At 62.8% G+C, this 57,361-nt stretch carries 50 protein-coding genes; 26 read left to right on the top strand and 24 right to left on the bottom strand.

Annotation, left to right across the window (positions count from 1 at the left end):
- The first annotated feature begins 47 nt into the window (after positions 1–47).
- Positions 48–1,265: an aminotransferase-like domain-containing protein gene (locus P0D87_RS29940; RefSeq protein ID WP_053859649.1), complete on the top strand. Its 1,218-nt coding sequence runs from the start codon at positions 48–50 to the stop codon at positions 1,263–1,265.
- Here the strand turns inward: P0D87_RS29940 and P0D87_RS29935 are convergent.
- From P0D87_RS29935 to P0D87_RS29925, 3 genes are all read right to left on the bottom strand, one after another.
- A complete protein-coding gene (locus tag P0D87_RS29935) occupies positions 1,262–2,353 on the bottom strand; it encodes a LacI family DNA-binding transcriptional regulator (protein WP_006047695.1) in 1,092 nt (363 codons plus the stop codon). The genes P0D87_RS29940 and P0D87_RS29935 overlap by 4 nt on opposite strands.
- 107 nt (positions 2,354–2,460) lie before the next feature.
- Positions 2,461–3,411 carry a dihydrodipicolinate synthase family protein gene (locus P0D87_RS29930; RefSeq protein WP_408637103.1) on the bottom strand — a complete coding sequence of 317 codons (951 nt, stop codon included), beginning with the start codon at positions 3,409–3,411 and terminating at the stop codon, positions 2,461–2,463.
- Between the two features lie 40 nt (positions 3,412–3,451).
- Positions 3,452–4,771: an MFS transporter gene (locus P0D87_RS29925; RefSeq protein WP_053859647.1), complete on the bottom strand. Its 1,320-nt coding sequence runs from the start codon at positions 4,769–4,771 to the stop codon at positions 3,452–3,454.
- A gap of 18 nt (positions 4,772–4,789) precedes the next feature.
- Here P0D87_RS29925 and P0D87_RS29920 point away from each other — a divergent pair, with 18 nt between their 5' ends.
- The 4 genes from P0D87_RS29920 (at position 4,790) to P0D87_RS29905 (ending at position 7,648) form a co-directional block, all read left to right on the top strand.
- Positions 4,790–5,014 carry a hypothetical protein gene (locus P0D87_RS29920; RefSeq protein ID WP_408637102.1) on the top strand — a complete coding sequence of 75 codons (225 nt, stop codon included), beginning with the start codon at positions 4,790–4,792 and terminating at the stop codon, positions 5,012–5,014.
- Between the two features lie 163 nt (positions 5,015–5,177).
- On the top strand, positions 5,178–5,384 hold the full coding sequence (locus P0D87_RS29915; protein ID WP_053859645.1) for a hypothetical protein: 207 nt from the start codon (positions 5,178–5,180) through the stop codon (positions 5,382–5,384).
- A gap of 165 nt (positions 5,385–5,549) precedes the next feature.
- Positions 5,550–5,723: a hypothetical protein gene (locus P0D87_RS29910; RefSeq protein WP_006047699.1), complete on the top strand. Its 174-nt coding sequence runs from the start codon at positions 5,550–5,552 to the stop codon at positions 5,721–5,723.
- A gap of 782 nt (positions 5,724–6,505) precedes the next feature.
- Complete coding sequence (locus P0D87_RS29905) at positions 6,506–7,648, top strand: porin (protein WP_006047700.1); 1,143 nt, start codon at positions 6,506–6,508, stop codon at positions 7,646–7,648.
- 101 nt (positions 7,649–7,749) lie between these two features.
- Here the strand turns inward: P0D87_RS29905 and P0D87_RS29900 are convergent, their stop codons facing one another.
- The 4 genes from P0D87_RS29900 to P0D87_RS29885 form a co-directional block, all read right to left on the bottom strand.
- Positions 7,750–9,309, bottom strand: coding sequence for a methyl-accepting chemotaxis protein (locus P0D87_RS29900; RefSeq protein WP_053859644.1), 1,560 nt, complete (start codon positions 9,307–9,309; stop codon positions 7,750–7,752).
- Between the two features lie 201 nt (positions 9,310–9,510).
- Positions 9,511–9,735, bottom strand: a complete 225-nt coding sequence (locus P0D87_RS29895; RefSeq protein WP_029971551.1) for a hypothetical protein — start codon at positions 9,733–9,735, stop codon at positions 9,511–9,513.
- 291 nt (positions 9,736–10,026) lie between these two features.
- Complete coding sequence (locus P0D87_RS29890; protein WP_006047703.1) at positions 10,027–10,230, bottom strand: cold-shock protein; 204 nt, start codon at positions 10,228–10,230, stop codon at positions 10,027–10,029.
- 307 nt (positions 10,231–10,537) lie between these two features.
- Positions 10,538–11,173 carry a LysE family translocator gene (locus P0D87_RS29885; RefSeq protein ID WP_006047704.1) on the bottom strand — a complete coding sequence of 212 codons (636 nt, stop codon included), beginning with the start codon at positions 11,171–11,173 and terminating at the stop codon, positions 10,538–10,540.
- Positions 11,174–11,624: 451 nt separating this feature from the next.
- Between P0D87_RS29885 and P0D87_RS29880 the strand changes: the two genes are divergently transcribed.
- Together P0D87_RS29880 and P0D87_RS29875 are read left to right on the top strand one after the other, a co-directional pair.
- A complete protein-coding gene (locus P0D87_RS29880) occupies positions 11,625–11,891 on the top strand; it encodes an H-NS histone family protein (RefSeq protein ID WP_053860776.1) in 267 nt (88 codons plus the stop codon).
- A 167-nt stretch (positions 11,892–12,058) separates the two neighbouring features.
- Positions 12,059–13,291, top strand: coding sequence for a serine hydrolase (locus tag P0D87_RS29875; protein ID WP_053859643.1), 1,233 nt, complete (start codon positions 12,059–12,061; stop codon positions 13,289–13,291).
- A 153-nt stretch (positions 13,292–13,444) separates the two neighbouring features.
- On the opposite strand, the gene pcaG is transcribed toward P0D87_RS29875, so the two are convergent.
- Positions 13,445–14,032: a protocatechuate 3,4-dioxygenase subunit alpha gene (pcaG, locus tag P0D87_RS29870; RefSeq protein WP_053859642.1), complete on the bottom strand. Its 588-nt coding sequence runs from the start codon at positions 14,030–14,032 to the stop codon at positions 13,445–13,447.
- Positions 14,033–14,035: 3 nt separating this feature from the next.
- Positions 14,036–14,740 (bottom strand): protocatechuate 3,4-dioxygenase subunit beta, encoded by a 705-nt coding sequence (gene pcaH / locus P0D87_RS29865; protein ID WP_006047708.1) that lies wholly within the window; start codon positions 14,738–14,740, stop codon positions 14,036–14,038.
- A gap of 106 nt (positions 14,741–14,846) precedes the next feature.
- On the opposite strand from pcaH, the gene pcaQ reads away from it, so the two are divergent.
- Positions 14,847–15,842, top strand: a complete 996-nt coding sequence (gene pcaQ / locus P0D87_RS29860; protein WP_053859641.1) for a pca operon transcription factor PcaQ — start codon at positions 14,847–14,849, stop codon at positions 15,840–15,842.
- A gap of 247 nt (positions 15,843–16,089) precedes the next feature.
- Positions 16,090–17,223 (top strand): 4-hydroxyphenylpyruvate dioxygenase family protein, encoded by a 1,134-nt coding sequence (locus P0D87_RS29855; protein WP_053859640.1) that lies wholly within the window; start codon positions 16,090–16,092, stop codon positions 17,221–17,223.
- Positions 17,224–17,232: 9 nt separating this feature from the next.
- Here the strand turns inward: P0D87_RS29855 and P0D87_RS29850 are convergent, their stop codons facing one another.
- The 6 genes from P0D87_RS29850 to P0D87_RS29825 form a co-directional block, all read right to left on the bottom strand.
- Positions 17,233–17,865 carry a helix-turn-helix domain-containing protein gene (locus P0D87_RS29850; RefSeq protein ID WP_029971560.1) on the bottom strand — a complete coding sequence of 211 codons (633 nt, stop codon included), beginning with the start codon at positions 17,863–17,865 and terminating at the stop codon, positions 17,233–17,235.
- Positions 17,866–17,984: 119 nt separating this feature from the next.
- Complete coding sequence (locus tag P0D87_RS29845; protein ID WP_006047712.1) at positions 17,985–18,182, bottom strand: hypothetical protein; 198 nt, start codon at positions 18,180–18,182, stop codon at positions 17,985–17,987.
- Between the two features lie 23 nt (positions 18,183–18,205).
- A complete protein-coding gene (locus P0D87_RS29840) occupies positions 18,206–18,586 on the bottom strand; it encodes a hypothetical protein (RefSeq protein ID WP_006047713.1) in 381 nt (126 codons plus the stop codon).
- A gap of 71 nt (positions 18,587–18,657) precedes the next feature.
- Entirely contained in the window at positions 18,658–18,951 is a 294-nt protein-coding gene (locus tag P0D87_RS29835; protein ID WP_053859639.1) for a DUF4148 domain-containing protein, read from the bottom strand.
- Between the two features lie 173 nt (positions 18,952–19,124).
- A complete protein-coding gene (locus tag P0D87_RS29830) occupies positions 19,125–20,198 on the bottom strand; it encodes an aldose epimerase family protein (RefSeq protein WP_053859638.1) in 1,074 nt (357 codons plus the stop codon).
- Between the two features lie 34 nt (positions 20,199–20,232).
- Positions 20,233–21,456, bottom strand: a complete 1,224-nt coding sequence (locus tag P0D87_RS29825) for a XylR family transcriptional regulator (protein WP_006047716.1) — start codon at positions 21,454–21,456, stop codon at positions 20,233–20,235.
- Positions 21,457–21,724: 268 nt separating this feature from the next.
- On the opposite strand from P0D87_RS29825, the gene xylA reads away from it, so the two are divergent.
- From xylA to P0D87_RS29795, 6 genes are all read left to right on the top strand, one after another.
- On the top strand, positions 21,725–23,047 hold the full coding sequence (xylA, locus tag P0D87_RS29820; RefSeq protein ID WP_006047717.1) for a xylose isomerase: 1,323 nt from the start codon (positions 21,725–21,727) through the stop codon (positions 23,045–23,047).
- A 146-nt stretch (positions 23,048–23,193) separates the two neighbouring features.
- Positions 23,194–24,222: a D-xylose ABC transporter substrate-binding protein gene (gene xylF / locus P0D87_RS29815; protein WP_029971564.1), complete on the top strand. Its 1,029-nt coding sequence runs from the start codon at positions 23,194–23,196 to the stop codon at positions 24,220–24,222.
- 79 nt (positions 24,223–24,301) lie between these two features.
- On the top strand, positions 24,302–25,861 hold the full coding sequence (gene xylG, locus P0D87_RS29810; protein ID WP_006047719.1) for a D-xylose ABC transporter ATP-binding protein: 1,560 nt from the start codon (positions 24,302–24,304) through the stop codon (positions 25,859–25,861).
- A complete protein-coding gene (locus P0D87_RS29805; RefSeq protein ID WP_053859637.1) occupies positions 25,858–27,057 on the top strand; it encodes a sugar ABC transporter permease in 1,200 nt (399 codons plus the stop codon). The genes xylG and P0D87_RS29805 overlap by 4 nt, the downstream gene beginning before the upstream one ends.
- 251 nt (positions 27,058–27,308) lie before the next feature.
- On the top strand, positions 27,309–29,576 hold the full coding sequence (locus P0D87_RS29800; protein ID WP_171800795.1) for a xanthine dehydrogenase family protein molybdopterin-binding subunit: 2,268 nt from the start codon (positions 27,309–27,311) through the stop codon (positions 29,574–29,576).
- A gap of 14 nt (positions 29,577–29,590) precedes the next feature.
- Complete coding sequence (locus P0D87_RS29795) at positions 29,591–30,049, top strand: (2Fe-2S)-binding protein (RefSeq protein WP_006047722.1); 459 nt, start codon at positions 29,591–29,593, stop codon at positions 30,047–30,049.
- Between the two features lie 226 nt (positions 30,050–30,275).
- On the opposite strand, the gene P0D87_RS29790 is transcribed toward P0D87_RS29795, so the two are convergent.
- From P0D87_RS29790 to P0D87_RS29765, 6 genes are all read right to left on the bottom strand, one after another.
- A complete protein-coding gene (locus P0D87_RS29790; protein WP_053859636.1) occupies positions 30,276–31,817 on the bottom strand; it encodes an efflux transporter outer membrane subunit in 1,542 nt (513 codons plus the stop codon).
- Entirely contained in the window at positions 31,814–32,779 is a 966-nt protein-coding gene (locus tag P0D87_RS29785; RefSeq protein WP_053859635.1) for an efflux RND transporter periplasmic adaptor subunit, read from the bottom strand. The genes P0D87_RS29790 and P0D87_RS29785 overlap by 4 nt, the downstream gene beginning before the upstream one ends.
- Before the next feature lie 7 nt (positions 32,780–32,786).
- On the bottom strand, positions 32,787–32,996 hold the full coding sequence (locus P0D87_RS29780; RefSeq protein ID WP_006047726.1) for a DUF1656 domain-containing protein: 210 nt from the start codon (positions 32,994–32,996) through the stop codon (positions 32,787–32,789).
- A 33-nt stretch (positions 32,997–33,029) separates the two neighbouring features.
- Entirely contained in the window at positions 33,030–35,132 is a 2,103-nt protein-coding gene (locus tag P0D87_RS29775; RefSeq protein ID WP_053859634.1) for an FUSC family protein, read from the bottom strand.
- A gap of 89 nt (positions 35,133–35,221) precedes the next feature.
- Entirely contained in the window at positions 35,222–36,880 is a 1,659-nt protein-coding gene (locus P0D87_RS29770) for an ATP-binding protein (RefSeq protein ID WP_053859633.1), read from the bottom strand.
- 4 nt (positions 36,881–36,884) lie between these two features.
- The gene (locus tag P0D87_RS29765; protein ID WP_006047729.1) at positions 36,885–38,402 is read right to left on the bottom strand and encodes an ATPase domain-containing protein; all 1,518 of its coding nucleotides are present in this window, start codon (positions 38,400–38,402) and stop codon (positions 36,885–36,887) included.
- A 166-nt stretch (positions 38,403–38,568) separates the two neighbouring features.
- Between P0D87_RS29765 and P0D87_RS29760 the strand changes: the two genes are divergently transcribed.
- Positions 38,569–39,009 carry a hypothetical protein gene (locus P0D87_RS29760; RefSeq protein WP_053859632.1) on the top strand — a complete coding sequence of 147 codons (441 nt, stop codon included), beginning with the start codon at positions 38,569–38,571 and terminating at the stop codon, positions 39,007–39,009.
- Positions 39,010–39,029: 20 nt separating this feature from the next.
- Here P0D87_RS29760 and P0D87_RS29755 read toward each other — a convergent pair whose 3' ends face one another.
- The gene (locus P0D87_RS29755) at positions 39,030–39,650 is read right to left on the bottom strand and encodes a histidine phosphatase family protein (protein WP_053859631.1); all 621 of its coding nucleotides are present in this window, start codon (positions 39,648–39,650) and stop codon (positions 39,030–39,032) included.
- 217 nt (positions 39,651–39,867) lie between these two features.
- On the opposite strand from P0D87_RS29755, the gene P0D87_RS29750 reads away from it, so the two are divergent.
- A complete protein-coding gene (locus P0D87_RS29750) occupies positions 39,868–40,089 on the top strand; it encodes a CbtB domain-containing protein (protein WP_006047732.1) in 222 nt (73 codons plus the stop codon).
- Between the two features lie 11 nt (positions 40,090–40,100).
- Positions 40,101–40,913, top strand: coding sequence for a CbtA family protein (locus P0D87_RS29745; protein WP_053859630.1), 813 nt, complete (start codon positions 40,101–40,103; stop codon positions 40,911–40,913).
- Positions 40,914–40,930: 17 nt separating this feature from the next.
- Here the strand turns inward: P0D87_RS29745 and P0D87_RS29740 are convergent, their stop codons facing one another.
- Positions 40,931–41,683, bottom strand: coding sequence for a 2OG-Fe(II) oxygenase (locus P0D87_RS29740; protein ID WP_053859629.1), 753 nt, complete (start codon positions 41,681–41,683; stop codon positions 40,931–40,933).
- Between the two features lie 177 nt (positions 41,684–41,860).
- On the opposite strand from P0D87_RS29740, the gene P0D87_RS29735 reads away from it, so the two are divergent.
- The 8 genes from P0D87_RS29735 (at position 41,861) to P0D87_RS29700 (ending at position 54,622) form a co-directional block, all read left to right on the top strand.
- Positions 41,861–42,703 (top strand): HTD2 family dehydratase, encoded by an 843-nt coding sequence (locus P0D87_RS29735; protein ID WP_053859628.1) that lies wholly within the window; start codon positions 41,861–41,863, stop codon positions 42,701–42,703.
- Positions 42,704–43,042: 339 nt separating this feature from the next.
- A complete protein-coding gene (locus tag P0D87_RS29730; protein WP_053859627.1) occupies positions 43,043–44,848 on the top strand; it encodes a DUF2138 domain-containing protein in 1,806 nt (601 codons plus the stop codon).
- Between the two features lie 27 nt (positions 44,849–44,875).
- Positions 44,876–45,640 (top strand): DUF1175 domain-containing protein, encoded by a 765-nt coding sequence (locus P0D87_RS29725; protein ID WP_082367124.1) that lies wholly within the window; start codon positions 44,876–44,878, stop codon positions 45,638–45,640.
- The gene (locus P0D87_RS29720) at positions 45,637–50,454 is read left to right on the top strand and encodes an alpha-2-macroglobulin family protein (RefSeq protein WP_082367122.1); all 4,818 of its coding nucleotides are present in this window, start codon (positions 45,637–45,639) and stop codon (positions 50,452–50,454) included. The genes P0D87_RS29725 and P0D87_RS29720 overlap by 4 nt, the downstream gene beginning before the upstream one ends.
- 13 nt (positions 50,455–50,467) lie before the next feature.
- Positions 50,468–52,285, top strand: a complete 1,818-nt coding sequence (locus tag P0D87_RS29715; RefSeq protein ID WP_053859625.1) for a DUF2300 domain-containing protein — start codon at positions 50,468–50,470, stop codon at positions 52,283–52,285.
- Positions 52,282–53,175, top strand: coding sequence for a YfaP family protein (locus P0D87_RS29710; RefSeq protein WP_082367121.1), 894 nt, complete (start codon positions 52,282–52,284; stop codon positions 53,173–53,175). Before P0D87_RS29715 ends, P0D87_RS29710 begins: the two co-directional genes overlap by 4 nt.
- A gap of 22 nt (positions 53,176–53,197) precedes the next feature.
- Complete coding sequence (locus P0D87_RS29705) at positions 53,198–53,995, top strand: YfaP family protein (protein WP_171800796.1); 798 nt, start codon at positions 53,198–53,200, stop codon at positions 53,993–53,995.
- A 261-nt stretch (positions 53,996–54,256) separates the two neighbouring features.
- On the top strand, positions 54,257–54,622 hold the full coding sequence (locus P0D87_RS29700; RefSeq protein ID WP_053859623.1) for a hypothetical protein: 366 nt from the start codon (positions 54,257–54,259) through the stop codon (positions 54,620–54,622).
- 120 nt (positions 54,623–54,742) lie between these two features.
- Here the strand turns inward: P0D87_RS29700 and rpoD are convergent, their stop codons facing one another.
- Positions 54,743–56,737, bottom strand: a complete 1,995-nt coding sequence (rpoD, locus tag P0D87_RS29695; RefSeq protein WP_053859622.1) for an RNA polymerase sigma factor RpoD — start codon at positions 56,735–56,737, stop codon at positions 54,743–54,745.
- Positions 56,738–57,361 lie beyond the last annotated feature (624 nt).

The raw sequence follows: 57,361 nt of genomic DNA, 5'->3' as shown, positions 1-57,361 counted from the left end.
GCGTTTTATCCACGTAGTCTGATCGCCCGCTTCGAGCCCATCACAACATGTACGAATTCACCGCGCCTTTCCAGAATCCCTCGGGCTCTCCGATTCGCGAACTGTTCAAGTATCTCGGCGAGCCCGGCATGATTTCGTTTGCCGGCGGCTATCCCGCAAGCGATCTGTTCGATGTAGACGGTCTAAAGCAAGCAGCGGCCCGCGCGTATCACGACCCGAACCTGTGTCTTCAATACGGACCCACCGACGGGCTACCCTTACTCAAGCACCAACTCATCCAGTTGATGGCGCGCCGCAATGTATCGTGCGAGCCGAACGAGATGCTGGTCACAACCGGATCGCAACAAGGACTCGACCTGTTGCTTCGCGTGCTGGTGAGTCCTGGCGATGTCGTGTTGACCGAGCAGCCTGCATATCCGGCGACGCTTCAGGCACTTCGGCTTCAGCAGGCAAAAATCGTTACGGTTCCCGTCGATGCGCACGGCCTCGACGTCGCCCGTCTCGCCACGCTTCTTGCGTCCGGTACGTTCGCGCGACCGAAGCTGCTCTACACAGTGCCCACGTTTGCGAACCCCACAGGCGCAACGATTACGCGCGAGCGCCGCATCGCATTGCTGAAGCTGGCGGTGCAGTACCGGTTCCTTATCGTCGAAGACGATCCATACGGCGACCTGCGTTTTTCCGGCGAAGCCGTGCCCTCAATCCTTTCTCTTGCGTCCGAAGTCGACGGCGCGCGTGACTGGGTCGTTCATTTCGCGAGCCTCTCGAAGATCGTTGCGCCCGGCCTGCGTGTAGGCTGGACGATTGCACCCGCGGAAATCACGCGCCGTTGCGTGATCGCCAAGCAGACAGTCGACCTTTGCAGCGCGCCGTGGACGCAAGCCATCGCCGCCGAATACCTCGCCGACGGCGCGCTCGAACGGCATCTGCCGCGCATTACCGCAATGTACGGACGCAAATGCGAGGCGCTATGCAACGCACTGCACGCACAACTCGGCGATGCGCTCGAGTTTCATCGGCCCGAAGGCGGCATGTTTGTGTGGGCGCGTTTGAGTGAGAGCGGCAACGGCATCGACGCGTCCGCGCTTCTTCAACGTGCGATCGGCAACAAGGTGATGTTCGTGCCAGGCAAGGCGTTTTTCGCGGACAACGTCGACGCTGCGTCGCTGCGCCTGTCGTTTGCAGCGCCGGGTATTGCCGACATCGAAGAAGGCGTAGCGCGGCTCAAGCGCGCATATGGCGAGGTAGTGGCGGGCGGTGCTTAGCCGGCCGCGCGCGTAGCCGCCGGCCCCGACGACTCTCTCACATGCAGCAGCGCGCGCACTTCATGGCTGCGTTGCGGCCGCTTGCCGTCGAGCGCGTCGAGCAGATGTTGCGCGGTGAGCTGTCCGATTTCATAGGTGTCCACACGCATTGTCGTGAGCGTCGGCCGAATCGCTTTGGATATTTCGAGGTCGTCGAAGCCCGTCACCGAGAGTTCATCGGGAATCGCAATGCCAAGTTCTTGCGCTTCACGCAGCACGCCGAGCGCGATGTGATCGTTGCCGCAGATGATCGCAGTCGGACGTTCGCATGGCGCTTCCCAGATGGCGCGCAGACTGCGGCGCCCGAATGCAATGGTGGATTCGCCTTCGCACATGTGTTCCGGCCGCACCGCGAGGCCGTGGCGTTCGAGCGTCGCGCGAATGCCGGCGACGCGCGCCTGCACGCGGTCGTTGTCGCGCGTCGGTTGGATGCACACAGCGAACGAGCGATGACCGAGGCCAATCAGATGCTCGGTCATCTGCACATAGGCGGCGAAATTATCGAAACCGATGCAAACGTGCGGGCTTTCCTTGCGATACGCGTACGTCACCGCATACGGCACGCGGTAGAGCCGCAACGCGTCGAAGAGTTCGGGTGGATGCGCTTCGCCGACCACGGCCATCGCCTCGGCGCCGCGCGCGAGCATCGCCCGCACCTGCACGAGCGCCTGCGCGGGATCGTAGTTCGAGCAGCCGAGCACGAGCGTAATGCCGCGCGCCGCGAACGCGGCCTGCATGCCGCTCACCTGCGACGCGAACACCTGATCGTCGAGCGTGGGAATGATGATGCCGGCAATGTGGCTGCGCGTTGACGCGAGCGCGCGGCCGGCGGCGTTGGGAAACCAGTTGAGCGTGACGGCGGCCTGCTCGACGCGCTCGCGCACGGCGGCGGATACTTTCTCGGGCTCGTTATAGACACGCGATACGGTCGCCGTCGAAACGCCCGCGAGCTTCGCGACGTCCGACAGCACCGTGCGGCCCGTGCCGCGGCGCACGCGGTTCGTCTGGGTTCGGGCAGTGGAAGCAGGTGACTCGGGCGTGTCGGACATGAGTTCGAAAAGCAAACGCGAAGCGGGAAGCCTGCCATCTTACCGCCGCGCTTCGCACAGCGTAATCGCGGCGATGGAACGCATGGCGCGGCATAGCGCGCGCAGTACTAGCGGAGCGCCGCGATGCGCGCGCGAAAATGCTCGGTGCCGGCGACGATCTTGTCGAGGATCGCATCCAGCGCCCAGAACCGTTCGCGCACGTCGTAGTCGATCACGCGGCAGCGGATCGAGCCGAACGTGCCGATGCGCTGGTGGTACATCTTCGCAAGCGCGGGATAACCGAGCGATTCGCTGACGGCAGCCAGCACGAGGAACGTCGCGAGTTCTTCGGCGAGTGCGGGATCTTGCGCCGCGTCGTTGCGCAGCCATTTGTACAGGTCGGGATGGAAGTTCGTGAACACGCCGTTAAAGCCCGCCGAGCCGGCTTTCATCGCGTCCCACGCAATGGCCGCGTTGGCGTTGAGGATCTTCAGCGACGAGCCCTCTGCAAGTGCGACGCGGCGCTTGACCGTCGGCAGATCGCAGCTTACGTCTTTCAGCATGATGAAGCGACCGGTGTCGATGCAGAGCTTTAGTTCGTCATCCGAAAGAAGCCGTCGGTAGGGTGCGGGACATTCATAGAGACCGAGCGGCACGTCCGACGGAAGGCGCGCGAGCAGCCGCTCGAGATTCGCGGCGAATGCCTGCGTTCCTTCGCGAGCGGGGTCGAGTCTGTTGGTCACGAGCACGACGCCTTGCGCGCCCGTGGCCGCGGCTACGTAGAGTTCCTCGGCTTGCGCGTCGGGATCGTCGCTGATGTGGCCGGAAACCACGACAGGAATTCTGCCCGCGACTTTCTCGACGACGAAGCGCCCCAGCGCGCCGCGCTCGGCGAGCGTGAGGAACTGCATTTCGCTCGACTGCGCGACTGCAAAGAGCGCATCCGATCCGTTCGCGATGTACCACTCGATCAGACGTTCGAGGCCGGGGTAGTCGATTGCGCCGGAGTCGTCGAAGGGAGTCAGCATCACCGGGACGATGCCTTCAATTGACGAGGTAGTTTGCTGCGCGTTTGTCATGGTGTGATGCTCCTGAAGTGGGTTCGTGAGTCCGGCGCGCTCATGCCGGCGCCTGCATCGGTTCGTTGGCGGCGGGTTCGTCGGCGATGGGTTTGCGCACCAGCAGCAGGTAACTCATTGCGCCGATGAACGCGATGCCCGCGGCCGTCAATAGCGCGGGCACGAACGACCAGGTCTGCGCGATGTAGCCGGTGAAGATGGGCGCGAGTGCACCGCCGAGAAAGCCGCCGAAGTTCTGGATCGCGCCGAGCGAGCCGACGCGGTTCGGCGGCGCGGCCGCTGTCGCGAGCGCCCACGAACTGGCGGACGCCGCGTTGGCCAGAAAGATCACCACGGAGATGCACACAATCGCGAGCGTATTGCTCTGCACGAGCGCGGCCGGAATCGTGAACGCGACCATGCCGAGCATCGCGATGACCACGGAATTACGGCGGCTCGCGACCGGGCTCGCGCTGCGGCTCGTGATGAGATCGGAGAACCAGCCGGCCGTGAGCGAACCGAGAAAGCCGCAGAAAAACGGCACCGACGCGGCCACGCCGGTGTGCATCAGGCTCATGTGACGCGCCATCGTCAGATAGCCGGGCAGCCATGTCAGGTAGACCCAGTTCAGATAGACGGAGCCGAAGAAGCCGATCAGCATGCCCCACGTCGTGCCGTGCGAAAAGAGCGACCGCCATTCCGCGAACGTGACGGTCGGCTGCGACTTGCGGTCCGCTTCGTCGCCTTCCAGATAGAGGCGCTCGGCTTCGCTCATCGTCGCTTTCGCCGGGTCGCGATAGAGCGCGAACCAGACGGCCGCGACGATCAGCCCCACGACGCCGGTCACGATGAACGCCCAGCGCCAGTGAAAATTCACGACCAGCACCGAGAGGCAAAGCGGCGCGAGTGCGGTGCCGAGCGGCGACGCAGAATTGAAGATGCCGGTCGGCTTGCCGCGTGCGCGCAGCGGAAACCAGTTGCTGACCACGCGAGCCGCCGACGGAAACTGCGGCGCTTCGCCGATGCCGAGCACGATCCGCGCAAGCACGAACCAGCCGAAGGTGGACACGAAGCCGCCGGCCACCTGCGCGAGCGACCAGACGATCAGGCCGATGCCGAGCAGCTTGCGCGGTCCGATCCGGTCGACGAGTCCGCCGACTGGCAACTGAAACAGCGCATAACTCCACGAGAACGCCGAAAGCAGCAGGCCCATTTGCCCGAGCGTCAGGCCCATGTCGTGACGGATCAACGGATTGGCGACGGCGAGCGTCCCGCGGTCCAGATAGTTGACGATGCCGCTCACCATCAGCAGCGTGAGCGCCACGACCTGCGCGCGGCGGATGGTGGGCGGGGCCTGCTCGTGGCTCGGGGTTGCGCTCATGATCGTCGTCTCCGTTTCATGTTTGCGGTTTTGCTGGGCGACCGCGCCGATGCGATGCCGGGCGGGCGGATGTTGCGCGTCGTGGCGGGCGGCGCGCAGTGGTTCGGGGCCTTGGCGGCTTGTCTTGCTTTGCTGCTGCCGCAGTCGTTGCTGCGTTCGGGTGTTGTGTTAGCGCTTACATTGCGAGTCGTCGCGCGGCGTTTAAACGCGGTGGCGCCCGCATCTAAGGTGGATTCGTCGTGATGATAGCGCTTACATTTTGTGTCGCACTGGGCGTGTGTGCAAGTTGAAAAACGCGGTTGACGGGTAAACACCGACCTCGAGCGCTAATAGCAACAGTGGCAAGCGCGGCACGCACCTTGCTAAAGCTCGGCTCACAGATAGAAGTCAAATAACGAGAACCGCCATGCCACAAGACCACACCGCTACAGAGTTTTCACAGTCCCAGCCCGTGCTCGTCACGCCGTTGCACGGCGTCGTCGACGGTGCGCCGTCGCGTCAACTCAGCCTGCTGGCGTGCATCACGTTCTGCTTTGCGTGGCTGTTTGGGCTGGAGCCTTTTCTGACAGGCGCCGCCGATAATCCGACGACGTCCGGCGCGGATCGCCCTTAAAGGAATGTCGTCGCAGCAACGACGCGGGAAATTTCCGCTACGCGCAAGCGCAGTTTCTACATCGACGATCAAGGGCTTCGGCCCAAGCCGCTGAAGCGGCACACCGCGGGAATAGCCGTTGCGCGGCTCACGGTGGGAGATGTTCCCATCCGCAGGAGGCTGACCATGCAAACCGATCCCACCATCGACCCCATTGCCGACCCGTCGAACCAGCCGCTCGATGCGCCGGAAGAGCAGCCGCGTCCGTTGCCGGACACGCCGCCCGACACCGATCCGCTGGCGCCCGGCAGTTCCCCGGAGGACGAGGACGCGCTCGGGCTGCCCGAAGACGACTCCTAGATCACGGAGTCCAGCCGACGGAATTGGGGAAACTACTCGTGAAAAGGCGAACGGCCGTGCCGTTAATGTAGATGGAAGGCTGTTCGATGCATTGCCGTCCGCTTTCAGCACCGGGTTTGTCACGCGGCGGTCGGCGCCGCAGTTCACCTCCGGGCAACGCCCGTGCTGAAGGCTTCACTTATCATTCACTTATCAGCATCGAATAATGTGAGTGCGGCGTCATTCCGCAACCGCAATAAGCCGCCTAATGGGCGGCTCTTCATTTTCTGCGCGAGAACGGGATACGGTTTTAATAGGCAATCCACGCGAGAAGACAGTATTAATTCGATTTAGTTCCCCGAATTCGTAAATAAACCTAACCGCGCATTGCCCGCTGGCAATGCTGCTTAATTAATAAGCAAACTCCGCGAGCGGTTAATTGCCCGCCTGCTCCCCGTATTGCTTCGCGCGTATTACAACCTGTTGCATTTGCGCAACTTGAGTTATTGAAAAGTTGCAAATATTTTATGGCGAAGGCAGTCGGCCCGCCTGTCCCTTATTCCGGTTAATTCTCCAAAAACAATAACTTAGCGGAAACGGCCGTCCGATTATTGCGGATCGGGCAAGACCGTGTTGCGTGAATTGCGCGCGCCGCTATTAGGGTGACCCCCTACACTCACGCTTCGTTTCAAGGGTGCCCGGCCGTCCCAGAACGGGGCGGCGTCAAGGGCGGCGGCGCCTCCGTGCACCGCCGAGGCTGGTCCCGCTCCCCAACGAAAATTTATCGAACAGGAGTCCCACGCATGAAAAAGAGTCTCATCGTCGTTGCGGTTGCCGCATCGTTCGCATCCGTTGCTCACGCACAAAGCAGCGTTACCCTGTACGGCCTGCTGGACGCTGGCGTGACCTACACGAGCAACGTTGCTCACAACTCGAAGTGGGCAGCCGGCAGCGGCGGCATCGATCAGAGCCGTTTCGGTCTGCGCGGTTCGGAAGACCTGGGTGGCGGCCTGAAGGCAATCTTCACGTTGGAAAGCGGCTTTAACATCAACAACGGCCGTTTCGCTAACAACAACGGCATGTTCAACCGTCAGGCATTCGTCGGTCTGTCGAGCGCGCAATTCGGTTCGGTCACGCTGGGCCGTCAATACGACGCAGCGCAAGACTACCTGGCACCGCTGACCGCAACGGGCAGCTGGGGCGGCACGTACTTCGCGCACCCGTTCAACAACGACAACCTGAACACGAACGGCGGCTTTGCAGTCAACAACTCGGTCAAGTACTCGAGCGCTAACTACGCTGGCTTCACGTTCGGCGGCACGTACGGCTTCTCGAACCAGGCTGGCGCATTCGCAAACAACCGCGAATACAGCTTGGGCGCTGCTTACCAGTGGCAAGGTCTGCGTTTGGGCGCTGCTTACGCACAGCAGAACAACCCGGGCGCAACGAACGCAGCAGGCACGGCTAGCAACGGCGGCGCTTCGGACGGCGCGTTCGCAGGCTTGACGGGCAACTTCCGTCAGCGCGAATTCGGCGCGGCAGGTTCGTACTCGTTCGGCCCGGCAACTGTCGGTCTGGCATGGACGCAATCGCGTATCGACAACGTTGCAGGTGTTCAGCAATCGCTGCGCGCTAACAACTACGAAGTCAACGGCAAGTACAACCTGACCCCGGCTCTCGGCCTGGGCGTGGCGTACACGTTCACCGACGGCAAGGGCTATGGCGTTGCCGCAAACGGTGGCTCGACCTCGGTTCGTTACCACCAGATCGGCCTGCAGGCTGACTACTCGCTGTCGCGTCGTACGGACGTCTACGCTCAAGCCGTGTACCAGCACGCAATGGGCGACGGCGGTGTCGCTTCGATCTACAGCGGCGATATCACGCAAGCTCCGTCGTCGTCGAAGAACCAGACGGCTGCTACGGTCGGTCTGCGTCACCGCTTCTAAGCTTCACCAGAAGCTGCTTGTTGTACAAAAAGGTGCCGTTCGCGGCACCTTTTTTTATGCGTGCGAGAAACGTGTGGGCGTGCGTGTGTCGTCGGCAAAGATCAGCCGGCTTGCCCGACCCTGAACACTGCGACGGCCTCGCGCAGCCGCTCGGTCTGCTCGTCCAGCGAGCCTGCGGCGGCCGCGGCCTGCTCGACAAGCGCGGCGTTGCGCTGCGTGACGTCGTCCATCTGGCGAATCGCGAGGTTCACTTCGCCGATGCCGGAGCTTTGCTCCTTCGACGCCGCCGAAATTTCGTTCATGATCGCCGTGACGCGGCGCACCGCCTCGACGACCTCGCCGATCGTGCTGCCGGCCTTGCCGGCCAGCGTCGAACCTTCGCCGACCTGCTCGACGGACTGGTCGATCAACACCTTGATTTCCTTGGCCGCCGTCGCGCTGCGCTGCGCGAGATTGCGCACTTCGCCCGCGACTACCGCGAAACCGCGGCCTTCTTCGCCGGCGCGCGCGGCTTCGACCGCGGCGTTGAGCGCGAGGATGTTCGTCTGAAACGCAATGCCCTCGATCACGCTGATGATCTCGCCGATCTTGCGTGAACTATCGGTAATGCCGGCCATTTTCTCGACAACGTCGTTGACGACCTCGCCGCCGCGCGCGGCGATGCTCGACGCGTCCCTCGCGAGTTCGGACGCGGTCGCCGCGTTGTCCGCGTTCTGCGTGACGGTTTTGGTGAGTTCATCCATGCTGGCGGCGGTTTGCTGCAACGACGCCGCCTGTTCTTCGGTGCGGCTCGACAAATCCAGATTGCCCGCGGCGATTTCCTTCGAAGCAACCGTGATTGTCTCGGCCGAATTCTTGATGCGCGCGACGGTGGCCGCGAGCTGATCGCGCATTTCGCGCAGTGAGAAGAGGAGGCTGGAGGTATCGTCGCGACGCAAGTCGATAGGCGTCGCGAGGTCGCCGCGAGCGATGCGCATGGCGATCTCCGCCGCCGCGGACGGCTCGCCGCCGATCGAACGCGAGACATTGCGCACCACGCGCGACGCGACGAACGACACGAGCACGCCGAGTACGAGCAGCATGCCGCCCGAGCGCAGCAGCGTCTCGTAGAACTGCGCCTGAATGTCGTCCATATAGGCGCCGGCGATGAAGTCCCAGTTCCACGGCGCAAAGCGCTTCACGTAGCCGATCTTTTCGCTGGGTTTGGTCTCGCCGGGTTTCGGCCACCAGTAACGCAGGTAGCCCGAGCCGGCCGACGAGCCGCCCGCCGCGGCGATGTCGTGATAGAGCGCGGAGCCCTTTGCGTCGCGAAAGCCGCTCATGTCCTTGCCGTTGAGCTGCGGGCTCATCGGATGAGCGACCATTACGGAGTCGCTGCGTACGATCGTCACGTAGCCCGATTTGCCATAACGCTGTGCCGTCACGCGGGCAATGGCCTGCTGCTTCGCGTCGTCGACGGAAAGCTTGCCGGCGTCCGCCTGCTTCGCGTAGTCCGCGACGATCGACGCCGCCATGTCCGTGACGTCGGCAAGCGCCGAGCGACGCGCGTCCATTTGTGCGCTACGCGCTTCGAGCGCGTTGACGACGGTCACGATCAGCAGCGCTACCCAGCAAAGCAGCAGGGGCACCCACAACTTCTGTTTTAGTGTCAGACGGTTCATTTATCGGATTCGACAGTGCGTTGAGCGCGAAATAGGGAGCGCGGGCGAGGCCGCGCCATAGTTCGCATAACGGCTGTCGAAGCGGATTCTTTATCCGCGTGCCGATAAATTGGGCAGGAAAAGCGTGGCCGTTCTGGCCTGTGCTTTTGACGATAAGCGGCAATAGATCAGAGCTTCTGACTTCGCGCGCTTATCGTGGCGTCAACCGCGCGTATCGACCCACTCGCGTGCCCAACGTGCAGAATGCTCCAATGCCTGTTCTTCGTCGGCGAAGTAGTCGAGCGAATAGAACTGGTAGAGGCCATCCGCGCGCGCGCTGTCGGCGCGTTCGAGCAGCAGGTTGGACGAGAAGGTGCCATCGGGCAAACGATGCGCCGAAGGTTGGACGGCATAGCCGTTGTAATGATGAATATGTTTGTTTTGCATTTGTATTTTAATAATGTACGGGTGCGCGGCCGCCATGCGAACTGTCATTGAGTCGCGCGGACGAGCCGATTCAAAGCCATTGCGAGCCGAATCAGTACGCAGCCGGAAAGCTAAAAGGGCGTTGAAGCCGAAAGGGGAATGAGGTGCAACGAGGCGTTTGGCGCTCGGGCGAGTTGCCGACATAGCTGCAACTCTGAAGCGATCGCGCGCCAACTGTGGGAGACGAAGCTCCGCGAGGATGTCGCTGCAGCCCGATGTCCGTTGCCGGACACCGAGCCCTTCAAACTTTGCTTAGAGCGGCGTGATGTTGGCCGCTTGCAGACCCTTCGGGCCTTGCTTGGTTTCGAAGCTCACCTTCTGGTTTTCAGCGAGCGTCTTGAAGCCGTTGCCGCTGATTTCGGAGAAGTGCGCGAACAGGTCGTCGCCGCCCTTGTCCGGGGTGATGAAGCCAAAGCCTTTGCTGTCGTTGAACCACTTAACGGTACCGGTATCCATGAAGAATCCTTGAGGAAAGAAATAGAAAATATGCTCTTGCGAAAGAGCGGCTGAAGCGTCAAGGAGGGAGAGGACAACGAATACCGCTGAGGGAGCGAGACATTGATGAACAGCAATCGAACTTCTTGAACTTCGGATGCAACAGTAACCGCTGGGGCATACCGGCGTCAACACTTATCTTGTAACTATCGTTGGAGAGTTGTTCGCTCGCAGCCCGCCGCGGCCTGGCAATGCCGCCCTGATAGCCGTCCTGTTCCCGGCCAACGGCTTTTCGTCGATGCAAGCAAAGCCGTTGGTCCGCACAATGTCAGATGCCGACCTTGTGCGCGGTCACGATCAAACGTAAGCCGAGTGCTGCAACGGCGCTCGCGGCGATGCGATCGATCCACGCTTTCCACTGCAGATAGATTTCGCGCGGGCGCTTGCTCGAAAAGCACAAGGCGACGATCGTGTACCAGCCCGCTTCGATGGCGAAGATGGCGGGCGGCAACGCGAAATAACACCAGAGCGGCGGATGCTGCGGCAAAAGCGCCGCGAAAATACTGCCGTAATAAACCGCTGTCTTGGGATTGCTGAGTTGCGTGCTGAGACCGATCCAGAAAGATCGACGTGGATTGGTCGGCACGCTTTGCGTCGCGTCGAACGCAAGCGGTTTGGCCGCGCCGCGCCAGATCTTCGAGGCCAGATAAATGAGGTAAAGCCCGCCGGCCACTTTCAGGCCGATATAAAGCCATTCGACGGTCGCCAGCAACGTGTATAAGCCGAGCAGTGCAATGCCGCTAAAAAACACGCCGCCGATGCCCATGCCGAGCGCCGTTGCCAGACCGTCGCCGCGCGACAGACCAATCGCATTGCGCGCGACGATGACGAAACTCGGTCCCGGACTCATCGCGCCTAACAGCAGCGCGGCAAGAATAGTGAGGATGGCGGTTGAGGCAGGCATGGCGTGTCTCCTTTGCGTTTCCACTGAGTATGAACAGAGGATGTGCCGAAACATAGCACGGGCGTGAGCGTGCCGCTTCTGCTTTATTGAATCGGTTTCACATCGGCGATATTCACAATGCAATAAACAATAAGCGCCGCGCAATGCAAAGAAGTACACGCTGGCTGCAAGCAGAATTGTTTGAATGCTAGAATTGGTTTCATACGCTGAAGATGCTTCGGGACTCCGGGCAAGCGCGGTGCGATTCAAGCAGTAGCGGCGAATTCCCCTTAAATCCGAGACTTGCTGGGCATGATTTCCAGATGCGTTTCTTTGCGCATCGGGAGAGGCATTGCAAGCTCAATTGCACGCGGCTCATCTCAATCATGCGTGAATAGCGCATAGGCTTCGCGTTCTTTTAGCCAAGCCATTTTATTTCCATCACAAACATTATTAGCTGCAACCGGTCATGATGAAAGAGCGAGAAGAACAACAAAGGCTGTTCGACCTCGACGGGAATGCGCGTGAGCGCCTGATCGCGTGGATACGCCGGCGCATGGACGAATACGGCGTCACGATCGAAGCGCTCGGCGAGTCGATAGCCGCAGACGTCGCCGCGACGCGCGCGGTCATGTATCGCGACGCGTTCGGCAATACGTGGGACGGCCACGGCGACAAGCCCGACTGGCTCGCGCGCGCCATTTACGCCGGACAGAACATCGACCACTTTCGCTGCTAAGCGTTCGCGGTGCTGTCGCGGCATCCACGCCGCTTACGACGAACCGGCGTGCATATTTGCCGTTGATCGTGTGCGCGATCTCCCTTAACATCCCCGGGTCGTTGCCGGCCACGCGCTCCGCTGCAGTTCTTCATCACGGGCGCGCGCGGCACAGAACTGGAAGCTGCATGCCGTACCGTCGACCCACTCCTTCATCGTCATTCCCTGAATTCCGTTTTGCTGCGTGGCTCCGTTATGTCGCCGTGCTCGGCCTGTTGTGCCTGAACGTCGGCTGGACCTTCGGCGCGACTCACGAGCCTGTTCGGCATGCGTCGGTTCGCGTGAGCCGTCATATCTCGCCGCCCGCGCGGCATACGTCGAAGGCCAAAGCGCGAAGCGCCGGCAAAGCGAACAAGGTTGCCACGCGCAAGGCGCACAGGCGCAAGCATGTCACCGACGACGAGCGTTCCATGCACGCAAGCAAGCTCGCGCCGAAATCGCGCCGCCACGCCGCACGCATTGCGCGCGAGCCGCGCAATGGACGGCGTACTGCCGGAGTGACCGCGCATCGCAACCGGCAGCCTCGAGAACCCGCATCGCGCACATCGATGAATACCGCACATGGGGCCCATGCGGGGCTCCGCCTGTTGCCCCGCTGCGGATATACGCCAAAGTCCCGCGCATTGCTGCGCGCGCGTTCAGTCTTCGTGGTCGACGAACGAACGCAAACCGTGCTCACCGAAAAGCAGGCCGATCGCGTGATGCCGATCGCTTCGGTATCCAAACTAATGACGGCGGTCGTCGCGCTCGACACACGGCACGCACTCGATGCACCGCTGAACGTCACCGTCCAAGATCAGGATTTCGACAAGTTCACAGGTTCGCGTCTGAGCGTCGGCTCGGTTTTGTCGCGCCACGACATGCTGCACATTGCGCTGATGTCGTCGGAAAATCGCGCGGCTGCCGCGTTGAGCCGCGATTACGCCGGCGGCAGACCGGGCTTCGTGGCCGCGATGAACGCCAAGGCGCGCGCGCTCGGCATGCGTCATACGTCGTTTGTAAACGGCACGGGCTTGTCGCCGCATAACGTGTCGACGGCGCGCGACCTGGCTCGGCTCGTGGCGGCCGCCAGCCGCTATCCGCTGATTCGCGCGTATTCGACCGACCGCGACCAGTGGGTATTTCCTGGCGGTCCGCGCGCGCGTTTGAGTTATCACAACTCGAATGCGCTGGTGAGAAGCGGCGACCGGTCGATCGTATTGCAGAAAACCGGCTTCATTAACGAGGCGGGACACTGCGTTGTCGTGCGAATGATCGTGCACGGCAGGCCGATCGACATTGTCGTGCTCGGCGCGCCAGGTCCGCACGATCATATTGCGGACGTGATCAGAATCCGCCGCTGGCTGCGTTGCTCGTTGTGATGATCAAGCCTGCAGATCGAGCCTGCATTTTCAGCGGACGCAAAAAAAGCCCGCACTAAGGCGGGCTCAACTACTCGGAGTTTCGCGATCCAGTCGCTTGACGGATCGCTTTCAGTGTAGGCGAAAGCTATATGAAAGTGTAGGGATTCCGCGTCACAGGTCGAAAAAAACCGTTTCCTTGTCGCCCTGCATGTGGATGTCGAAGCGATACACGTTCGCCGTATTCGCGTCGCGCCGCGCGATCAGCGTATCGCGGCGATCGGCCGGAACCGCTGCCAGTACCGGATCGCGTTCATTGGCATTCGCTTCGTCCTCGAAATAAATGCGTGTGAACGTGTGCAGCAGCATGCCTCGCATCGTGACGATCACGTTCAGATGCGGAGCTTCGTCCGCACTCACGCGGCCGGGCTTGATCGTCTCCACGACAAAGCGCTTGTGCGGGTCCGTGCCCGTGCCGACGCGGGCAAAGCCGCGAAAACCCGTCTTCAGGATGTCCTCGCGCGATTCCGGATAGCGGCCGTCCGCGTCGACTTGCGACACTTCGAGCATCGCATCGCCGATCACGTTGCCGTCGCCGTCGAACACCTGGCCCACGATCGTGATGTGCTCGCCGGCCGCCTCGCGGTCCGCGAGAACGGGCGTGAACAGGCTCTTGAAGTCGAAATCGTATTGCTGCGGGCACAGGCCGTACGCGAAGTACGGTCCGACCGTCTGCGAGGGCGTTTGCTTGAGAGTGGTCATGGCTTAGCGCTCCATCGGAGTTTCGTTGCGGCCGCGCAGCACGATGTCGAAGTCGTAGCCGAGCGCGTACGACTCTTGCGTCGTGTCGAGCGAGAAGTTGGCTATCAGCCGGTCACGCGCATGCTCCGGCGTGCCCTGGAAGATCGGATCGAACGCCAGCAGCGGGTCGCCCGGAAAATACATTTGCGTGACGAGGCGCGAACCGAAATGCTCGCCGAACAGCGAGAAGTGGATGTGATTCGGGCGCCATGCATTCGGATGATTGCCCCACGGATACGCGCCGGGTTTGATCGTCAGAAAGCGATAACGGCCTTCGTTATCGGTGATGCAGCGGCCCGCGCCGAGAAAATTCGGATCGAGCGGCGCGTCGTGCTGATCGACCTTGTGCACGTAACGGCCCGCCGCGTTCGCCTGCCAGATTTCGACGAGCGTGTTGCGCACCGGCCGGCCGCCCTCGTCGAGCACACGGCCCGTCACGATGATACGTTCGCCAAGCGGCTCGCCATTACGCACGGCGTTGCGGGTCAGATCGTTGTCGAGCGCGCCGAGGTCTTCGGTGCCGTAGACGGGCACGCGCTGATCGCGCAGCTTTTCCTTCAACGGAATCAGCGGACGCGTGGGACCGCGTTTAACCGACGAACCGTAGCCGGGATAAATGTACTCGGGATGCGACGCGAAATCGCGCGCGCTGAGAAAGGAATCGTCCATCGATGTCTCCTTCGGCAATTGTGGGATAGAGCTTATAAGGCCACTTTATCCAAACTGTCCGGTTATGAAAAATGACGTTTTGGCGTTTTTCGTATAACCTGCCGCTATGCAACGCAGCCTCGCGGACAGTCGCGTCAAATTCCGTCATCTTCAATGCTTTCTGGCCGTGGCCCAGTTCGGCAGCGTCCAGCGGGCGGCTGACAGCCTGTCGATCACCCAGCCCGCCGTCTCCAAGACGGTCGCGGAACTCGAAGCCATTCTCGGCGTGAAACTGTTCGAACGCGGCCGTCACGGCGCCGTGCCGACGCGCGAAGGGCAACTCTTCATGCCGCACGCGAGCGCCTGCGTCAGCGCATTGCGGCAAGGCGTCGATCTGCTTTCGCGCGCCGAAGGCGCCGCCGCGGCCACGCTCGAAGTGGGAATTCTGCCGACCGTCGCCGCCGCGCTGATGCCGCCTGTCCTTAAGCGGTTTGCGTCGCTCTGGCCGCGCGTGATCGTGCGTCTGGCAACCGGCGCGAACCCGGAATTGCTCGAGCGTCTGAAAGCGGGCACGATTGAATTCGCAGTCGGCCGGCTCGCCGATCCCGAGCGCATGGTCGGCCTCAGCTTCGAGCAGTTGTTCAGCGAACCGCTGATCGCCGTCGTGCGGGCGGGGCATCCGCTCGGCGACACGCCGGGGTTGCCGTCCGCCGCATTGCAGGATTTCCCGGTGGTGTTGCCGCCGTTCGGCACGCTGATCCGGCAGTCGGCGGACAGTCTGCTGAGCGCATGGGGCGTGCTGCCGTTGTCAGCGTTTGTCGAAGTGTTGTCGGTGTCGACGGGGCGTGCATTGACGCTCGAGAACGACGCCGTCTGGTTCGTGCCGCTGAGTGCAGTGGAGTACGAGTTGGCGCACGGCATGTTCGTGCGTTTGCCGTTGCCGTTTGCGGGCACCGACGAGCCTGTCGGTCTGATCCGGCGCTCGGACACGCAGCCTTCGCCGGTGGGGCGTGCGTTTATCGACGCGGTGCGAGAGGTCGCGCAATCGAGGATGGCTGCGAGCGGTGGCAAACCGGCGAGCAAGCCTGTGCGCAAGCGGATGCGCCGCACGGCGGCGAAGTAACAGAGTTGGCGTTTCAGGCTCATTGCGCTCACCGGAGCACCGGATATTCGAGCGCCCGACTCACGGTGTTTGTGAACCATCCAGTACAAATTCAAGTTGCGAACCAGGCGCGAGCCGGTGTAAAAACACGGTGCGAAAGCCGTCGACAACCGCGCGCGGTTGCGTCACGCGCAGGCAGTGTCACACTGCGAGTTCAGCAAAAGCTTGCACAGAAAACAGCGTCGAAACACAGTACAAGGAGATTGCCATGCCCAGCGACTTGCCCACTCCAGAGGCCGCGCTTCGCGCTGTGTCGGCGCCTGAGCACAATCCGCTCGGCACGGCCGGGATCGAATTCGTGGAGTTCGCCTCGCGCGATCCGCAGGCGCTCGGCGACACGTTCGTCAGACTCGGCTTCAAGGCGATTGCGCGCCACATCAGCAAGGACGTCACGCTATACCGGCAGGGCGAAATGAATTTCCTGATCAACGCGGAGCCGGATTCGTTCGCCGCGCGCTACGCCGAAGAGTACGGCGCCGGCATTTGCGCAATCGGCATTCGCGTGGCCGATGCGCAGCGCGCTTTCGACCGCGCAATCGAACTCGGCGCGTGGGCGTTCGAAGGCGAGCGAATCGGCGCAGGCGAGTTGCTGATTCCGGCCATTCAGGGCATTGGCGATTCACACATTTACTTTGTCGACCGTTGGCGCGGACGCGGCGGCCAGCGCGGCGGGCTTGGCGATATTTCGATCTTCGACATCGACTTCCGTCCGATCCAGATCGACACCGCGCAGGCGGATCTGAGCCATGCGGGCACCGGCCTCGTCGCAGTGGATCACTTGACGCAAACGGTCGGCGAAGGCCGCATGCAGGAGTGGCTCGACTTCTATCGCGATCTGCTCAATTTCCGCGAGATTCACGAGCTGCATGCGAACTGGCATGTGTCGGCGGAATCGCGTGTGATGGTGTCGCCGTGCGGCGCGATCCGCATTCCGCTTTACGAGGAAGGCACGCGCCGTACGAACCTGATGCACGAATACTTGCCGGATCATCCGGGCGAGGGCGTGCAGCACATTGCACTTGCAACCGACGACATCTTCGCTTGCGTCGAGCAGTTGCTTGCCAACGGTGTGCAATTTGTCGAGCCGCCGCCGCGCTATTACGAGCAACTGGACGCGCGTTTGCCGGGACATGGACTCGACGTCGAGCGCCTGAAGCGCACGCATGTTCTCGTGGATGGAGAGATTGGCGCGGACGGTATACCGCTACTGTTTTTCCAGACTTTCGTGCGCCGCGGACCCGGCGAGATTTTCTTCGAGATCGTTCAGCGCAAGGGACATCATGGTTTCGGCGAAGGCAATCTCAGTGCGCTCGCACAGGCGCGAGGACAAGCGAACGCTTGAGACGTCGCGCTATTTCCGGGGCGATTCGTCTATTGCGGGTGCTTGCGGAATGTCGGCGCTTGTCGCCATCCATAATACTTCGGCATCCTCTTCACTCGTCGACACTGCGGCGTGGCCGGTGCGGCTGTCGAAGTAGAGACTGTCGCCGGCGTTCAGATGCGTCGGCGCATACAACTCGGAATAGAGGCACACGCTGCCGCTAATCACGTAGAGAAACTCTTCGCCTTCGTGGCGGCCCCAGTCGTCGAACGCATCGAGCGTGTGCGCCGAAATGCGGATGCGAAACGGCAGCATGGCTTTGTGCGCGAGATCGGTCGCGAGCAATTCCATTTGATAGCCGCGATATGCGTGGCGCTGTCCTTCGCCTTTGCGCGTGAGTGCGCGACGCCCATTTGCGCTGATCTTCGGCGCAGAGCCAAACAATTCGCCGATTTCGATCTTCAGTCCAAGGACGATTTTTTGCAGCACGTCGAAAGTCGGGGACATGAGGCCGTTTTCGACTTTCGAGAGCGTCGAGCGTGAGACGCCGCACAGGCGGCTCGCGGTTTCGAGCGTCAGGTCTTGCGACTGACGGGCGGCGCGTACGCGACGGCCCAGATCGGTCGTCAAGGGTTCGGCGGGCTTCGTGATGTGCGTGTCCATGAGTTGCTGCTTTGTTTGCGACTGAAGGGCGATTGTATTGCGTGTTTCCGATCATAACATTCGCCGTGGCTGAGCATGCCGACGCGGCGCTCGTCGCAAACCGGCGACGGCGCTGGTGCTTACTCGTTGCCTTTCTGATTGGAAACGCGCAGGCGAAAGATTGAGTCGCCGCGCGCGAATGAGTTGTCGCGACGAGCGTGCGCGCCCGCGTCTGATTGGATCAAAAAGCAACCGTCGCGGTTGCCATAAAACTCGCCGTACTGCGCAAGCGGGTGCTTTCCGTTTATCTTCGTGTCGTAGGTGACGATGGGACCCATCGCGAGATGTCGATCGCGTGCCGTCAGACGAAGCGATTCTTTTTCGCGCTCTTCTTTCTTGCCGCGGGCTCGACGCCGACACGCGAGTCGCGCCTTCCGACTACTTCAACCACCGCGCCCGCTAGCGCTTCGAACTCTTCATGCGTCTGCGACAAATAAAGCCACTTGCCGAGTACAGGATGCGGCGCCAACTCAGGGAACTCGCGAATAAGATCTGCGTGTCGATCGCGCGATGTACATACCAGCAACCCATTCCACGGCTCTTCGCCATTGCCGACCGAGAGACAAAGCAAGCCATCGACATAAGCTGCTTCAAAGCCGAATAAGCGCTTCCTCATGAAACCGGGATCGTCCTCGATAGGCTCGAACACCCACAGCAATGAATTCTTGACGGTTGATCCCATGACCGCTCCTCCTTTCGAGCGGTCATCTTAAAGCGAATCTGTGCGATGTCGTATCTACGGAAAAGCGGTTGTCACTGAGCCGGCGCGGCCGCTCCTGTTTGCGACGATCCTGTTGCCGTCGATCCGTAACCCGTCGTGTCGCTCTGAGCCATTGCATTCTGTGCGGCAACGCGAGCCTCGGCCGCTTGGATATCGGCGGGATAATTGGCATCCACTGCAGCCGCCGGGTTATAACCGGCCTGTTCGATCTGCTTTAACTGAGCCTTCACTTCCGCGCGCGTGAGCGGCTGTTCCGATTGTGCAAACGATGCGACTGGCGCGGCCAGCGCAACAGCAAGAGTCACTGCCTTGATCAGCGTGTTCATGATGCTTCCCTCCGGGAATGGTGTCGTCCGATGCCGCTGTGGATCGTCGGCACCATGCGCGGATTGTAGGAAGCGGTTATTCGAGGGCAAACCCCCAATGCAGTAATTCACTCTTGCAGCAATTGATAAGTCGGCGTGCTGTAATCCCAGCGACTGCAAATGAAGGCGTTTTGTCACACGCCTTCGCGCACACCCACGCGATACGCAGTCACTTGCCGGTACGTGTCGCCGGGTCGCAGGATCACGTCATTCTGTTCCTCCGGCATGTTGACCTGGTTCGGAAAGCCGCCCGCTTCCAGACACAGTCCCGCATGTGTCTGATAGCGAGCTCCGCCGCGTCCTGCATCGCCTTTTAGAAAGTTGCCGCTATAAAACTGCAAGCCGCGCTGATCCGTCGACACGGTCAGTTCGCGGCCGCTGCCGGGGTCGTAAAGACACGCGACTTCTCGCACCTTGCCTGCGCCGCCTGGTGCATCGCGCAACACGTAGCAATGATCGAATCCGCCCGCTTGCACGAGTTGCGCGTGCGGCCATTCGAGGCGTGCGCCGATCGGCGCGCTTTGCCGGAAGTCGAATGCGTTGCCCGCTACGTCGGCGAGCTTCGAAGGAATCATCGCTGCGTCGACTTCGAAGAACCGGTCCGCGTCGATTGACAGCATGTGTCCGCGAATATCGGCGCCCGCGCGGCCCGTCAGGTTGAAGTACCCATGACTCGTGAGATTGAGCGGCGTCGCGGCGTCGGCAATGGCCTCGTATTCGATGGTCAAGGTGCCGTCGTCGTCGAGCGTGTAGCGCACTTGCGCGGTCACATTGCCTGGAAAACCGGCATCGCCTTCCGGCGACTCGAGCCGCATCAACAGCGAGCCATTGTCTTCGCTCACGTCCCATATCGCGCGATGAAAACCGACGCTTCCACCATGCAGCAGCTTCGCGCCTTCATTGCGGTCGAGTGTGTACTCGATGCCGTCGAGCGTAAAACGCGCGTCGGCAATGCGGTTCGCCCAGCGGCCGATCAGACCGCCCATAAAAGTCGTGGCCGCGAAGTACTGGGCCGGTGTGTCGTGGCCGAGAAGAATATCGCCGAGACGTCCCGCGCGATCCGGCGCATGCCACGAAACCAGCGTCGCGCCGAGATCGCTAATCGCGACCTTCATGCCGTGCGCGTTACGCAATGTAAAGAGCCGTACCGGATCGCCGCCATTGAGCGTGCCCCACGGCTCGGAAGAAAGTTGTGCGATGCTGATCATGTCGTCGATAGAAAATAAAAAAGTAAAGGCATGCTCAGCCTGGCGTCGAAGCCTGAGTCAAACTCGCGCGCTCCTGGTACTCGCGCGGCGTGCACCCAAGCTCCCGACGAAATACGGCGTACATGTATTGCAGCGACGTAAAGCCGCAACGTATTGCCACTTCCGCGCTCGACGCATCGCGTTTTGCAAGCAGCGCTTTCGCGACATCGAGCTTATGGCGCAAGATCTCCTGATGCACCGTGCACTTGCGCTCGCGTCGAAAGTACTCTTCGAGCGACGAACGCGACACGCCGACATAGTCGGCCACCTGTTCAGTGCGAATACCCTGGCAAGCATACTGGCGAATAAAATGCCGCGCGCGCATTACATAGGGACTCGCGAGCGGCTGATGCCTGGTCGATTCGAGTACGTTGATGCCGACAGGCGGCACGAGAATGCGCCGCCCAGGAAAGCGCGCGCCATGCAGCATCTGATGCAACAGGTGAGCCGCAGTGCGGCCCATTTCCTCAGTACCCTGAATCACGGAAGAAAGTGGAATACGAGTGAGCGTGCGCGTGAGCGGATCATTGTCGATACCGATAATCGCGACTTCTTCCGGCACCGGAATGCCCGCAATCAGACACGCTTGCAGCAAATGCCGCGCACGCGCGTCGGTCACGGCAATAATGCCGACCGGCTTCGGCAATTCGCGCAGCCACGCGGTGAGTTGTTCGGTCGCCTGGTTCCATGAAGGCGCGCTCGTGGAAAGACCGCGATAGATCTCGCTTTGAATCTGCTCGGCACTGTGACCGTCCGCATTGCGCAAATGTGCGAATGCAAGTTCGCGCTGCTGCGCCCAGCGGTTTTCTTGCGCTTGCGGCAGGCTGTATAGCGCAAAGTGTTCGAGGCCCGCGCCAATCAGATGCGTGTACGCGAGCGAGACGAGCTTGCTGTTGTCCGTTGCGATATAGGGTAAATCCGGGGGATATTGCGCCGGGTCCTCGAATGACGATCCCACAGCGACCACCGGCAATGGACAGTCGCGCAGTGCTTCGCTTACGGCAGGATCGTCGAAATCCGCGATGATGCCGTCGCCGTCGAAGCGCTCGATGCCCGTCAACCGGCAGCGAAAGTCGTCTTCCAGAAAGAGGTCCCACGCCACGCGCGTGGATAGCAAGTAGTTGCCGATGCCGGTAATGATCTCGCGGTCGTAGACCTTGTTCGCGTTGAAGAGCAGCGCGATTCGATGCGTCGTCTGTGGTGTTTGCGGACGGGTCATGGCGGTGAGCGGCAGGCGGACGTTGAAACCCGCACAACCTTTGTCTCCTTTGAATCCGTATTTTTAAGCGTCCGGTTATTCTAGGCCGCCAATAGCGCGCGGGGGCAAACAAAATGGCGGGCGGTAAGAAACATCAAGCACACTGCGCAATTTCGCAATTGCCGATGCCTCCGGCAAGCGGCAGCATGGCGTCACCTTATCGACCGCCCCGGCCACGTCGCACGGGTTGCGGTGCAACATAATCCCTTTAGATGGGAAGGAGACGCTGATGTCCTACTTCGAACATATTCCCGAGATCCGTTATGAAGGCCCGCAATCGGACAATCCGCTTGCGTACCGCCACTACGATAAAAGCAAAAAGGTGCTCGGCAAAACGCTCGAAGAACATCTGCGGATAGCGGTGTGTTACTGGCATACGTTTGTGTGGCCGGGCGTCGATATTTTCGGGCAGGGCACCTTCAAGCGCCCCTGGCAGCAACCGGGCGACGCGATGGAAATGGCGCATCTGAAAGCAGACGCCGCCTTTGAATTCTTCTCGAAGCTCGGCACGCCGTATTACACTTTTCATGACACCGACGTTGCACCCGAAGGTGCGAACCTGAAGGAATACAGCGAGAACTTTTCCCGCATAGTGGACTACCTCGCGCGCAAGCAGCAGGACACGGGTATCAAACTGCTATGGGGCACGGCGAATCTGTTTTCGCATCCGCGTTATGCGGCCGGCGCCGCGACGAGTCCCAACCCGGACATCTTCGCGTTTGCCGCGACCCAGGTGCGCCATGCGCTCGACGCGACGCAGCGGCTCGGCGGCGATAACTATGTACTGTGGGGCGGGCGCGAAGGCTACGACACGCTGCTTAACACGGACCTCGTGCGCGAACGCGATCAACTCGCGCGCTTCCTGCATATGGTCGTGGACCACGCACACAAGATCGGCTTCAAAGGTTCTCTATTGATCGAGCCTAAGCCGCAAGAGCCGACCAAGCATCAATACGATTACGATGTCGCAACCGTCCACGGCTTCTTGCTGCAATACGGTCTCGAGAAAGAAATCCGCGTGAATATCGAGGCGAATCATGCGACGCTTGCGGGCCACTCGTTTCATCACGAGATCGCGACGGCCTATGCGCTCGGTATTTTCGGCAGCGTCGACGCCAATCGCGGCGACCCGCAAAACGGCTGGGACACGGATCAATTCCCCAATAGCGTGGAAGAACTGACGCTCGCCTTCTACGAAATCCTGGGCCACGGCGGCTTCACGACAGGCGGCATGAACTTCGACTCGAAAGTGCGGCGGCAAAGCGTCGATCCGGAAGATCTCTTTTACGGCCACGTTGGCGCAATCGATAACCTCGCGCTCGCCGTCGAACGCGCGGCCGTATTGATCGAAAACGACCGTCTCGGTCAATTCAAGCGTGAGCGTTATGCCGGTTGGGACGCCGATTTTGGCCGCAAGATTCTTTCCGGCGACTACTCGCTGTCGACACTCGCCGCAGACGCACTGTCGCGCGACCTCAATCCGCAGCATGCAAGCGGCCACCAGGAGCGCATGGAAAACATCGTGAATCAGGCTATTTATAGCGGACGCTAAAGGGCATCATCGTTGCAAATGAGAAAGCGCGCGCGTGCAACTCGCGCGCATAAAAAGAAGCTTTGGGTTGTCGCTTGTCCGGACCTGCGGCTCGCAGCGCAGGCCGTCCAATCCGGAATTCCGGCTATCAGAAGAAGGAGACAGAGATGAAATTCGCAACGCGTCGTACTGTATTGAGTTCGCTCGTATGTGGAGCGGTGTTGGCGAGCCTTTCGCTTATCGCGCCGCTTGCGCACGCAAGCAAGGATCACCCTGAAATCGGCTTCTGTATCGACGACCTGCGCGTCGAGCGCTGGTCGCGCGATCGCGACTATTTCGTCGCCGCTGCGGAAAAACTCGGTGCGAAAGTATCCGTGCAATCCGCCGACGCCAGCGAGGCGCGGCAAATCTCGCAGATCGAGAACCTCATCTCGCGCGGCGTGGATGTGATCGTGATCGTGCCGTTCAATTCCAAAACGCTTGGCAACGTCGTGGCCGAAGCGAAAAAAGCGGGGATCAAGGTCGTGTCGTATGACCGCCTGATTCTGGACGCCGACGTGGACGGCTATATCTCGTTCGATAACGAAAAGGTCGGCGAATTGCAGGCACAAGGCGTGTTTAACGCGCAACCGAAGGGCAACTACTTTCTGCTCGGCGGCGCACCGACCGACAACAACGCCAAGATGCTGCGCGAAGGACAGTTGAAGGTACTCAAGCCCGCCATCGACAAGGGCGACATCAAAGTGGTGGGCCAGCAGTGGGTGCCGGAGTGGAGCGCATCCACGGCGCTGCGCATCGTCGAAGACGCGCTGACCGCGAACAACAACAAGATCGACGCTATCGTCGCGTCGAACGACGGCACCGCAGGCGGCGCGATCCAGGCGCTCGCCGCGCAGCACATGGCGGGCAAGGTGCCGGTGTCGGGTCAGGACGCGGACCTGGCCGCGGTCAAGCGCGTAATTGCGGGCACGCAGACCATGACGGTCTACAAGCCGTTGAAGCTGATTGCCGGCGAAGCCGCCAAGCTCTCGGTGGCATTGGCGAAGGGCGAGAAGCCCGCGTTTAACGCGCAGTACGACAACGGCAAGAAGAAAGTCGACACGGTGCTGCTGCAGCCTACGTTGCTCACCAAGAGCAACGTCGATGTAGTCGTCAAGGACGGCTTCTATACCCAGGCCCAGCTCGCGAGCCAATGAGCGTAACGCGCGCGCGGTTTGCGCCGATACGGCTGTCGCGTATCGGCGCGATCGCGCGCCTTGCAGCGAGGCATAGCGAATGACGCAACCGTTACTGACGATGCGCGGCATCGTCAAGGCATTTTCAGGCGTGAAAGCACTCGACGGAATCGACCTGACGGTCGCGCCGGGCGAGTGCGTCGGCTTGTGCGGCGAAAACGGCGCAGGCAAATCGACGCTGATGAAAGTACTGTCCGGCGTATATCCGCACGGTACCTGGGATGGCGAAATAACGTGGGAAGGCACGCCGCTGAAAGCAGCGGGCATACGCGACACCGAGCGCGCCGGCATCATCATCATTCACCAGGAGTTGATGCTGGTGCCCGAATTGTCGGTGGCCGAGAACATTTTTCTCGGCAATGAAATCACGCTGCCGGGCGGCCGCATGAATTACGCCGCGATGTATCAACGCGCGGACGAATTGCTGCGCGAGCTCGGCATTCAGGGCATCAATGCGGCGCAACCGGTGATGAACTACGGCGGCGGCCATCAGCAACTGATCGAGATTGCGAAGGCGCTCAATAAGCGCGCGAAGCTGCTGATTCTGGATGAACCGTCTTCGTCGCTCACTTCGTCGGAGATCGCCATTCTGCTGGACATCGTGCGCGATCTGAAGCGGCGCGGCGTGGCCTGTGTCTACATCTCGCACAAGCTCGACGAAGTCGCCGCCGTTTGCGACACGATCAGCGTGATTCGCGACGGACGCCATGTCGCCACCGAGCCCATGCACGCGTTGACGACAGACCGCATCATTTCGCTGATGGTCGGACGCGAGATCAAGAACCTGTTCCCGCGCGAGCCGCATCCGATTGGCGACGTCGTTTTCGAGGCGCGCAACGTCACCTGTTTCGACGTGACGAATCCGCGCCGCAAGCGCGTGAACGATGTGTCGTTTGCGTTGCGGCGCGGCGAAATTCTCGGTGTGGCCGGGCTCGTCGGCGCGGGGCGCACGGAATTGATGCAGGCGATTTTCGGCGCCTATCCCGGCACGAGCGAAGCGACGGTCGTCATGGAAGGCAAGGCCGTGAAAATTCGCGCGCCTATCGATGCGATTCGCGCGGGCATCGGCATGGTGCCGGAAGATCGCAAGCGCCACGGCATCGTGCCGGGCCTGAGTGTCGGCCACAACATCACGCTCGCGGTGCTGCAGCGCTTTGCATCGGGCGGACGCATCGATTCGGCGGCCGAGCTAGACACGATTCATACGGAAATGAAGCGGCTTTCCGTGCGCGCCGCTCATCCGATGTTGTCGATAGCGAGCCTTTCCGGCGGCAATCAGCAGAAAGCCGTGCTCACGCGCATGTTGCTGACCGATCCCAAAGTGCTGATTCTCGACGAACCCACACGAGGCGTCGACGTCGGCGCGAAATTCGAAATCTACAAACTCATTTTTCAACTGGCGCAGCGCGGCATGTCGATCGTGATGGTGTCGTCCGAATTGCCGGAAGTACTCGGCATTAGCGATCGCGTGCTCGTGATCGGCGAAGGCGAATTGCGCGGCGATTTCGTCAACGACGGCCTCACGCAGGAAGACATTCTCAGCGCCGCGATCCGTCCCGTGCAGCGAGTCCCGAACCCAACCGCAGCGAGTGCAGCATGACGCCCGACGTTACTTCCCAACGCGCCGACAATACTGCGCCGCGAGGCGCATTCGGCGGTCCGCAACGCGTTCAGCAACTGTTCGCGCGCTACAAGATTCTCGCGCTGCTGATTGCCGTGGCCGCGATCTGGATTTTCTTTTCGGTGCTCACGCACGGCGCCTTCGTGACGCCGCGCAATCTGTCGAACCTGCTGCGGCAGATGTCGATCACCGGCATGCTCGCGTGCGGCATGGTGTTCGTGATCATCGCGGGCGAGATCGATCTGTCGGTCGGATCGCTGCTCGGTTTGCTCGGCGGCGTGGCCGCGATACTCGACGTCAACCGTCACTGGCCGATAGGCGTCACGTTGCCCGCCGTGATGCTGCTCGGCGTGCTCGTCGGCCTCTTCAACGGATGGTGGTCGACATACCGGCGCGTGCCTTCGTTCATTGTCGGTCTCGGCGGCATGCTCGCGTATCGCGGGATTCTGCTCGGCGTGACAGGCGGTTCGACCATCGCGCCGGTCTCCGACAGTTTCGTGTTCGTCGGCCAGGGCTATCTGCCGAAACTGGCCGGCGATACGCTTGCCGTCGTGCTGTTTCTATTGCTCGCGTTTCTGACGATACGTCAGCGCCGCAATCGCGAGCGCTATCAGTTAAGCGTGGTGCCGGTCTGGCAGGACGTTGCAAAAGTGGTCGGCGCGGGCGCGATTCTCGCGGGCTTCGTGGCGACGCTCGATCGTTACGGCGGCATTCCGGTGCCCGTTCTTCTGCTGCTCGCGTTGCTCGGCATCTTTACCTGGGTCGCCACCCAGACCGTCTTTGGCCGACGCATTTACGCAGTCGGATCGAATCTCGAAGCGACGCGCCTGTCCGGTGTCAACACGAATCGCGTGAAGCTCGCCATTTTCGCGCTGATGGGATTGATGTGCGCGTTCGCCGGCATCGTGAACACGGCGCGCCTGGCCGCGGGTTCGCCGTCGGCGGGCTCGATGGGCGAACTGGACGCGATTGCCGCGTGCTTTATCGGCGGAACGTCGATGCGCGGCGGCTCGGGCACGGTCTACGGCGCATTGATCGGCGCGCTCGTGATGGCGAGTCTCGACAACGGCATGTCGATGCTCGACGTCGATGCCTACTGGCAGATGATCGTGAAGGGCGGCATTCTGGTGCTCGCCGTATGGATCGATGTCGTGTCGGGCTCGAACCGGCGCTGAGCCTGTTGACCAAAGCAAGGCAGAGCAAAGCCGCACGCTCTGCACATTTAATGAAACGCCCCACGGCACGCTAGCCAGGCGGTCCGCCTCGCTAGCGTGCCCCTCGCGCCCGCCCCGCGCGCGCACGGCTTCATCCGACGAATTTAAGTCCGCGGCCGTTCCTCCGTCTTACTAATATTGCGTGGGGACGCAGGGCGCGCATCGCGCCCTTGCAGCTTGTTACCGGCGGGCAAGCCGATGGGCCATTCATCATGAAGCGCAGAACCTTCGTCATCGGCGGCGCCGGCGCGGTGGGTGCGTTGCTGGTCGGCTGGTCCGTGCTGCCGGCGCGGCAGCGTCTCACGACCGACGCGCCGTTACCCGTCGAAGGCACGCAAACGGCGCTCAACGGCTGGGTCAAGATCGCCGCCGACAACAGCGTGACGATCATGATGAGCAAGGCGGAAATGGGCCAGGGCGTTCACACCGGTCTCGCGATGCTGCTTGCCGAAGAACTCGACGCCGACTGGTCGCGCGTGCGTGTCGAGGACGCGCCGATCGACAACATCTACAACAGCGTGCAGAACGTCATCGACGATCTGCCGTTTCGTCCCGATCACGACAGCATCACGAAGCGCGCGGTCGTCTGGTACACGCGCAAGCTCACGCGCGAAGCCGGCACGATGATGACCGGCGGCTCGTCGAGCATCAACGACCTGTGGACGCCCATGCGCGAAGCGGGCGCCTCGGCGCGTGCGATGCTGATTGGCGCGGCCGCCGCGCAATGGCACGTCGCGCCCGGCGAGTGCGTGACGCAAGGCGGGTATGTCACGCATCCGTCGGGACATAAGGCGAGCTTCGGCGAGTTGTCGTCGATGGCGGCGCAACAACCGCTGCCTCGCAAAGTCGCGTTGAAAGACCCCGCGAATTTCACGCTGATCGGCAAACCGCTGCGCCGCATCGAGGCCGCGTCGAAGATCAACGGCAGCGCGCGATTCGGCATCGACGTGTTGCCCGACGGCCTGCTCTACGCGAGTGTCGTGATGTGCCCGACGCTCGGCGGCACAGTCGCGAGCTTTGATGCGAGCGCGGCGCAGCGAATGCGCGGCTTCGTGAAGGCGCTCGCTTTCGCGCCGTATGCGGGCGGCACGGGCGGCGTCGCCGTGATCGCGGACAATCCATTTCGCGCGACCAACGCCGTCGACGCGATCAAAGTGACATGGCAGCATGGCGCCGCGGCCACGCTTTCGAGCGCGGAAGTGGAGCGCCGCCTCGCGCTCGCCCTCGACGACGGCGACGGCCACGCGTACTACCGCCGCGGCGACATCAACGATGCGCTAAGCGGCGCGGCGCGCACCATCACGGCTGAATATCACGCGCCGTATCTCGCGCACGGCGCGGTCGAGCCGCTCAACTGCACCGTGCAGGTCGCGGACGGCGCGGCGACCGTCTGGGTATCGACGCAAACGCCCGCGCTCGCGCGGCGGCACGTCGCCAAAGTGCTGCATATCGACGACGACAAGGTTCATGTGCATGCGCAGTTGCTCGGCGGCGCATTCGGGCGGCGCCTCGAAACCGATTACATCGCACAGGCCGCCGCGATCGCGCGCGAGGCCGGCGGACGTCCGGTGCAAACGCTATGGTCGCGCGCGCAGGACTTTACGCACGACTTCTATCGCCCCGCATGCGTATCGCGCCTGAAGGCGGGCTTCGACGATAACGGCAAGCTCGTCGCGTGGCACAGCGCGTCCGCGAGTCAGGCCATCGTGCCCGAAGCGCTCGCGCGTTATTACGGCGCGCCGCGCATTCCGCTCGACAAGACGACAGCCGAAGGCGCGTTCGATCAGCCCTACGAGTGGCCCACGGCGCGCGTCGCGCACAAGATCGTGGACTTGCCCGTGCCGGTGGGCTTCTGGCGTTCGGTCGGCCACTCGCATCAGGCCTTCTTCACCGAGAGCTTTACCGATGAGATCGCCGCCGCCACCAGCCAGGACCCGATTGCGTTTCGCAGCGCACTGCTTGCGCAGCATCCGCGGCACCTGGCGGTGTTGCAGCGAGTGGCCGCATTGTCCGACTGGACGCATCCGTTGACGCCTGCCGCCGATGGCGCTCCGCGCGCGCGTGGCGTCGCGCTTCACGAGGCATTCGGCAGCGTCGTCGCGCAGGTCGCGGAAGTATCGATTGGACCGCACAGGATGATTCGCGTGCACCGCGTGGTTTGCGTGATCGATTGCGGTTTGCCGGTGAATCCGAACCTGATTCGTCAGCAGATGGAGAGCGGAATCGTATTCGGCCTCTCGGCCGCGTTGCAGGACGAGATCACGATCGTCAACGGCCAGGTCGAGCAGAAGAACTTCGTCGACTTTCCGGTTGTGCGAATCAACGATTGCCCGATCATCGAAGTCGACATCATGCCGAGCCAGTTGCATCCGCAAGGCGTCGGCGAACCGGGCGTGCCGCCGATTGCGCCGGCTGTTGCCAATGCAGTGTTTGCACTGACCGGCAAGCGACTGCGTACGTTGCCTTTGAAGTTCACCTGAAGCCGGAGACCGATATGGCAGCGCTCAACATCAACGGACGCGCGGTGGCCGTGCAAGTCGAGCCGGACATGCCGCTATTGTGGGTGCTGCGTTGCGAGCTCGGCATGACGGGCACGAAGTTCGGCTGCGGCGTCGGCATTTGCGGCGCCTGCACGGTGCATCTGAACGACAAGGCGTGCCTGTCGTGTCAGACGCCCATGTCCGATTTGACGACGCAGAAGATCACGACCATCGAAGGGTTGCAAGGCGGCGAAGCGCAGGCACTGAAGGCCGCGTGGATCGATCTCGATGTCGTGCAGTGCGGCTATTGTCAAAGCGCGCAACTGATGGCCGCTTGCGCGCTGCTCAAACAGAAGCCGCATCCGAGCGACGCCGACATCGACGCGGCCATGAGCAATATCGTCTGCCGTTGCGGCACGTATCCGCGGGTGCGCGCCGCGATTCATCAAGCGGCGAAGCGCCGGCCTGCGTAGCGCAAGCCGGCGCTTCGCGAGCGAGCAACGGGCTTAGCCTGCCAGAATTTCGACGATGGCCACGACCGCCGTGAAGATGCCGATGCATCCGCCCAATGCTGCTGCGCTTTTCATGAATGACGACATACCTTGGCCTCGTAACGTGTGGTGAGTGCCAGGTATTTAACCGTAAATGAAAGGCAAAAGAAAGTTATTCAAAAATAAAACGTAAGATCGGGTGATGCGGCTACGGGGCTTGGGTTTTTGCTGCCGATGTCCGTGCCGAAGCCGAAGCCGGTGTCGAAGCGGAAGCCCCCGCCATCCCCGGCGCAGCGTGTCCGTCCCGCTCCCACCCGCCGCCGAGTGCCAGAAACAGATTCACCTGGTCGATCGCCACCTGACCTTCAGCCGCTGCGACTTGCGCTTTCGTCGACGTCAGCGTGCGCGTCGCGTCCAGATCGGAGATGAAGGACTCGCGGCCCGCGCGATACAGCCGGTGCGTTTCGTCCGCGGATTGCGCCGCGGATTTCAGCGCGGCCTGTAGCGCTTCCGTGCGAGCGTAGTCCGATGCATAGGTGGCAAGGCTGGTCTCCGTTTCGCGCAACGCGGTCAGCACGACGCCGTCGAAGCGGGCAAGCGCGACCTGGCTCGACGCCTGCGCTTCGCGCACGCGGCCGCGCGCGCCGTTGGCGGGGAACGTCCAGCTGATCAGCGGACCGAAGCCCCAACGCGCTGTCGGTGACGTGCCGAGATCTTCGAGAACGCCCGTCAAACCCGCCGATGCGCCGATGCTCACGGTCGGATACAGCGCGCCGGTCGCAACGCCGATACGCGCCGTCGATGCCGCCAGTTGACGCTCGGCTTCGCGCACGTCGGGCCGGCGCCTCAGCAGCGCGGCGCCGTCGCCGACGGGAATCGGTTGACGGATTTGCGGCAGCTTCTCGCAGGCGAGAACCGCGGGCGGCAAGTCGGACGGTGCGCGCGCGAGCAGTGCCGCCAGCCGGTATTGCGCGATCTTGCGACGCGCGGTGTAGCGCGGAATATCGGCGGACAACGTATCGACCTGGGTTTGCCCGCGCGTGACTTCCGTCTGATTGCCGCGGCCCACGTCACGCAAACGTCGCGAGACATCCACGCGCTGTCTTTGCAACGCGAGCGACTGCTGCGCGATCTTCAGTTCCTCGGCGGCCGAGCATTGCTCGACGTAGGCGCGCACCACGTCGGCGACCACTGAGATGCGCGCGAGATCGCCCGCGGCCTGCACGGCGTCGGCGTCGGCCTGCGCCGCTTCCACGCCGCGCCGCAGCTTGCCGAACAGATCGATTTCATACGCGACGCTGATGCCGACGTCGCCTTCGTTCACGACCGGCAATTTCTCGGTCAGCAGGTATTGTTCGGCCGATTCCTGCGCGCGCTCAAACACCGCCGACGTCTTGCCGGAAAAGCCGCCTTGCGCCTGCGCGACGCCGAGCGCCTCGCGCGAGCGCGCGAGATTCGCGGCGGCGACGCGCAAGTCGGTATTGGATTGCAGCGCTTCGTCGACGAGACCGTTGAGCACCGGATCGTCGTACAGCTTCCACCACACCGCGGGCACGTCGGCGTGTGACGTGAGCGCGGAGTCCGCGCCTTCGATCGGCGCATTCGCAAGCGGCGCGTTCACGAGTGCGTCTTTCGGCAGCGAGTAGTTCGGGCCGACATTCATGCAGCCGTTGAGCAACGCGGCCAGCGGAACCAGCGCGAACGCGCGCAAAGGCAGGAGCAAAAACGCCACGAAGCGAGACGCTTTCATTGCGAGGCGCCCGAAGTCGCCGCGGCAGTCGCGGGCGGTGTTGCGGAGACACTCGACGCCTCCGAAGCCTGCGCGGGACGCGCGGCGCGCGCCTCCGCCAGCTCGCGCACCGATACGGTAGCGGTGCGCCCGGCGATCATGCGGAAATCGGGCGGAACTTCATCGAGCGCGACGCGTACTGGAATGCGCTGCGCGAGCCGCACCCAACTAAACGCAGGATTCACATTGGGCAGCAGATTCGTGCCCTGCGTGCGGTCGCGGTCCTCGATGCCCGCGACGATGCTTTGCACATGCCCGCGCAGCACCTGCGGCTCGCCCATTACGCTGATGTCGACCGGCTGTCCGATGTGGATGCCGCCGAGCTTCGTCTCCTCGAAATAGCCGTCGACGCGAAACGAGTGCATGTCCACCACCGACAGCACCGCGCGTCCCGCCGCGACGAATTCGCCGGCACGCGGCGCGCGATCGTTCAGATAACCGTCGACGGGGCTCACGATCGTCGCGCGTTGCAGATTCAGCTTCGCCGTGTCGATCGCGACGTTCGCATCCGCGAGCGCCGCTTCCGCCTGGTCGACGCGCGAGCGGCTCTCTTCCGCGACTTCGGCGGCGACGAGTTTGCCGAGCTTGCGATTGCGCACGTCTTCGCGGCGCGCCTGGTCGAGCGTCGCGCGCCGTTGCTGCGCGGTGGCCTGCGCCTGACGCAGCGCGAGCGCGTAGCGGGCGTGATCGATCACGAACAGCACCTGGCCTTGCCTGACCTGCTGGTTGTCCACTACATCTACGGATGAAATCAGCCCCGACACGTCCGGTGCCACCTGGATCACGTCGGCGCGCACGTGTCCGTCGCGAGTCCACGGTGCGAACATGTAGTAGCCGATCAGCTTCCACAGCACGAGCGCCGCGGCCACGACGACGATCAGGGTCAGCACGATCTGACCGACGGAGAACCAGGTTTTTTTCACGTTGATTTCACGAAACGAGTCTGTGCGAAACGACGACGACAAGGCCCAGCACCAGCACATAGATGCCGAGATCGAAGATCGAGCGATGCCACACGAAGCGGTAAAAGCCGACACGCGCGAGCACCGCGCGAATCGCGAGGTTGATCAGATAGGCGACCAGCATCAGCACGAGCACGGCCGGCACAAATACGCCGAAGATGTCTATTTCACCGATCATCGTGGGAATGGGGCCAAGGGGTTGAACGGCGCATCAGGCGCTTGCCTCCTGCGCGGGTGGCGTTGCGGCTTGCAGCGTGGCCGGAAAGAGCGAGAGACGCAAGCCGATCAGCGCGTGCAGCGCGTCGCGCAAGTGACGTGCCGAGGTTTGCGCGGTCGCGTCGGGCGTGCCGGCATCCGCGAGTCCTTGCGCGGTGACGCGCGCGACGGCCGAATCGATCGACGACATCAGGCTCGCGGGCACGGGCTCGCGCGCGTGGCGGTTCGCGCAGCTTTCGTAATAGCCGCGCACGCCGTCGAGCACCTGCTCGATTGCGGCCGGCGCCTCGCCGCCGAGCTTGCGCGTGAGACGGCGCAGATCGAGGGAATTGAACGCGATGCGCAGATCGCGAAAACTTTCGATGGAAGGATGACGATGGTCGTCGGTTGCGGCGAGCCGTGGGATCAGTTGCATCAGACGATCCAGCATACGCGCGGCGTGATTGCGCGGGTCTTCGATGGGCCGCGTCGACGCCGTCAACGCGACATCGCTCCAGCTCGAGCGCAGCAGGCGAGCCGCCGCGAGTTCGGCGCCGAACGGCCGCGTCACGCGAGTCCACAGATAAGCGTAAAGAAGTCCCGCGAGGCCCGCGAGGTTGCTGTTGAGGAAGGTCAGAAAGTTGGCGTCGTACGCGTCCTGAATGCTGATGAACGTGGCCGTGTTCACGGCGACGAGCACTGTGACCATATTGAACTGCGGGCGCGGAATCAGCGTGCCGACCAGAATGAACGGCGCGGCGAACAGGATCACGAGCATGGGAAAGTCGTGTACGTGCGGCAACACGGCGAACAGATAGACGCCCGCGGCCAATACGCTGATCGCGGTCGCGACGAAGAAGCGGAACACCATCGGCGCGGGTTCGTCGAGTGCGGCGAAGAAGCAGCAGGCGACCGCCGCGAGCGTCACGGCGCTTGCGCCGTCCGCCCAACCGGAGGCGATCCACAGACTGCACGCGAGTATCACCGCAGCCGCGGTCGAGCCGGTCGAGAACAGCATCATGCCGCGGTCGAAAAAGCGCTCGGTGCCGCCGAGCCGCCAATGGCGAAAACGCGGCCGCCACAAGCCTTCTTCACGCGTGATGATGATGCGCAGCGAGCGGCAGTCCTCCCAGACGTCGATCACCTGCTTCATGCGCCACAACGCGCTCGACAGCAATGCGCCGTCCCAGGTGGTGAGTGCCTCGGGCGGCGGCTGCATCGCGGCAATGCGTTCGCGCAGCGCATTCGCGGCCGGGTCCGCGTGATGGCCCGCGCTCGCGGCCGGCAGCGGCGCATTGAACCATTTGACGATGTCGGCAAGCAGCGCCTCGAGCCCTTCCGGCCACTTGTGGCTGCCTGCGTTGTAGAGCGCGATCAGCGGATCGGCGAGCGCCGACATGAGCGGCAGCAGCAACTGCATGCGTCCGCGAAGTTCATGCGCGCGCGTGAGAAGGTCGGGGCGCGTGTGATCGTAGGCGAGCTGGCTGAGCAGCAATTCCAGACCGTTGATGGTCGCCGCGAGCCGCTGCCGCGCGCCGGAAATCGCCGCGCCTGCAATGCGGCCCGACAGCGTTTCCGTCGAGTAGAAAGCGGCGTCGCGAAACCATGCATCCGTCCGCTCGATGATGGTCGGCGCGAGCCGGCTCGGAAACACCACGCTGCCCACGATGCTCGCGCAGACGATGCCGAGCGTGATCTCTTCGGTGCGGCTCACCGCAAGATCGAACACGCCTGCCGGATTCGTGACCGCAGGCAGCGCGATGATCGGCAGCGTATAGCTCGCGAGCAGAAACACGTAGCTGCGCGCCGTGCGATCCGAGATCGCGAGAAAGAGCAGGGTGCCGACCCACAGCGCGAGGACCACGCTGAACAGATACGGCGATTCGACGAAGGGCGGCACGAGGAGCACGGCCGCCGACGCGCCGAGCGCGGTGCCGAGCGCGCGATAAATTGCCTTCGAGCGCGTTGCGCCGACGAACGGATTCGACACGATGTAGACCGTCGCCATCGCCCAGTAAGGCCGCGGCAATTGCAGTGCGAGGCCGATGTACAGCGCGATCATCGCGGCGGCAAACGTCTTGACCGAGAAGAGCCAGTCGCGAAGGGAGGGGTAGATCATGGCGCGTTACGCTGCACTGTCAGACAATCGTTAGCCAAGCAATGTAGTTGGAAAATTTTCTGCGCGCCGGCTGAAGCAGGCGTTTTTTTTCAGCCAATCAATCCGAGCCGGACGGTCCGCGCGAGATCGTCGAGCTGGAAAGGTTTGCGCAATACCGTGCAGCGCTCGACCGAAAGACCGGATATATCGACGTCGGCGTAACCGGTTGCGAGAATCACCGGCAGATCGCTGCGCATCTTACGCGCTTCCGCGATTACGTCGATGCCATTCATGCCAGGCATCGCGAAGTCGACCATCAGCAGGTCCGGGTTGTCGTCCGCCAGACGGGCGAGTCCGGCGCGGCCGTCGGGGGCTTCCGTCACGTTGTAGCCGAGCATTTTGAGCGACTCGACGAGCATGGCCCGCACCTCGCTATCGTCTTCGATCACGAGCACGCGCTTTTCGCCGACGGCGTTCGCTTCGGTATCGGAAGCCTTGGCGTTCTGCGGCGCGACGCGCTCGCGCAGCGGCAACCACAGTTCGACCGTGGTGCCGACGCCTTCCTGGCTGAAGAGCCGCGCGGTGCCGCCGGCCTGGCGCGCGATGCCGTAGACCTGGCTCAAGCCGAGGCCGGTTCCCTTGCCGATCGGCTTGGTCGTGAAGAACGGATCGAACACGCGCGTGACGAGGTCGGGCGGCACGCCTGCGCCCGTGTCGGCGACTTCGATCACGACATAGCGGCCCTCGGCGAGTGTCTGGTCGGGCGCAGTGCGCTCCTTCACGCGCACGCTGAGCTCGCCGCCGCCCGGCATCGCATCGCGCGCGTTGATCGCGAGATTCAGCACCGCAAGCTCGAGCTGGTTCGCGTCGGCGTGCGTCCACATCTCCTTGCGTTCGAAGTCGTTGCTGTAGCTGATACCCGATCCCAGCGACACGGTAATGATGTCGCGCATGCCTTGCAGCAGCGTGACCACGTCGACGGCCTTCAGGTCGAGGTTGCTGTTGCGCGAGAACGTGAGCAACTGGCCCGTGAGTTTGGCGCCGCGCTCGGTCGCGCGCTTGACGGTCGCGGCCATGCCGCGAATGCGCTCGTCGCCGCTCACGCGCGCGATCAACTCGGAGTTGACCATGATGACGTTCAGCAGATTGTTGAAGTCGTGCGCGATCCCGCCCGTGAGTTGGCCAAGCGCTTCCATCTTCTGCGATTGCACGAGCACGGCCTGCACCTTCGCGCGCTCGTGGATTTCCATCATCAGCCGGTTGTTGGCCGAAGCGAGTTCATGCGTACGTTCGGCAATCCGGCTTTCGAGAGAATCGTTTAGCTGGACTAATGCTTCTTGTGCTTCGATCCGTTCGGCGAGATGGCGGCGCGATTCGTATTGCCGTGCGCGCGCCCGCAGCGCCGACGCCACGGCTCGCCGCAGCGTCTCCGAGTTCAGCGGACGTTCAAGCACGACGACATTGCCCAGCCGCTCGAGCACTTCCAGTCCGCGCGCCGAGCGATGACCGACGCGCGTCGCCGCGAGCAGGATAAACGGCAAGTCAGACCATGCGGGCTGATGTTCGAGCCATTCGAAGAGGCGCGTTGCACGGCTGTCGGCGAGCGCTTCTTCGGCAATCAGCGCGGTGCCGACGCCGGCGTCGAGCGCTTCGGTCAGCGCGTCCGCATCGCTAAAGGCGACGCACGTCCGCTTGTCCTTGCTCAGGACTTCGGCAATGACATCGGCGTCGCGGCCAAACGGCGCGAGAATCAGGACGCGTTGCTCCATGAGCTTACTGCCGCGACGTATCGATGAGGTGATCGGTCGCACCGAGCAGCGCGGTGCTGCCGCTATAAGACGGCAACCCGGAGAGCACGCCTTCGAAGTCGCGCAGCGCTTCGCCCACCTCCACGCCGTTGTTCGACAGCCTGAACTGACGGATCGAGCGTTCGTGCGCGTTCGCGCGGCTCTTCACGGCGGTCACGGCGGTCAGGACTTCGCCGTGGTGCTCGAAGTAACGGAACAGAACGACCACGTCGCTCAGATAGCTGATGTCGATGTCGGTCTGAATTTCGCCGATGATGCCGTGCTGCCCCAGCACAAGCATCGTGATAACGCCTTGCTGGTTGAGATAACCGAGCAGTTCGTGCATTTGCAGCAGCAGGTAGCGTTCGCCCGGCATCGCTTGCAAGTACGCATTCAGGCTGTCGATCGCTACGTATTTCACGCCTTTTTTCTCGACGGACATGCGAACGTCGCTCGCGAATTCTCCGGGAGAGATTTCGGCGGGATCGATCTGACGCAATGTGAGCAGCCCGCTTTCGACATAGGGCTGCAGGTTCAGGCCGACCGTCGTGCAGCGCGCGATCAGCGTCACCAGCGTTTCGTCGAACACGTAGTAGACGCAGCGCTCGCCTCGCTCGAGAGCCGCGATGAGGCACGAGACCACGGTCGTGGTTTTGCCCACGCCCGAGGGGCCGACGATCAGCGCGTTGGTGCCGGGTATCAGGCCGCCGCCGAGCAGCACGTCGAGACCGGTCGTGCCGGTGCTCACCGTCTGCGTGTCGAAGTCCGCGTGATGTTCGGCCGCGACGAGCCGCGGATAGACCTTGATGCCGCCGGTGTCCAGCGAGAAGTCGTGGTAGCCCTCGCGGAACTTGATGCCGCGCATCTTCGCGATGCGCATGCGCCGCCGGTTGCCGCCGTAGTCGTGCACGACGTTGTCGAGCGAGATCACGCCGTGCGCGATGCTATGCAATTGAACGTCGGACGGATCGGATGTGTTGTCGTCGAGCAGCAGCACCGTGCATGCGCGCGTGGCGAAATAGCGCTTTAACGCAAGGATCTGCCGACGATAGCGCAGCGTGTTCTGCGACAGCAGCCGCAACTCCGAGAGACTGTCGAGCACGATGCGCGCGGGCTTGAGTTCTTCGACTTGCTTGATTACGTTGCGCACGGTCTCGCCGAGTTCCACTTCAGCCGGATGCAGCACGGTCTGCTCGAATTGCGGGTCGAGGCCTTCGTCGGAAAGCAGTTCGAGAATGTGGAAGCGGCCGAGATCCCAGCCGTGACTGTCCGCGACCGAGATCAACTCGGAACGCGTTTCCGAGAGCGTAATGTACAGACCTGCCTCGCCTTGCTCAACGCCTTTGAGTAAGAATTGCAATGCCAGGGTAGTTTTACCCGTACCCGGCGCGCCTTCGACGAGGTACATGCGGTGCGGCGTGAGGCCGCCTCCCAGCACGTCGTCGATCCCGTCGATTCCCGAGCAAAGGCGTTTAGGCGTGTGATTGTTCGCGTCGTTTGACATGGCGTAGTCGTGGCGTCAATGAATAAACCGGGCTCGGTCAGCCGGTATCGCCAGGATGCAAGTTGCATGCCTATTTGCAGGGTACATTCGCTTTGCTTCGCCGCGAGGGCACGAAGCCTGCTGCTTTGGCGCAATCCATCAGCCACTTTCAAGGACGCGCGCCGCTATGAAAATCAGCACGCTGTTCACCAGCACGCTCGCTGTCGCGTTACTCGCAAGCCTCACGCCGTATCGCGCGAATGCCGATGATTCGCCGAGCCCGTGTTCGTCGTTGAAGCGGATCGTGGCCGCGGCGCCGGACGGATTCACTGCGCTTTCGCCGGACGACGGCAAGGGCGTCGCGCAACCGTATGGCGACGACGCGCAATGCTCGGCGGCGCGGGGAAGCTATCAGTGCATGTGGACGCCGCATCGCGATGCGGGGTCGAGCGCGGACGCATTGCAAGCGGTCGCCGCCGACATTGCTTCCTGTCTGCCGGACGCGACGCACGATCAGAATTCGCCGGGACGTCAGCATTTTTATCTTGGTGCGCCGGCGAGGCGCACGCAGATCACGTTGACGTCTGCGGGATCGGGAAAGCTGCGTTTATCGGTATCGGGCAAATGACGATGTGTGCTCTGCGAGATTCACGACGATGCGGGCCACCATGTCCAGCCGCGTTGTTCCGAGCGATGCAATTCGACCACTGTTAGCGGTGCGATTTCGATGCGAGGGAAGATGGCCGACGAGGCGCTCAACGCATGTATGACAGCGGCGCGGATGATCGCTGCGTGCGTGACGGCGATGACGTCGCGCGCGTTGCCTGACGCTTTGCCTTGTGCATCGTGGAGCGCAACGTCGAGCGTGTCGAGCCATTCGCCGATGCGCTTCACTGCCTGACTGAATGACTCGCCGCCGTGCGGGGCGGCGTCGGGATCGCGCATCCATGCGGTTAGGTCGATTGGCGTTTGCGCCGCGAGGTCGGCAAGGCGCCGGCCTGTCCAGTTGCCATAGTCGATGTCGGCGAGCGCTGCGTCCACCTTCGCGTTGAGGCCCAGGGCCGAGGCCGTATCGCGGGCGCAAGCGGCCGGGCTGACAAAAGCGGGCGCTTCGTTGAACGCGGCCAGATGCGATAGATGCGACAAGCGCGCTTGCGCGGCTTGCGCGTCAGCGAGGCCGCGAGCGTCGAGTGGATCGTCGGCGGGAAAGCGGCCCGCGCGCATGGCCGCGGTTGGCGCATGGCTGATCAGCAGCAGCCGAAGGTTCATTTTTCGCGTTCCATTCAATATGCGCGCGCGTCAGTCCGCGCTAGCTGGCGCCGAAGTTTACCGCGTAGAATAGCCGGACTGCGAAGCGCGGAAGCCGGTGAGAGCCCGGCGCGGTCGCGCCACTGTAATCGGCATCGCAAGCCGAAAGCCAGACCTGAGCTTCGCACCATTCCTCTGCAATCGACTACGGGGCGCGTTACCCCAGGAGATGTCCTTCATGACTGAAGCTGTTTTCGATCCCGCTCGCGAGCCCGCCGTTCAGCCCACGCCGATTCCGCTGCGCGAATTGTTGCCCTGGGCCGTGTTCGGCGGATTGCTGTTGCTGCTCGCGCTGTACTTCGTCGGCGCGGAACAGGGCGCCACGTCTCTCGTGCCTGGCATGTACGTGCATGAGTTCGTGCACGACGGCCGCCATCTGCTCGGCTTTCCCTGCCACTAACGGAGCAGAACATGGTCGGTAAGTTGTTGTTGCGCGGCATGCTTGCAGGCATCGCCGCAGGACTCGTCACGTTCGCGTTCGCCCGAGTGGTGGGCGAGCCGCAGGTCAATCAGGCGATTGCGTTCGAAGAGAAAGCCGGCGAGGCGGGTGGTGCAGCGCATGGGCATGAGCATGGACATGCGGGTGCGGCTACTGCTGCTGCCGATGCCGATGAGCACCAGCATGCACATGAGGAGGAACTCGTCAGTCGCGAGACGCAAGCCGGTTTGGGATTGCTGACCGGCGTGGTCGTGTACGGCGCGGCGTTCGGCGGATTGTTCTCGCTCGTGTTTGCCTACGCTTACGGGCGAGTCGGCCCGATGAGTGCGCGCGCGTTGTCGGCGTGGCTCGCGCTGGGCGCATTCGTCGCGCTGGTGATCGTTCCGAACATCAAGTATCCGGCGAATCCGCCCGCGGTCGGCGACCCCGCGACGATCGGACCGCGCACGGGACTGTTCTTTCTGATGATCGCGATTTCGCTGACCGCGCTGGTCTTTTCGCTGAAGGTCCGACGCCGCGCGGCCATCAAGCTCGGTGCATGGAACGGCTCGATCGTGGCTGGGCTCGTGTTCGTCGCGATCATTGCCGTTGTGCAGATGTCGATGCCGGTTATCGATGAAGTCCCGGCCGGTTTTCCTGCCGCGTTGCTGTGGAAATTCCGCGTCGCTGCGCTTGGGATGCAGGCGATTATGTGGGCGACGATTGGGTTGTTGTTTGGGGCGGTTGTTGAGCACAGTTCGTTCATGCGTGCAGATGATCGGCGGGTGGGGGCGAGGGTGGTTTGAGGTTGTTGGGCGCCGCCTCAACTCGCATCATGAAAAATAACCCCCACCGTACACCTCCGCCCCGACCGTAACCGACTCACCCCATGCCGCAGATTCACCCGATACGCCCCGCGCGTGCCCTGCACAGGCCGATGATGAACCGCGAACACCACGGCGTCTCCCTTGCGCAGCGGCACGACTTCCGTCCGCGATTGCATCCGCGGACGCTGCTCGGTCATGACGAATTCGCCGCCGGTAAAGTCGTCGCCGGGTTCTGACAGCAGAATCGCAACCTGCAGCGGGAAAACGTGCTCGCCGTAAAGGTCCTGATGCAGGCAGTTGTAGTCGTCGGTGGCGTATTGGAGGATCAGCGGTGTAGGGCGCGTCTGACCCGCGGCATGACAGCGCTCGATAAACTCCGCGTGCGCCGCCGGATAGCGCACATCGATTCGCATCACTTCATTCCAGCGATTCGCCACCGGCACGAGATGCGGATAAAGCCTGTGGCGCAATTCCGCGATCAACGGCGGCAACGGATACGCAAAGTACTTGTATTCGCCCCGCCCGAAACCGTGCCGCGCCATCACAACGCGGCTGCGATACAACTCCTCGTGCGGATATAACGCGGTGAGCGCGTCGCATTCGTCGCCGGTCAGCAGCTTGGGCAACATCGCGCATCCATAGCCGTTCAGTTCTTCTTCGACGTTGAACCAGTCGATCGCCTCGATGCGCGGTGCAAGCGAACTTGCGTGAGCCGGGTTATGGCGCGACGGCTTCGCCACCGTATTCATGACTGTCTCCCTCTGCGATATACGAACGATGATTCAGTGTAAGCGCGTGTCCGCCCCGCGCACTCCGACTCTTGCTCTGCAATTCTCATCGATGCGATAGAACGTTGAGCTTTGCGGAACCGTATCGCGTCGTCCATAGTAGGTGCTGTGAATCTGAATGCTCACCGGAGGCATGCCATGTCCGATGTAATAGAAAAACTCGACGATTGGCTCGGCGCAGAGCAAGTCGCCAAAGACCACATCACCGCGTTTCCGCTGGCGGCCCTGGCCGCGACGCTGAATCGCGAGGAAACCGGCGATACCATTCCGCCGCTTTGGCATTGGCTTTATTTTTTGCCGATCTCGCCGCTCTCCGAAGCCGGCCCCGACGGCCATGCGAGGCGCGGCGACTTCCTGCCGCCGGTGCCGCTGCCGCGTCGCATGTGGGCGGGCGGCCGCTTGACCTTCCATGCGCCGCTGAAAGTAGGCGAGCACGCCACGCGTACGTCGACGATTGCGAACATCGAAGAAAAGACGGGTCGCTCGGGCCGCCTCGTTTTCGTGACCGTGCAGAACACGATCGAGGTCGACGGTCAATTGAAGCTCGAAGAAGAGCACGACGTTGTCTACCGCGATGCGCCGCCGGCCGACGCGCGGCCGCAGCGGCCTCAACTCGCGCCGGAAGGCGAAACGTGGAGCCGCACCATCGACGCCGACGCCGTCATGTTGTTCCGCTATTCGGCGTTGACCTTCAACAGCCATCGCATTCACTACGACCAGCCTTATGCGACGCAGGTGGAGGGCTATCCTGGGCTGGTTGTGCACGGTCCGTTGATTGCGACGCTGCTCGCCGACCTCGTGCGCCGCGAACAACCGGAAGCCACGCTGCAGAGTTTTGCCTACAAGGCGCTTCGCCCGACTTTTGCCGGTCAGCCTTTCAAGGTGTGCGGCGCGCCGTCGACGGATGGTAAAACCGTCGAATTATGGGCAAAAGATCATGAAGGATTTTTGACGATGCGGGCGACGGCGGCAATTGGCTAACTTCAGAACGGAAGTGATTCCGTTCTGCATACGCTGCGCGACGTTTAAAATTGCGCGTAATCAAAAGACTCGGCTCGTGTAGGTTTTTTGCCTCTAATGAAAACGATATTGCTGCACAAGTTGTGGGGCGACTACCGCATTAGCCGACTGGCACGGCGACGCACGGTTTTATAATCTCCTGCTGCATTAATCGAGGTCAGCTCGATTTTGTTAAATGCAGTTTCGGCTGTTGTGCGGTTAAAAATATCGGTTATCATCGCTGCCTTCAGCGATCGGTTACGGCGGCTTAATGCGACCGGCATCGACGTTAATATCGTCGCATCGAACAGAAAAAATCAGATGAAGATGTCGCGTAAAAAGTTTGCAATCCTCGTGGCCGTGCTTCTGATCGTGGCTGCCGTCGTCATTCAGGCGGTGTGGCGTCCATTCGCACATCGCAAGGCGGCCAATACGGGGGAAGTCGTTCTCGATATTCACCATCCCGACGCGGTGATCGACAGCGAAGCACTCTCGCGTTTGCCGCGCGATATGTTGCGTGTGCCATTACTTCACGACGTGCTCACGCAAGACTTCGTCGACTATTACGAATCGGCCAATACGCGCCTTTCCGCCGAAGGTGCTTTGCGGCGCCTTGCATTCGAACATCAACTGGACTGGCGCGACGAACTGATTCGCCGCGTTTTCGATGAACCCGCGCATGTGCTGCTGTGGCGCTCGCCGGACGGCCGGCTCGGCTACTGGATCATGTCCATCCGCCGGAACGGTCTTGCGAAATTGCTGCAAGGCGTGGGCAACGTCGCTGCAAGCGACTCGCAACTGAGCCAGGTCGCGAAGCTCTCGGGCGACGTGCCGGTCTATGCATTGAAACTTGCAGTCGGCCGCACGCTTTTGTTCGCGACGAAAGACGACCGTCTGGTCGTGCTGTCCGCGCCGGGCGTGCTGCTCGACGAAAAGGGCAATGTGCTGAGCGAACGCGCCGATGCTGTGTCCGACATGCTCTCGTCCGGTCGCGACGATGCGGCGCGCGCCTATCGGCTGGATGCGGCCGGCGATGCGCCGAAGGGTCATCGTCTGATCGTGTCGGCGAATTATCTGTCGTTCGGCTATCAGGCGTTCTTTTCCGGCATCGACGCATTGCGCTTCGATTTTTCGCCGAACGGCAACGCCGCGGCGAGCTGGCGGACTTCAGCCCTGATCGATCCTGGCAAGCTGCCGCAGCAGTGGAACAGCGCTGACTTGTGGCGTGCGTTGCCGGCCAACGCCGCGGCGTGCACGAGCTTGCCGGCGGACTGGAAAGAGGCATCGGCGCTATTGGGCAAGGTCGCCGATGGCGGCGATGCGGCTGCGGCAATCGGTGATCGTCTGACAGGACCGGCGGCTGTCTGCTGGTACGCGAAGTCGGCGCTGGTCGCGCCGGTGTTCATCGCGCGCGTGAAGGCGCAGGATGCCGCGTCGATCGCGGCGCTCAAAAGCGCGCTCGGCAAGACGTTCGGCGACGTGATCGGCGCCTATGAAGCGAAGGCGGCGAAGGCGGACGGCAACGACGCGGGCTATCGTCGCTTGCCTGTCAGCACGCGCGAGCAGGGCGCGGATGTCACCGTGTGGCAGCGGCCGGTCAGCGCTCGCTCGGGCACGGCGTTGAGCAGCAAGGCGTCGTTCGCCTCGCAGTTATCGGCGGAACGCTATTTCCCGGTGACGCTCGCGCTCGCGCACGGCTATGTGATTTTCTCGCCCGATGCCCGTCTCGTCGACGACACGCTCGCAGTGCTCGACAAGCGTTACCCCGCGCTCGCCGATACGCTCGCGCCGGAGCGTTTGCCGCGCACTATCCTCACGCTGACGCCTGCATCGGCGGCCGCGCTGATCGAACGCGAAGCAGGCGCCGCGCTGCCGGCCGATCAGGAGGCCGTATTCCGCAACGCGTCGCGCACGCATCTGACGCCGAAGCTGCGCGCGCTCGCGCACTATCCGGCGCTGTCGTTGTCGCTGCCGCAGAGCTTGCCTGGCTCGACGGGCTGGGTGCCGGTCGAGTGGTGGTTCGATCGTGCGAAGAGCGATGCAAACAGCGATGCCAGCGGCGACACCGTGTCGAACAACGCCGCGACTCAGGCGCCCGCGGAGCAGCCCGGCACCGAGGGCGATTAAGTGCGCCGCCTTCGTGTAGCAGGCGGTATGCGTGCGCCTCGCGAGTCGCACGCGGCGCGAGGAGTCGCGCTCGCGGCCCGGGATGCGAACACCGCAAGCGTCACCACGGCTTCTCGCCGCGCATGCCTCTCGCGCATCGCCACGTTTTTCGCGCTAACCGCCGCCGCGCCCTACGCACACGCGCTCGGCATCACCACGACAGCGCCCGATCCCGACGCACTCACCACTCAACAATCCGCTGCGTTTCGCGCGTGGTTCACGCGCATCGTCGATCAGCAAATGCGCCGCGGCCCGACGCCGCGCTGGACGCAACGCGACTGCGCGGGCCTCGTGCGCTTTGCCGTCGGCGAAACGCTGCGCATGCACGACAGCAAATGGCTGCGCGCGAACGGCATGACAGGTCTTGCGGACACAAGCAGTCTGCCGCCCGAACTGCAACTGTCCGCGTCGCAACGCACGATCGCGAATCGCTGGACGCAGATCGACGGATCGACGGGCGCATACGCATCGGCCATCGCGCTGATTCAACGCAATAGCCGTTTCGTTTCGAAGGACGTCAACCAGGCGCTGCCGGGCGACCTGCTGTTCTTCGACCAGGGCGACGACCAGCATCTGATGATCTGGCTCGAGCGCTACATCGCTTATCACACAGGCACCGTCACGCCGACCGATACCGGTCTGCGCGCGGTCGCCGTTTCCGACCTGATGCAATGGAAAGATTCCCGCTGGCAGCCGCTCGACGGCAATCCGAACTTCGTCGGCGTGTTTCGTTTGGACTTTTTGACACCATGACCCGAATGAATTCCGTTGTCGCGATGAGCCACTGGTTGCGCAGCACGCGCCGTCGCTCGGCACTTATCCTGGCGACGCTGCTTGCGGCCATCGCGCTCGCGGCGACAAGCAGCGTCGCGTTCGCCGGCGACGACGCATCGTCGAGCGCGGCCGCGGCCGAGTCCAGCATCGCCGCGAATCCCACCTTGAACGCCGCGCCGACGAGCAACTACAGCTCGCAGAAGGTGGACGGTCAACCGTTCTTCCTGCTTTCGGATGCGAGCTTCGGCAGCAATCAGACCGCGCAGGTTCGGCTCGAAGCGCCCGGCCGCGATTTCAAGGACGCATTGCAGCCCTACGGCGGCGCGGACATCGTCGTGTATCGCGTGGGCAAACCGCTCGACTTTCTGAAGGCGCAGAAGAACCTGCATCGGCTGAATGTCGCGCCGAATTATCAGGGCGAAGGGCTCGCGAACACGCTCGCTTATTTGTGGGACCGTTGGTTCACCGAGGCGCGCCGCGCATGGCAGCGTGTGCTTTCGTTCGCGACTCGCAGCAAGGCAACCGAAGCCGCGCCGCAATTCAAGCTCGGCGAGCAAACCGGCAAGCAGACGCAATTTGAACAGAACTCGCAATTCGCGCCGCTGAAGGGCTATGACATGGTCGCGCGCTTTCGCTATCCGATCTGGGACGCGAAACTGATCGAGCCGCCCAAAGGCGTGAACCTCGCGGGCAGCAGCAGTAACTTTATCGAGGCAAGCGCGGGCAACGTGATGATTCCGGTCGGCAAGCTGCCGCCGGGGCTTTATATCGTCGAAGCCGTGATCGGCAACTATCGCGCGCATACGCTGCTGTTCGTGTCGGATACAGTCGCGGTCGTGAAGGCGGCATCGAGCGGAATGCTCGTGTGGACCACGCGGCGCGACAACGGCAAGCCGGTCGCGAATACGGACGTGAACTGGACCGACGGCGTGGGCGTTTTGCAAAGCGGCACGACGGGCGGCGACGGTGCACTTCTGCTGCAACACGTCAGCCCCGAGCGCAGCTATGTGCTCGGCGTCGATCCGCAGGGCGGCGTGTTCGTGTCCGAGAACTTCTATTACGACAGCGAGATCTACAACACGAAGATCTACGCAGTCACGGACCGGCCGATGTATCGTCCGGGCGACCCCGTGCATGTGAAATTCATCGGGCGCACGTTCCAGAACGCGACGCAATCGTCGGCGCCCGCGGAAGCCGACATCAAGCTCGACGTGCTCGATCCGAACGGCTCGCCGGTCGCGACCACGAAGGCGCATTTCGCTTCCGATACAGGCGCGGACACGTCGTTCACTCTGCCCGCCGACGCGACCGCCGGCGGCTACACGCTGCGCTTCGACTACAACGGCGACGTGTATGGCAGCGCGTTTCGCGTCGCCGAATACGTGAAGCCGCATTTCGACGTCAACCTGTCGATGGATAAAGCCGACTACGCAACCGGCGAGCCGCTGAAGGGCAAGATCCAGTTGCGCTATCCCGACGGCAAGCCAGTGCGCGACAGCAAGATTTCGGTCACGCTGCGCGCGCAGAAAGTGACGATCGTCGACGGCGAATTGCGTTATGCGGGGCTCTTTCCCGTCAAGCTCGAGCAGCAGGAACTGACGACCGACAGCGACGGCAACGCGAGCCTCACGCTACCGGCCGCGACCGAACCGAGCCGTTACGCGCTGACGCTCTTCGCGCAGGACGGCGCCGCGTACAAGGTGCGCGTGACGCGCGAAGTGCTGATTGCGCGTGGCGCGACGCCGTATCGCCTGACGACCGCGAAGTCGTTCTCGCAGCCGAAGGAAGCGGTGAGCTTCGATCTGCAAGCGCTGGCCGCGCTCGACCCCGCCGCGCATGCGCCGGCAAAATGGGAATGGACGCGCCTCGAATCGCAAACGCATGCCGAAGGCACGTTGAAGAGCGAAGCGAAGAGTGAGTCCAAGAGCGCAGGCGGCAAGCTGTCGTTCACGGTCCAATTCGATCAGCCCGGTTCGTACATGCTGTCGGTGAAGGACGATAGCGGCAATCTGCTCGCCGCCGTCAGCCATTGGGTCGCGGGCGACGGGCTCAAGGCGATTCCGGGCAGCGTCGAGATCGTGTTCGATCGCGACAAGTACAAGATCGGCGATACGGCCGAGGCGCTGATCACTTTCCCGTTACCCGTCGACGATGCGTTGCTGACGCTCGAACGCGATAACGTCGAGCGGCGCGCGCTGCTGAGCGCAGGCGGCGACTGGCTGCAACTGCAACGCGTGACGCCGGTGCAATGGAAAGCGCGCATCAAGGTCGGCGAGGACTTCGCGCCCAACATGACGTTCTCGGTGCTGTACGTGCATGCCGGCGAATACGCGTTTCAGAACGCGGGCATCGTGGTCGCGCAGCCGCAGATCGAACTGAGTGTGAAAAGCGACAAGCCGGTGTACGGTCCCGGCGACACGGTCACGCTCAACTTCGACAGCACGTTGAACGGTAAAGCGGAAGCGGCGAATCTGACGGTGAGCGTGGTCGATGAAATGGTCTACGTGCTGCAGCCGGAGATCGCGCCGAACATCGTCGACTTTTTCTATCATCCGCGACGCAACAACGTGCGGACCTCGTCGAGTCTGTCGTTCATTACCTACGACCTCGCGCGTTCGCCGCTCAAGGGCGCGCCCGGCGGGCCGCAACGCGCGAATTACAACGAGCGCGGCGTGAAGGTGCTGGAGCGGCCGCGTCGCGACGATCAGGACACGGCCGCGTGGGAAGGCAATCTGAAAACCGACGCGAGCGGTCACGCGACGATGACCTTCAAGATGCCGGACTCGCTCGCGCGCTGGCGCATCACCGTGCGCGCGGCCGCGCCCGACGGCATGGTCGGTCAGCGTACCGCCTATGTGCGGTCGGACAAGGCGCTGTATCTGAAGTGGAGCGGGCCGTCGCGTTTCCGCGTCAACGATCAGCCGGCCATCGACATGATCGCCTTCAATCAGACCGAAGTGGATATGGACGCGCAGTGGCTAGTCGAAGGCGGCGGTTTGTCGCTGAACCAGAAGGTCACGCTCAAGCGCGGCGCGAATTATCTGCGTCTGCCGAGCGGCGCGTTGAAGGCCGGCGTGATCAACGCGAGCTTGCGCCGCGGCGATAAGGACGTGGACCGCTTGCAGACCACGATTCGACTCGACGCAAGCGGCTGGCTCGATCTGCACCAGAACACCGTCACACTCGACGGTTCGGGCAAGCCGCTCAATCTGCCGCAAGACGCGCAGGACGTGAGCGTGCGTTTCGTCGGCAATGCGGCGAGCCAGTTCATGCGCGTGGCCGACGATCTGATCGACTATCCGTATGGCTGCGCCGAGCAGACGTCGAGCCGGCTGATTCCGCTCGCGCTTGCACACGACGCGATCGGCCGTGGTGACAACGCCAGCTCGACGCAAGGCATCGAAGCGTTACTGCGCAATCAGCGGCAGCGCCTTGCGATGCTTGCGGGCGTCGGCGGCACGTTCGGCTGGTGGGGCGACACGACCGGCGGCAGCGCGCTTGTCACGGCCTACGCGTATTACGCGGACTGGCTCGCGAGCCGCAGCCTCGGCATCAGCTTGCCCGCCGCCAACTGGCAGCACGCGATGGAGGTGTATCGCGACGCCGGCGCGAAAGAGCCGCTGTTGCATCGTGCGTTGGCGCTGTGGTTCATGCAGCAGATGGGCTTGCCGGTTGCGACACCGGTATCGGGCGTCGCCGCTGACTTGATGAACGATGCGGCGGCCACGGCGAAAGCATCGGCTCGCGCTGCGGCCAATGCCGCATACAGCCCGACGGACAGCATCGTGTTCGCGCAAGCCGACTCGCCGCGCGGCAAACAGATGGCGACGCTGCTGGTCGCGAGCATGGCGCGCGGCACGGGCGCTCAAATGCCGGACGGTTTTGATGCCGCGGCAAGCGCGGCACGCGTCGCGTTGGGCAACGATCCTGCGCCGCTCGTGCAAAGCCTGCTTGCGATGTCAGGCGATGCTGCGGGCGTCGATGCGACCGCGTTGCTCGCGAAGAGCAGCGCCGACTACCCGACGCTCGACCGCGCGCTGACGCTGCTGTGGTTGCGCAAGGCGCTCGGCGGCGACGTGGCCGCTGCGTCGTTGCCGTCGCTGCAAGGCGCGGGTTGGACGCGTGCTGCGACAGCGACCGGCACGCCGTTGTGGAAATGGACTGGGGCCGCGCTGCCGTCCGCGCTCGACGCAGGCGCCGCGCGCGCGGACGTCAGCGCAATCGTCTCGTTCCGCAGTCATGCGAGCGAGGACAGTCGCCTGAACATCACGGTCGCGCGTCGCTTCTACAAACTCGAGCCGCTCGAAGTGAAGGCCGATCCGAAGAAGCAGGGCGCCGCCGAGAGCAGCGTCGGTCGCTCGGCGTTCACCGCACGTCTCGTGAAATCGGGCGATGCGATCGACAGCAATGCGCTGTACGTCGACGAAGTGACGCTCACGCCGCGTTCGGGCAACGCCTATCACTATGGGCTGCTCGACGTGCCGCTGCCGCCTGGCGGCAGCGTCGAAGCGACGAGTTGGGGCGTGTCGATCGACGGCTTGCCGGGCGAGAAGGAAGGCGAGAGCGGGCCGCAACCGTTCGCGCGCGCGGCATCGTATGAAATGGGCGAGCTTTCGTATCATCAGCCGGTGCCTTTGCTCGACCGTCCGGTCGCGTTGCGGCAACTGGTGCGCTTCGCATTGCCGGGCACGTTCGCATTGCCGCCCGCGCGCTACTTCCGCATGTATCAGCCGGATGCGAAGGCGTTCGAAGGCGGCAAGAGCGATCGCGCGACGACGCTGCGCATTCAATAGCGAGGCGTCGGAAATGTTCCTCGGCACGCTCGTCAGGTCGGTACGCGGTCGCGTTGCAGCAATGCTGCGGATCGCGTTCGCCGTGGCCGCGATGTGCGTGTTGTTTGCAGCGAATGTCGAGCGCGGGTATGCGGCGGTGCCGTTGGCATCGGCGTCCGCTTTCGTTGCGTCCGGTGCCGCGTCCAAACAGGCGTTGCGCTTTGCGTGGCTGCGTGATGGACAAAGCCAGCTTTGGCAGGCCGACGCCGGCGGCGCCGCTGTCGGTCTCTCGCCGCAATCCGCGGTGCCGTTGCCCGCGACACTGGAGACGCCGCTCGGCAGCGTATGGAAACTCTTCGTCTACGGCTATCTCGTGGACCGGAACATCGCGACGCCGGACTACACATGCAGCGGCGGCGATCCCGAAGAAGTGTATTGCTGCATGACCGGCGGTCGTATCGATCGCGAACACGCACTCGTGCAATCGTGCGGACGCTTTTTCGAGCCCGCGCGCCTGCAGCTCGATCCCGTCGACTGGCGCAAGTACTGGACGGCCGCGAATGCGCCAACGTGGCTGCGCAATCTTCACGCGATGACTCCGACGCAGCGCGTGCCCGTCGCGCAACTGCTTGCCGCATTGCAGGCGATGCCGGCGCGCCCGCGCGAAGCGGCGGCGAGCACGCTGGTCTCGGTGCTGACGAGCGGCCGGGGCGAAGGCACGGTGTCGCTCTACGGCAGCCTGCTGCGCGCGAAGACCTGGACGATGCCCGACGCGGCGCGGCCCGGCGCATCGGTGGGCGGCGCGGCAGGCTGGCTCGCGGACGGCACGCCGATCTGGCTCGGCGGCTCTGGCGGCAGCGCGCGCGTGCTCGCGTCGGCCGCGCCGCGCATCGCGCCGCTGCTCACGCAAGTCGCCGTGCCGGATGACGGCGCATGCGTCGTCGTCGATTTTTTCAGCCGCTATCCGATTCGCGAAGTGCTTGGCGAGCACAGTTCAAAGCGACCGTCGGCGATGGTGCCCGACGGGCCGCTGAACGGCGAGTTTCGCGTGGGCTTTGTGAACGGCAACTGGGCGCGCGTGACGAGCCGCGGAGAACTGCGGCTCGATCGCAATGCGGCGGGCGTGCCGCAACTGATCGGCCGCTTCGGCATGAACGACTATGTGGCGCGCGTGGTCGAGCGCGAAGGCGACACGGCGCAGCCGGAGGCGGCCAAGGCGCTGGCCGTGGCGGCGCGTAGTTATGCCGTACAGCATGGCGCGCATGATCACGGCTGCTTGCGTATCGACGACAGCAGCAACACGCAGCGCGTTCTGCCGCGTGCGCCGACCGCAGCGGCGCGCCGTTCCGCGGACCTGACCGACGCGCTCGTGCTGACCGGCGTGCCCGTGCAGTATCACCACGACAAGGCCGCGCCGGGGCAAATGAGCTGGCTCGCCGCGAAGGCGTCCGCGCAAACAGGACTGACGTTCGACGCGATCCTCGCGCGCACGTGGCCGCAGGCGACGCTCACTTCGTTCCAGAGTCCATTGTCCGGCGATTGCGTCGCGGTGGCCGGCGCGCGCGAATGGCTGCAGCGCAACGCGCCGTTGTGGGCGCGGCGCATGGACGGCGCAGCCGGCTACGAGACGCCCGATTTGCCCGCCGTGTGCGCGGTCCGCGAAGGACGTCCGTATGCGGATGCGCAGCGCAATCGCGTGTATGTGTATCGCCTGCAGAGCGAGGAGGATCGCATCGCGCTCGCGCATGAATATGTTCACCTCGCGTTTCAGCACCATCCGCGTGGGCTCGATGAAGATTTCGTCGAGCGCACCGCGCGCGTGCTGATTCGTACCGACAATCCGATCCAATGAACGACGTGACGTTTTTATTCCGGTTGATGCGGTCTTCGGCGGCGGGTCGGGTTCGCTCGCGCGCTGCGGTGCTGTTGGGTGCGGCTGCTTTGGGGGTGGTGGGCACATTCGGCGCGGGTCTTTTCGCTGACGCCTACGCAGCCGGCAAGGACGGCGCCGTGGCCGATCTGACCGGCGCGTTCGGCGGCTGGCGTCATAGCGGGCTCACGAACGAAGGCGAGCAATTCGTCGCGGCTTATCCGCGGCCGCCGATCGATCGCGGCGCGCAGCGCTATCGCACGCTGATCGAAGGACGCCTCAGGCAGATCGACAAGCACGCGCGCAAGCCGCCGACGCTCGTCGTCAACGGCAATGCAACGCCGCTCTATACCGACGACGAAGGCGCGTTCGCGCGGCCGTGGGCGTTCGGTGCGGGCTCGAACAGCGTCGAACTGATTTCCGCCGATGGCAGGCAGCGTCAGCGCATGCAGTTTTACGAAGCGGACCGCAGCAAGCCGCAGGCGAAGCTGCGCGCGATGGTCACGTGGGACGACCCGCGTGCGCAGGTCGATTTGCATGTGATTACGCCTGGCGGCCTGCACGCGTTCTTCGGCAATCCGACTTTGGAAGACGGCAGCGGCTTCGACGTCGATTCCGTGGACGGCGCGGGGCCGGGGATTTTTTCGTCGGCGGCGCCGGAGCATGGCACGTGGCTTTTCTTTCTGAACTACTGGGGCAATTTCGATTCGACCGGCTACAACTTCGACGCCGCCGCGCACGACCGCGACGTGATCACCGCGACGTTGACGCTGGTCTTCAACGAAAACACGCCGAACGAACGGCGCGAAACGATGATGGTGCCGCTGCGCAAAATCGGCGACCTGATGCTCGTGAAGAGCGAGCGACTTTGATAGCGGGACGGGAGCAGTAACGATGAAGCGCAGAACGACGGGATGGATGAACGCGGGCCGCGGCTTGCTGCTGCTCGCATGCTTGCAGGGCATGTCGGCCGCGCAGGCGAGCGACATCGACATGAGCGCGCCGCTGAACGGCTGGCGTAATACCAGCGGCGACAACGAACGCTATACGCAGGACGTGCATTATCCGGCGGTATCGGTGGCGACGCCCGAAGGGCAGTCGAGATTCGCGCTGATCCAGGGGCAGATTCGCAACGCGCCGAAGAAGAAGGGCAACACGGTCGGTACGCTGGTGGTCGACGGCACGCCGCTGCCGCAACGCATCGAAGAGGACGGCAAGTTTTCGCGGCCCTATGCGTTTCCGGCGGGCAGCAACAGCGTCGAACTGCGCGCGCCGGACGGCAGCCGCAAGCGCGTACAGTTCTACGACGCCTACAGCGGCAAGACGCAGCCGAAGCTGCGCGTCGTGCTCGCGTGGGACACCGACGGCACGGACCTCGACTTGCATGTGGTGTCGCCCGACGGCGCGCATGCATGGTACGGCGAGCGCGTGATGCCGAACGGCGGCGCGCTGGACGTCGACGTGACGACGGGCTATGGGCCGGAGATTTATTCGTCGGCGGCGCCGCTGAAGGGCACCTATCTCGTCTACGTGAATTACTACGGCAGCGGCAGCGGCCGCAGCGACATGACGGTCGCTCAGGTGACGATCATCAGCAACGAAAACACGCCCAGCGAAAAGAGCGAGACGATCCGCGTACCGATGCGCAAAGCCGGCGAACTGACGCTCGTGAAGACGTTTGTGATGCCTTGAGCGGCGCGTGTTTGTTCGCTTGCGTACGATCGAGCCGCAGCACGTGCACGCGATGAAAACTGTGCGCGCTCAGACACTTGAGCGAGTCTTGCGCAGGATATCCACAGGCTTGTTCCCAGTTTCTGTGGACAACAATGATAGTGGTGTTGGGCGCTTGCACTTACCCTCCCTTACAGGGCTTCAAGTTTCAGCCGGTCACGGTCGATACAGCTTGTAAGCGGCTCTGCGCCGCAAGCCCTGAAGAAACGAACGGAGGTTGCAATGCAAATCGACAGCGCATTGCCGTCGACATCACAAGCCACTGCTCGTGCAGCGAAGAATGCTTCGTTATCGTCTGCCGATGAGAACGATGAGGCTGCGTCGCGCTCCTCTAACTCGAACACGTCCGAGCAGGACGCGGCTGTGCGTATCTCAAGCGAAGGCGCCGCTGCGGCGGCTCTTGCGTCTGATGCGGCAAGCGAAGGCGCTTCGGGTTCGGACTCGTCGGCGGTGAAGTCGTTTGCGTATGGCACGCTCGGACTCGAACGGCCGGATCAGCCGCACGAAGAGCGCAATGCTTTTTACACAGCGGGACGTTGGCTCGCGGCGGGCATCACCCTTGGCGGCATCATTTCGCTGCTTATTTGACTGTTCGCGAGCGTGTCCGGCTGAACGGACGAACTGCGTGAGGGGACTCGAGGATTTCAGGCGGGGCGCGCTTGCCGTGCGATGTGCACGGCAAGCGCGATGTGATGCGGAGGTTGTTGCTTAGCGGTCGAGGAACGACTTCAGTCGATCGGCACGGCTCGGATGCATGAGCTTGCGCATGGCCTTGCTCTCGATCTGGCGAATGCGCTCACGCGTGACGTCGAACTGCTTGCCGACTTCTTCCAGCGTGTGATCCGACTTCGTGTTGATGCCGTAGCGCATGCGCAGCACCTTCGCTTCGCGCGGCGACAACGAGTCGAGCGCGTCGTCGATGGCGGCGCGCAAGTCGGCTTGCATCGCCGCATCCGCCGGCGACGAAGCCGCCGAGTCTTCGATCATGTCGCCGAGCGTGGCATCGCCGTCGTCGCCAACAGGCGTTTCCATCGACACCGGCTGCTTGGCGATCTTCAGAATGCCGCGCACCTTCTCTTCCGACAGATCCATGCGCTCGGCCAGCACCGACGGATGCGCTTCCTGACCCGTCTGCTGCAGAATCTCGCGCGAAATGCGGTTGAGCTTGTTGATCGTCTCGATCATATGCACCGGCACGCGGATGGTGCGCGCCTGGTCCGCGAGCGAACGCGTCACGGCCTGACGGACCCACCACGTTGCGTACGTCGAGAACTTCCAGCCGCGACGATATTCGAACTTGTCCACCGCTTTCATCAAGCCGATGTTGCCTTCCTGGATCAGATCGAGGAACAGCATGCCGCGATTGACGTACTTCTTCGCGATGGAAATGACGAGACGCAGATTCGCCTCGATCATCTCGCTCTTCGCCTTGCGCATCTTCGATTCAGCCGCGACCATCTGGCGGTTGATCTCTTTCAGATGCTTGAGCGGCAGCGAAACGGTGGCTTCGATGTCGATCAGCTTTTGCTGTTCCGACTGAATTGCCGGCAGATGGCGCTCGAGCGCCGCGCCGTACGGCGTGTTGCCGCGCGCCGCACGCTCGGTCCAGCCGAGGTCGGCTTCATGACCCGAGAACGATTCGATGAACTTCTCGCGTGGCATGCCGCTCTTCGTGACGACGATCTGCAGAATGTTGCGCTCGATTGCACGCACCTGCGCGACCTGATGCTGCACGTCGCCGCACAGACGGTCGATGGTGCGCGCCGTGAAGCGGATCTTCGCGAGATGCTGCTGGATCTCTTCACGCGCCTTCTGGTACGCCTTCGAGCTGACGTCGCCGCGCGTGTGCGACGCGTTCATCTGGTCGTACAGAATGCCGACTTGCGCGAAGATTTCGAGGCAGTCGCTCGTGAGCTGCTTCAGGCGTGCTTCGTCTGCCGCCGACGAGTCGGCCGGGCCGACGTCGTCGTCGCTATCGCTGTCGTCGTCTTCGTCGGCATCAGCGTCGACGTCGGCTGCGGCGTCCGCGCTGGCGGTTTCTTCTTCCGCAGGGACGTTGTCTTCGTTCAGGCCGTCAACCAGTTCGTCGATGCGCAGTTCGCCGTCCGCGACTTGCTGGGCGCTTGCCAGAATCGCGGAAATTGCGAGCGGGCATGCGGCGATTGCCTGCACCATTTCGTGCAGGCCGTCTTCGATGCGCTTCGCGATCGCGATTTCGCCCGCGCGCGTCAGTAGCTCGGTTGCGCCCATTTCGCGCATGTACATGCGCACCGGGTCGGTCGTGCGGCCGAACTCGGAGTCGACCGTGGACAACGCAACTTCGGTTTCTTCGTCCGCCTGATCGTCGGAGACGACAGCGGGGGCGTTCGAGTTCAGCAGCAGCGTTTCGGCGTCCGGGGCCTGCTCGTAGACCTGCACGCCCATGTCGTTGAACGCGCTGACGATGCTGTCGATCGCCGCCGTCTGCGCGAAGTTATCGGGCAGGTGGTCGTTGATCTGGGCATGGGTCAGGTAGCCTTGCTCCTTGCCCAACTGGATCAGCGCACGCATCTGGCGCTGACGCTCTTCGGCTTGCTGCGGCGGCAGTTCGGCCGCCACGGGGATCGCTTTGCCCGCGCCCTTGCCCTTGGGCGTACGGCCCGACGGAGCCTTTGTGTAGGCTGCGGTTTCGTGTTGCGAATCTTCGCGATCAAAAGGGTTCACGTATTCTCCTCGAGAGGCTTCGCTATGAGACGCAAGACGCGACCGTCAGGCGTTTCGAGCATGGCTCAACATCACCTGAGTGACTCAACGCGGTTATAAGGCTGTGTGCTCTGGGGAGCAAAAAAGATGAGCCCGCTTGGAGCGGGCCGATAGAATGTGCGAAATTCGCGCGGCTCGCATTATATACGAGCTTGCGCCTTCGCGCGCATTGTGCGCAGCAATTCGTCGCATGTTGTTGCCGGTCTTCATACTGTGCGCGACCGACGAATGGCAGACCTGTAACTATAGACCAACTTGCGCGTGTTCACACGAGTGCGTTGTCCTGGTTATCCTCGTCGTCCTATGTGGAAGCTCATCTGCATATATGTAGCGCGCGAACGTGACGAGCGTCGTGTGCGCATGCAAAAGAAAATTCGAGGAGGGGCTTGACGGCCTGTCACTCGATCTTCATAATCTCGCTTCTCTGCTGCTGATGCAGCGACGCAGAACGAAGCAGTGCCGGGTGGTTGAAGTGGGCGCTGTGAAGTGTGCGAACCGATCTTTAAAAACTAACAGCCGATAAGTGTGGGCGCTTGATGCGCGACGCGCGCCGGGTTGCGGGGTTTAACTCCGGAGCCGGGCGAG

Source organism: Paraburkholderia sp. RL17-368-BIF-A (genome assembly GCF_046054045.1).
GTDB classification, from domain to species: Bacteria; Pseudomonadota; Gammaproteobacteria; order Burkholderiales; family Burkholderiaceae; genus Paraburkholderia; species Paraburkholderia graminis.
The sequence above is the reverse complement of the archived record's forward strand: the minus strand, read 5'-3'. Positions and strand labels throughout refer to the sequence as shown.

Bases quoted from the DNA above. Each gene is read 5' to 3' on its own strand.
- P0D87_RS29940 (WP_053859649.1), top strand. From the start codon at position 48: ATGTACGAATTCACCGCGCCTTTCCAGAATCCCTCGGGCTCTCCGATT.
- P0D87_RS29935 (WP_006047695.1), bottom strand. From the start codon at position 2,353: ATGTCCGACACGCCCGAGTCACCTGCTTCCACTGCCCGAACCCAGACG.
- P0D87_RS29930 (WP_408637103.1), bottom strand. From the start codon at position 3,411: ATGACAAACGCGCAGCAAACTACCTCGTCAATTGAAGGCATCGTCCCG.
- P0D87_RS29925 (WP_053859647.1), bottom strand. From the start codon at position 4,771: ATGAGCGCAACCCCGAGCCACGAGCAGGCCCCGCCCACCATCCGCCGC.
- P0D87_RS29920 (WP_408637102.1), top strand. From the start codon at position 4,790: ATGTTTGCGGTTTTGCTGGGCGACCGCGCCGATGCGATGCCGGGCGGG.
- P0D87_RS29915 (WP_053859645.1), top strand. From the start codon at position 5,178: ATGCCACAAGACCACACCGCTACAGAGTTTTCACAGTCCCAGCCCGTG.
- P0D87_RS29910 (WP_006047699.1), top strand. From the start codon at position 5,550: ATGCAAACCGATCCCACCATCGACCCCATTGCCGACCCGTCGAACCAG.
- P0D87_RS29905 (WP_006047700.1), top strand. From the start codon at position 6,506: ATGAAAAAGAGTCTCATCGTCGTTGCGGTTGCCGCATCGTTCGCATCC.
- P0D87_RS29900 (WP_053859644.1), bottom strand. From the start codon at position 9,309: ATGAACCGTCTGACACTAAAACAGAAGTTGTGGGTGCCCCTGCTGCTT.
- P0D87_RS29895 (WP_029971551.1), bottom strand. From the start codon at position 9,735: ATGCAAAACAAACATATTCATCATTACAACGGCTATGCCGTCCAACCT.
- P0D87_RS29890 (WP_006047703.1), bottom strand. From the start codon at position 10,230: ATGGATACCGGTACCGTTAAGTGGTTCAACGACAGCAAAGGCTTTGGC.
- P0D87_RS29885 (WP_006047704.1), bottom strand. From the start codon at position 11,173: ATGCCTGCCTCAACCGCCATCCTCACTATTCTTGCCGCGCTGCTGTTA.
- P0D87_RS29880 (WP_053860776.1), top strand. From the start codon at position 11,625: ATGAAAGAGCGAGAAGAACAACAAAGGCTGTTCGACCTCGACGGGAAT.
- P0D87_RS29875 (WP_053859643.1), top strand. From the start codon at position 12,059: ATGCCGTACCGTCGACCCACTCCTTCATCGTCATTCCCTGAATTCCGT.
- pcaG (WP_053859642.1), bottom strand. From the start codon at position 14,032: ATGACCACTCTCAAGCAAACGCCCTCGCAGACGGTCGGACCGTACTTC.
- pcaH (WP_006047708.1), bottom strand. From the start codon at position 14,740: ATGGACGATTCCTTTCTCAGCGCGCGCGATTTCGCGTCGCATCCCGAG.
- pcaQ (WP_053859641.1), top strand. From the start codon at position 14,847: ATGCAACGCAGCCTCGCGGACAGTCGCGTCAAATTCCGTCATCTTCAA.
- P0D87_RS29855 (WP_053859640.1), top strand. From the start codon at position 16,090: ATGCCCAGCGACTTGCCCACTCCAGAGGCCGCGCTTCGCGCTGTGTCG.
- P0D87_RS29850 (WP_029971560.1), bottom strand. From the start codon at position 17,865: ATGGACACGCACATCACGAAGCCCGCCGAACCCTTGACGACCGATCTG.
- P0D87_RS29845 (WP_006047712.1), bottom strand. From the start codon at position 18,182: ATGGGTCCCATCGTCACCTACGACACGAAGATAAACGGAAAGCACCCG.
- P0D87_RS29840 (WP_006047713.1), bottom strand. From the start codon at position 18,586: ATGGGATCAACCGTCAAGAATTCATTGCTGTGGGTGTTCGAGCCTATC.
- P0D87_RS29835 (WP_053859639.1), bottom strand. From the start codon at position 18,951: ATGAACACGCTGATCAAGGCAGTGACTCTTGCTGTTGCGCTGGCCGCG.
- P0D87_RS29830 (WP_053859638.1), bottom strand. From the start codon at position 20,198: ATGATCAGCATCGCACAACTTTCTTCCGAGCCGTGGGGCACGCTCAAT.
- P0D87_RS29825 (WP_006047716.1), bottom strand. From the start codon at position 21,456: ATGACCCGTCCGCAAACACCACAGACGACGCATCGAATCGCGCTGCTC.
- xylA (WP_006047717.1), top strand. From the start codon at position 21,725: ATGTCCTACTTCGAACATATTCCCGAGATCCGTTATGAAGGCCCGCAA.
- xylF (WP_029971564.1), top strand. From the start codon at position 23,194: ATGAAATTCGCAACGCGTCGTACTGTATTGAGTTCGCTCGTATGTGGA.
- xylG (WP_006047719.1), top strand. From the start codon at position 24,302: ATGACGCAACCGTTACTGACGATGCGCGGCATCGTCAAGGCATTTTCA.
- P0D87_RS29805 (WP_053859637.1), top strand. From the start codon at position 25,858: ATGACGCCCGACGTTACTTCCCAACGCGCCGACAATACTGCGCCGCGA.
- P0D87_RS29800 (WP_171800795.1), top strand. From the start codon at position 27,309: ATGAAGCGCAGAACCTTCGTCATCGGCGGCGCCGGCGCGGTGGGTGCG.
- P0D87_RS29795 (WP_006047722.1), top strand. From the start codon at position 29,591: ATGGCAGCGCTCAACATCAACGGACGCGCGGTGGCCGTGCAAGTCGAG.
- P0D87_RS29790 (WP_053859636.1), bottom strand. From the start codon at position 31,817: ATGAAAGCGTCTCGCTTCGTGGCGTTTTTGCTCCTGCCTTTGCGCGCG.
- P0D87_RS29780 (WP_006047726.1), bottom strand. From the start codon at position 32,996: ATGATCGGTGAAATAGACATCTTCGGCGTATTTGTGCCGGCCGTGCTC.
- P0D87_RS29775 (WP_053859634.1), bottom strand. From the start codon at position 35,132: ATGATCTACCCCTCCCTTCGCGACTGGCTCTTCTCGGTCAAGACGTTT.
- P0D87_RS29770 (WP_053859633.1), bottom strand. From the start codon at position 36,880: ATGGAGCAACGCGTCCTGATTCTCGCGCCGTTTGGCCGCGACGCCGAT.
- P0D87_RS29765 (WP_006047729.1), bottom strand. From the start codon at position 38,402: ATGTCAAACGACGCGAACAATCACACGCCTAAACGCCTTTGCTCGGGA.
- P0D87_RS29760 (WP_053859632.1), top strand. From the start codon at position 38,569: ATGAAAATCAGCACGCTGTTCACCAGCACGCTCGCTGTCGCGTTACTC.
- P0D87_RS29755 (WP_053859631.1), bottom strand. From the start codon at position 39,650: ATGAACCTTCGGCTGCTGCTGATCAGCCATGCGCCAACCGCGGCCATG.
- P0D87_RS29750 (WP_006047732.1), top strand. From the start codon at position 39,868: ATGACTGAAGCTGTTTTCGATCCCGCTCGCGAGCCCGCCGTTCAGCCC.
- P0D87_RS29745 (WP_053859630.1), top strand. From the start codon at position 40,101: ATGGTCGGTAAGTTGTTGTTGCGCGGCATGCTTGCAGGCATCGCCGCA.
- P0D87_RS29740 (WP_053859629.1), bottom strand. From the start codon at position 41,683: ATGAATACGGTGGCGAAGCCGTCGCGCCATAACCCGGCTCACGCAAGT.
- P0D87_RS29735 (WP_053859628.1), top strand. From the start codon at position 41,861: ATGTCCGATGTAATAGAAAAACTCGACGATTGGCTCGGCGCAGAGCAA.
- P0D87_RS29730 (WP_053859627.1), top strand. From the start codon at position 43,043: ATGAAGATGTCGCGTAAAAAGTTTGCAATCCTCGTGGCCGTGCTTCTG.
- P0D87_RS29725 (WP_082367124.1), top strand. From the start codon at position 44,876: ATGCGTGCGCCTCGCGAGTCGCACGCGGCGCGAGGAGTCGCGCTCGCG.
- P0D87_RS29720 (WP_082367122.1), top strand. From the start codon at position 45,637: ATGACCCGAATGAATTCCGTTGTCGCGATGAGCCACTGGTTGCGCAGC.
- P0D87_RS29715 (WP_053859625.1), top strand. From the start codon at position 50,468: ATGTTCCTCGGCACGCTCGTCAGGTCGGTACGCGGTCGCGTTGCAGCA.
- P0D87_RS29710 (WP_082367121.1), top strand. From the start codon at position 52,282: ATGAACGACGTGACGTTTTTATTCCGGTTGATGCGGTCTTCGGCGGCG.
- P0D87_RS29705 (WP_171800796.1), top strand. From the start codon at position 53,198: ATGAAGCGCAGAACGACGGGATGGATGAACGCGGGCCGCGGCTTGCTG.
- P0D87_RS29700 (WP_053859623.1), top strand. From the start codon at position 54,257: ATGCAAATCGACAGCGCATTGCCGTCGACATCACAAGCCACTGCTCGT.